Genomic DNA, 57,671 nt, shown 5'->3' on the forward strand with positions numbered 1-57,671 from the left:
CGAACAACCTTGACATCACCACGGGCTGAGGCTTGATAAATTCGTTTTTGGATTTTGTAAACGCGACGTTCTAACTGTTTCCAGTTAATCGTGTTCCATTCTACCGTAGTCTTTACACTCGTTTTAGACATAATTCCTACTTGAGACTTTATCATCCATATCACCGTGAGTCTGTCAGCATATCTTAGGCATTACCCTAAGCGTTCGCTTCTGACTCAATCTTCCCCACTTGCAGCATCCGGTTAGCACCTACTTCTAGACTCGACCTTCTAAAAGAGCTAACAAGGGGTTACTTCGTTCCGTGTGTTCATACTGTGTACCTTTAGAGTGATGCTATACGCCGGGTTTATCGGAAGTGCATAACGGTCTAAAAAGAATTAGCCGTTTCCTTATCCTTTACCTTTTGGTTCCAGCCTGTCAGCCTGATTTGGCTGGTTAGATGTAACGACGCTTCAAGCACATCTTCGTTGACTACTCATGGGTACTTTTGCTCGGCGTGTACCAGGTTAGGCTACCAGTAGGAGCGCCTTTTCTTCGGTGCTTTACGGATTGATGGCTAGTCGCTACCGTAAGGAAGATGCTGTCACCCTTGCACCTAGGGGGTGGGATTCTCACCCACATGAACACACAGTTATAAGAGTCTGGTTTTACCCAGTCTTACCTTCCGTCCCTGAGCATAAATGCTCATTTAGGAAGAACGAATCGCACCCTTTTCTCATCATTAAAGCACACAGCGATCGCCCCAGCATTAAAAGACAACCACATCATCAGCGAGTAAATTTTCTGCTGCTTCCAACATAGATGCAGCAATATCCTTTAAATCTTCACGATTATTTAAGTAAGTTTGCAAGGCTGACCTGGGGTCAATACTGCTACTAGCGGTTAATTCTGGAATTCTCGGACGCGCCAATTGGCTAACTAATTCTGCTTTAATTGTATAATTGTGGGCTAAACTCAAAGCTCCATGGATAGCCGCAGTATCAATGACATCCATCTGTTCCGAGCGGATTTGATAAATTAACCGCACCACAGCATCTTCAATATTATATTTAGCGATCGCCTTCATTAAAGCAGCTTGAGGATAATCTGCTTGTGATATATCCACCTCAATAGTGCGGAAAGTCCGCACCGGTAAAGGATAAAATTCCCAATTAGCCCGTCCCCGCTCCAACTCTATAATTACATAGCCCTTATCTTCTTTTTCCTCACTAAAATCCACCCGTTCAATACTTCCCGGATAAATCACCGGTGGGTTATTTGATTTATTCAAATTCTGGTGACAGTGAACATGTCCTAGAGCCACATAATCAAAACAAGGTCGCGTCAGTAAAGATAGGGGTAAAGTAAAACCCTTCCCCACCGCTAAAAGACGTTCAGCGCCCAAAGTAGCATTATCAGCCATCAAATGAGCCAAAAGCACAGTAGGAACATCAGGGTCAAGACGGCGAATTTCTCCCTCCAAAACCACTTGTAGACGTTGTGTTAACATTTCGTTTACCTCAGCCAAAGAAGCATTTTGAGTTTCCTGACGGGTCATCAACGTAGAACGAGTCAGCCAAGGTAAAGTAATCACCTGCACCTTACCACTACGGGTATTAATACAGTGAGTAGTTAAAGTATCACCCACCACAAACCCCCGCACCCCTAAAGTGCGATAAATATTTAAACTTGCGCCTCCCGTTCCTTGAGAATGTTGGTCATGGTTCCCCACCAACAGCACTGTAGGAATATCTGCATCAACCAGGCGGCGAAACTGACTTGCAAAGGCTTCTTGTACATATGGCGCTGGGGTAGCATCCGGGAAAGCATCACCACCAAATAAGACTATATCTACCGGATCTTGTAGCGCCCGGTCAATACATCGGGATAAAGTCTTGACAAAATCCTCTAACCGTGTATTTAGTCCTGTGTCTGGATTCATGCGCCCATGGGAGAAACCGCTCCCCATGTGGATATCCGCAAGATGCAAGATTTTAATCATCTTTGTCAAGTGTCATAGTCATCACACCGTTCGTTAATTTTAATATTAAGATGCCATTCATTAACCAGTGCCTGCAACTGATTTGCTTTGATTATTCATATGGGATTCTGATATGGCTGCAAGAATTATACATTCTTTTGCAGGGCTAGCGATCGCTATAAACTTTTATAACTTGCATAACAATTGCTAATGCGATCGCCACCAATAAATCAATTTTTGTATAGAGTAATATAAATATCCTTACAAGTCCAGTCAAGAGCAACAATTCACCTCACTCTAGTTGCCATCACTCACGTCATCCTGTGTTTATCGCAACTTCTGATGTACACAAGCCAGATACCACATATAATCATCAATCTTGTTACCAACCGCTTGATTAATATATTCCTGTGCTAACTCGAGTTGCTTTTCCGCCTCAAAATATAATCCCACATAGAGATAACTGTAAAATTTAGTACGCTTATCTGCGTTTTTACCCAATTGAATTAAAACATCCGGAGAACAGCGCCCCGCATACAAATCATATACCCGCTGCATCACCAATCGCGGGTCATTTTTTACTTCTAATAAACACTCACGCGCCGCGGTGACACCATCAGCTTCAGCAATACAAAGATAGCGCCAAACCGTTTCTTCCACATCTTGAAAATTCACAGTTAAATCTGTCTCAAACTGTTTAGCGCCTTCTACAAATCTACCAGCATAATAATATGCTAGTCCCCTTTGCCACAAATATGGTTTTAACCGTGGCTCAAGTTTTTCTGCTATGTCAAAATCAGCAATAGAAGCATTAATATTTCCTAGCTGAAAATGAACCATACCCCTCTGTACATAGGCTTGAGGCTCATGGGGATGGTTAGCAATCACATCATGCCAGCGCCTCAGTTTTTGTTCTAGCATATTATTGGAATTCATTCTTCTAACATTTAATTATCCAATAAACTCATTAATGCTGCAATTTCCGGGTTCTCTGAATCGGATAATTCTTGCTGTAACTCTAATATTTGATTTTGTAATACTTCAGATGTATACAGCAGATTAGATGTTTTAGCAACTCTTAATTGACTTTCTTTAATTCTAATTTTCCTCAATAGTTCATTTACCGCATCAACTGCGTTATAATCTTCATGCATCATCCTTTTATACCCGTTCAACTATCAATTTATTAACTGCCGACAGAAGAAATATATATAGCACCCTCTAACTTATTCAAGCATACATCTGAATATGATACAGCAAATTGTAAGTAAAAAGGTAATATATAAATGTATAAATGGTAAAATTCTTGTGACGCGAGTATCCGGTCCCCTATTGGCATACCCCACAAGAGGATGAAATATACTGTCAATGTGGCCGCGTAGACACTCCCCCCCCCACTACAATAACCGTAACTTTTGGCTCATCCTTACCCAGACATCACCCCGAAGGACTTGTTTAATTCTTACTAGAACTCATATTGTGTAATATAAGACAGCCGATGGGAGATAAACATCATGGGCGCAAATCTCATGGAACACCTGCGATAGATATTCGTTCATAGAAGTCAGTAATTTCATAGTTGTGAATAAAGCCTTTTTCAGGCTAATGAAGTACACATCAATTGCCTATTCCCTGTTCCCTGTTCCCTGAAACTAAACAACTTTGTACCTCACGAGCATGGAAAATGCTATATTCCCTCAATAATATTTATTCTGTTGATATTTTTTTGATTTTTAACTTTTTAAATAAGCATCCGGTTAAGAATTGTTTAACTCAGTAGAATTAATCCATGCACAGTATTAAATAATCTGGTAGTCAGGAAAAATATGATGATAACAAGTTTTATCAATATCTGCCATTTAGATTGTTTTATGTTATAAAGCTCACAGAAATTGATGCGACATGGAAAGAATTTCTATGGAAATGGAACAATTAAATTGTTTTAAAGCATACGGACAATTTATCTTGGAAAAACTAGACTCAGTACCCCAATACCCTTCTAAACAAGAAGATTGGATACCCACTAGGCTAGATGATTGTCTTGTGCGCCTCCGAGAAGCTGCACAAAAAACTGTAGAACTTGCCACATCTCCAGTTAGAATTGGAGTCATGGGAGAATTCAGCAGCGGTAAAACTTTGCTTTTAGGTAGCTTGATTGGATATGCTGACGCTTTGCCAATTAGTGAGAACCCAACTACAGGTAATGTCACAGCCATCCATATTGTACCGCAATCAGGCTTTGTCACTACTCAGGCTAATAATTATACGGTAGAGTATCTTTCTCATCAAGGGGTGAATGAGTGTCTGCAATTCATGTTGCACGAAGCAAGTCGCAGGAGTGCAGCTGCAGCACTACCACCTATACCCCTGTCAACATTAAAGACTGGCAAAGATATTATTAACTGGTGCGAAGAAGTATGGAACAGTAGTAAAAATTTAGAATTACGTTATTTATTACGAGAGTTGGTATTATTCCTTCGCACTTATCAAGCATATGGCCAAGCAATGTGTGGTATCCACTATCAAATTGATGCTAACATCGCCCGTGAAGGACTACAGCTACCTGAACAGCCATTAGCTATCCAAACTCTTCGGTTTGAGGACTTACCTTCATCTCATATTCGATTACCCAGCCCACCCCAGAACCTTACGACTAAATTATTACATAACAGCTTCTCACTCATCCACCGTGTCAACATTGAAGTGAAAATATCACGGGAAATCTGGGATTTTAGCGGTGCTTCCCAATTTATTCTCTTAGACTTCCCTGGGTTAGGTGCTGCTAATTCCGGAGCTAGGGATACCTTTTTATCACTGCGGGAACTAGCAGAAGTACAGACAATTTTAATCCTTTTAAATGGGAAAACCCCTGGTAGCGATCGCGCCAATAAAATCTTTACTATGATGCAGCAGCAACGCCCAGGACAAGACCTTAAAGATTTAATTTTGGTGGGGGTGGGTCGTTTTGATCAGTTACCTTTAGATAGTCAAGGTCATGAAAGAGAACTTGACCAATTCATCGCAAATACTGAACCTGTAAAAGAAGACGATGTTTTAAGTAAATTGAAAGTTCTGCAAACAACCATTGATGCTGCTAGTGCATTCATCATTGAACAAGAACGGATGGTTTTATTATCCCCACTACTAGGATTGGCTGAGTTGGCAAAACGTTCTAGTCAAGTTAAAGCAGGTTCACCGGAATTTTTAGCTAACTTAGATTATCCTGATTATCTGGAACGGTCTAGGCGATCGCAGCAAAAATGGCAACTATTAAGCACACGTCTGCTAGAATCTGATCCCCGGAGCCATTTAGGTAGACAACTGAGTTACTTCGCCCAAGATGGTGGTATTGCCAAACTGCGCGAATTAATTCAAAATCATGTAGCCAATCACGGAGTAAAACAACTGTATGAAGATACGCATAGGGCTGCTGATAATTTAATGCTACAACAAGAATACCTCAATAATATTATTACCGAAATCCACGAGCAAGGTATTCCCACATCCGATACTCACAACCTCATTGAGTTGCGATCTGCTATTGAAAGTTTAGATAAAACCTATCGCAACTTTCAGAAAGATTTAGGTAAAGAACCACTCAAAGACCGGTGGGGAAATATCGTCAGTGATGTAGTCAAAGACGAACTCACATTTAAAATAGTCAACTGGAACGAGTGGACATTACTATTCAACAAAGCCAACAATGGTAATATCACCATTGCGGAATTTAAAGGGGCAGCGGGTAAACTATTTAACCGAGGTAATAGAGTTAATAGCAGCCTACCTACAAAGAGTGAAGATTTTTATGCAGCTTTTGTGAAAACTGTCAAGGAATTAGAAGAATTTGCCCGAGAGCGCATTCATCAAGCATTAGCCGACTTATTAAATAAATTATCCCAGCAGATAGCCCCACAACGAGATTATCTACAGACTAATCTAAATCCAGAAATCGAACAAGATATTGAAACCGAGTTTGGTATAGAAGAAGCTGATATTTTTTACAAGTTGCTGTTAGGATGCGATCCTAATCAATGGCTAGAAGCAATTATCGCCGAAATTAATAGCAAAGAACAATCAATTTCACCCGAAGTTATGTTCCCCTTAGCCCGTAGAGATGAAAAACACAATATTGGTCAAATCTTTGACTGGTCTCCTGAAAAAAGTCCAGACTTACCCAGAACAGGTAATCACCAACTTTTGGTATTGCGACTACGAGATGAAATCATTGCTACTGCTAGCCTCCATTTGGTGCAATATGTTAGCCAAATCAATCAAAAGATAAATGCTGAACTAGAAGGTATTTTAGATCAAATTATTCCCAGTCTGCAAAATATTTCTAAAAAAGAGGCTTTACTCAGATATATTGCGGCGGGTAGTTCTCCAGCTAAAGTTAATATTCCCCATTGGTTGCAGATTCTCGCACAGGTGGCCACAATCTCTTATCAAGAGGATAATTTTCTAGTTACAAAAAATCCTTGATTCTCTAGGGATCAAGTGTTTAGTATTTTCCAGATTTCTAGGCATTACGGCACATTTTCGGTAAGTTTAACCACAGATACTAGATTTTAATTGGCAATTTATTATTAATTTCAGGAGAAATAAATGCCTGTAGAGATTCGGCTCGCACCTAATTTTCAAGTGCATATTAAAGAAAAAGAATATTTGGAACTACCCACCATCCAACTGCTAGCAGCAGGGGATAATGTCCCTCACATTGCTAGAATTAATTGCATTGTCACCGGTACGCCGGAGGAATTAGCATTCCAAATTAAAAAAGCATATAAACCATTTGATTCTGTAACTCCCAAAATTTCCCAAATCGGGCAATTAGAGCAATATCCTTGTAAGTTAAATCGCCCTTTACGAGAACCAATTAACTGTACTTTGGCGGTAACTGTTGAGTATTTCGATTCTGATGCTTTAGGAGATCCCGTACTTTCTGAACCCCGGGAAACTGAAGCTTCATGTTATCTTTGGTCACCATTAATGCATGATGAAGAAATCATTGAGGCCGAAGCCGTCACCATCCCCACGGAAACCAGTCCCTATATTGAAAACCAACCACAAAAAAGATTTCCCGGATGGTTAGCATTGGATTTTGGTACATCCAACTCTACAGTCACACTCTTTGATCCCATTGAGGTTCCCATCGCCGAAATTTTACCCAGGGAACAAGAAATCAGGTTACGCCATCGCATGGCCGAGTGGTTGAGCTCCCCCCCATCGGTAGCTTTACCCGATGTCAACCCCCATGACTGGGAGAAATTTATTGCTGATGTGAGCAAAAACCTAGAAATGGAACCCTATAATCTAGCATCAGTTTTTGAAACTGACCAAAAAGAGCGATTCTTAGAAGCAATTCGCCAAATAGAGTTATGTCTAGGTAACAGCGAGAAATTCCGGCGGGCCGCTAGCAAAAAACTTTACCAAATATACCATGAAGTTTTTCGTGTACCTACTTTAGAATCCCAAAACTTAATCCCCGTCGTCTTAGATATTAATCGCCGTGATACAGAAATACCCAGCGAATTGGAAATCTTTACCTTGACAGATTTACAACTACGCATGGGTAGAGAAGCCAGGGATAACAGAAAAAAAGCCATCGCCCAAGGTAGCAGCGTCTCTTTAAAAGAAATTATCAGCAGATTTCACCACTCACCCAAGCGCTACTTTGGACAAGATCGCACTTTTCCAGTGATTTTAAACACTCAGCAAGAAATAATTCATGTTAACCAACTTATCCAAGCAGCTTGGGCCCATTTAATCGATTTAACCGAAGATTACCGCCAACGCGCTAGGCGCAAGTTTTCTGATGGAGATTTCGTTACAGCTGTTGTAACTTACCCTACTGTCGCCCCCCCATTAGTGCGTAAGGAAGTTAAAGAATTAGTGGAACAGTTGGGTATTGATGATGTCCAAACCGCCTATGATGAGGCTGTTTCAGTCGCAATCTTCTTTTTATGGCGAGAATTTGGTGGTAATCTCAATATTGGCATTGAATCATTTAAAACCCGTTGTCGTCAAGTCGAAAACAAATGGTCGCAAAATGTCCTCGTTTTGGATATCGGCGGGGGAACCACAGACTTAGCTTTGATTGAATTGACTTTAGAAGATAATACCCCAACCTTTGCAGACCATGAAGATAGAGGATTAGGAGGACGTTACTATAAACTTACTCCCAAACTGTTAGGCTCATCAGGTCATTTACAGTTAGGCGGTGAATTAATTACCCTGCGAATGTTTAGATTATTAAAAGTAGCGATCGCTGACTTTTTGTTAACAGCAATAACTACAGGGGACATCGAAAGCGAAAAGCTAGAAGATTTAATTAACACAGAATTAAATGAACGTTTTATTGAAGAAGGAAAATTTCAAAGTAGCAGTTTATTAAAATGCATAGATAAAGAAAACCCTGATGGTGATGCTGCTTATAAAGATGCCCTAGATACTGCCGAGAAAGTATTACCCACCAGATGGCAACAAGTACCCCAACGCCTACAAACCTTTTATACTCTCTGGGAGCATGCTGAATCAGCTAAACTCAAACTGGGGCAAAAATCAGAGCATCATCTTTTAACTTTCACTATTTCCGAAACTCACATTTGTGAACTTCTCACTCAAAGTGGAATTAAATTTCAAGTCAGAACCCCTGATAATATTGGCGTTATCATCGACAGCGAACAATTTGAACGCGCAGCCGCTTCCACTATTAAGGAGGGAATTGGTATCGCTAAAGGACTCATGGAAAGTCGCCTGGGTTTCCATGGGCAAAATATAGATGCTTGGAATACTCATAAAGTTGACTGGTTGATTTTATCTGGTAAAACTTGCAACCTGGAATTAGTACAGCGCTACATCTACGAAGAATTTAGTAAATCCCCTTACTTCGTCTGGAACCCAGAAAGAATTACCTTTGTCTTGGAATTTACAAAACTCGCTACCTCCGCCGGTGCTTGCTACGCTGAGAAACTCCGCCGACTGAGATTTGACCCCGAAGAGTCTAAGGAATTGTTACGCAAGGGAGCAAATCAGTTAGAAATAGACGTGAAAAATCTCTTTTATTATCTACCTTGTAACTTCAAACGCAAAACCCAAAGCAACGAACTTTTAACCATATTCAAAGCTGGACAGGAACTTTATCAAATCAGTCCCACAGAAACAGCCGCCAAAGTACGCACAGAATGGCAAGGGACACAATTAATTAATATTATTTACCGCCAAGACTACGAGGTGGGAGACTTACGACTGTGGGGGAGCTTTGACGGTAAAAACCTGATGCAAAAACTAGGAATGTCAGAAACTGAGTTTCTCAAAAAAATCAAAGTTCAATTTGAAATTGACCAAACTCTAGAATTTAGGGTTTTACTTTGTCAAGGGAACCCCCATTATTTAATTGACCTTCCTGGTATTGATGTAGGTGCTGCACTATTAGCAGCTTCCGAAACAGCAGCCCTATTTGCTGATGGTAAGTTAAAGTGGAATATTGCCTTAGAAAGTCCCAAGCACAACTTAAATGATGGTGATATTGCAGTCAATGTGATTGAGTCAGCAACTGTTGACCAGCCCAACGCCTATCATTTAGTTTTTGAAGCAGGAAAAGATAATAGTCAATTTTTGCGAGAATTTCACTATGTCCATCATGGGGAACAGCAGTCACAACCCGGTTTAGTCAGTCACCCTTTACCTCCCTTTCCCCAAAGCCGTCAGCACACATTTTATATTTATCAAACAGATAGCACCTCTAACACCAAAAAATGGATCCGCATCGGTGCATTAAGTAAACCGGATGTCGCCACCAATTACCCTTGTAAATATTACGTTACTCTAGATAACAAAGGTTTTCTGAGAATACACGCCGGGGAGGTTCCCTATTGGACCTCCACTAGTCAAGAATGTCTTAAACAGCCAGGATGTGTTTATCAGGCCGAATTAGAACTACAACCTAACGAAGTGGATAAGGAACGCGACCCTTTTTGTGGTGTACATTAAACTTCATCGGTTGAGTAGGTACTTTGACGGGAGCATCTGAGTTTGATAATATTTCACCTCTTGCTCCCTCTGCTTGATAACCAGAGGGTTGGGGTGGGGTTTGAAACGCTATCATCAGTTTTAGTATTAATACTCATGCAGCAATTACGCCAGTTATTAGCAATACAAGGGTCAGAGTTGGCTAAATTACTTAAATGTAGTTTACGTGGACTAGAGGCGACTTTAACTCAAGCTATCTCAGAATTTCCCCTCGACCCCGGTACTCAAATATGTGAGGAGTTATTACGGGAAATCTCCGCCTTATTGCAACCACCGCCAGATTCTACCCCAGAAGATGCGATCGCCATGATATTGCTCCCAACTGAGTTAAAATTGACTCATCTGCGGTCGGTTTTTAATGCTGATGCCGAACTAAAGTTATATTTAGGTACTGCTGAACTACAAAGCCAAACCGATGCTGACCTATGGAACGAAATTCACCGCCAACTGCTGCGAGTTCCGGAAAATATCGCCACAGCTTGGCGATCGCGCGCCTTAGATTTAGCTGAACAAGTAGGCGCACTACCAGATAATTTACACGTTGCTGAACTTCCTTTTAGCCGTGATCAAATAATTTATCCCGGACTGAAGGGGAGTGTAACAGCGCCGGGGTTATCTTTGTCTGAGAAAGCCTTATTAAATACGGGAGTTAACCCAACTGACCAATATGGTAATTTATACTGTATCGCTGGCTTTGTGCAGCTGTTCCTGAGATTTACTGAAATAGACCCAGACTTACATCATGCTTTAAAGACTGTGTTTACCTTTGATATTATGCCCTTGCACTCCCAGCCAGAACAACGCACTCAATATATAAATACTTTAAGCGATCGCTGGCAGCGTTTGCAACAAGCCGAGTCAAATTCTGATGAGTTGTTAAGTCTGCGTGCCTGGATAGATATAGATGAGGCCATACACTCCTTAGTATTTGTCCCACCCGTCGAGCGTTATTCCTGGTGGGGTAATTTACAGCAAGAATCACGACGGATTTTAAAAAAAATGGCTCAAACGGCGGTGAATATGGGTTATGATGTGCGGATTCGGCAGTTATCTGGACTTTATGCCGATGTCTGTTCTTTCTCTAAAGATGACCTCCAACTCAACTGTGGCGGTGTTCCAGGGGAAGTGTTAACTTGTCTGCGGGTATATGCGAGCATTAATCAAGAAGAAACCCCAGGAAGGGTTATATTTCGCTCTTTGCGTTAGTCTTCTATTTTTTCCCCTTACAGTTCCCCCCAGAAAGCTTTTCCTACTAAGGCGTTGAATAGGGTATTACTTCTTTCGTGCTCAAAAGCAAAAAACCTCACTAATACTAGACCCTGTGTTAGGCGTAGGGAGTTTCAAAACCCCACAAAAATCTTACCCTTGCGCCTAGTGCATGAAAACAATTCATCCAGATAAAATACACACATAAGCAGTATAACTGTCACCATTTTCCCCCCTAAGATTATACCTCAAACATATAAAATAAGCTGTATATTCAAGGGTTTTGAGCTTGCGTTCTTGATCAAGCAGATCATCTTACTTTTATTAAGCATTTATTTTGTATACCCAGCAGTTTGATAACTGGATGGTGTGGATCCTTGGTAACTTCAAATTATGAAATTAGGTAACCCCCGCTACAGAAATTATCAGTAATTCAAAAAATATAAATCTGAATACAGATGACAAGGGTTATATAAATTTACTTTGAACAAAAAATAAAGATTAATCTAACATTTTTCATCTATATAAATTACAAATTTATCTGTGTTAGTCTGTCTAAATCTATGAACCTGTAGCTTATCTACTAAACGCGCCGCTAACGCTCAGGGCTGGTTCATCATTTCTTTGTGATCACAAACAAAGCAATATGCTGTAAATATCTCACCAATATTGTGATGTATAAGATACAAAAAACCAGCAATAGTAATGACATCTGTAAATTTATTAGACTTGACTATGTTTTTTCTAACTTAGGGACAGTCTTACTAAGTTGTCTTCTGATTTTGACCGCTATTACCATAAAGTCTGTATCTGCTGCGGATAATGCACAGAAGAATATGATTTTACCAAATCAAATAAATCAGGTTGATTCTGGTGAAAATAGCGATAAATCATCAATATACCCAGCTAACAATAAGTCATATATCACCCTCAGCGAAAGATTATTAACATCAATAAAAACTAATAATTCTGTTAAATTACACACAAGTAGTAATGAGAATTTAGCTGTGAACATTGAACTTGAAACAATCAGGAATTATTCTGTTGCTAATCTGGGTTTTTCATCTCAGAATGTACTAAACACCAAAATCAACACAAGTCAAATTTTATTGACATCCAACCACAATAATATTGATGGAGAATCACCAGAAGAAATCCCACAGCCAACTAATTTAGTTAATTTACTGTCGCAAAAACAACCGGAATTGAGCACAGATGTAGAACTTTCATCACATGAGGAGGATATCCCTAGCAATAGTGATACATTACGCCAAGAACTATTAATTGATCCCATCATCAACACCCAAGAAAGCATCATCAAAACTGAACCGCGAAGGGCTTTCCCTGGTTCAACAGCTGGTACTCCTTCTGGTTATGGTGCAAGTGGTAGTCAAGTCTATGTTGGTGTTGGTTTACTTTTCCCTTTAGAGGAAGATTCCGATGGCTTTCGAGATGGCTCTTACTCCGCTGGTTTTGGGTTAGGAGATCCATTGAAATCTGTAGGGTTGGAAGTTAATGTTAACTTTGCCAGTTCTGGAGGTACTTACTTTAAAGGTGGAGAGTTTGATGTGGGGACTAGCGGCTATATGGGGTTAAAACTCCACAAATACTTACGTGACCGTACATCTGTAGCCGTGGGTTGGTCAAATGCTCTCAAATGGGGAGAATCTTCCGATAATAAAGACACTATTTATGGAGTCGTTACTAGGGCGTTTCTACTGCAACCAGACAACCCACATCATCAATTACCTTTGACTATTTCTGTGGGTTTTGGTAACGGCGGTTTTCGTTCTCTAGGCGCAAGAGCCGCAGGGGGAAATAATGCTAATATTTTCGGGAGTCTAGGTTTAAGAGTCATACCTGAAGCATCCCTAGTCAGTAGCTGGACGGGAAATCGTCTGAATATAGGTACGTCTATTGCTCCTTTCAGAAATAGACCTATAGTTATCAATGCTCTTCTGACAGACATTAGTCGTAATTTTGATACTGGCTTAGGTTTTGCGCTGAGTGCAGGGTACAGTTTCAAGTTTTAAGCAATTTCATCAACCATAAAAATCATGAAGAAACAAACATTCTTGCTAAATTTGGCGGTAGCATTGGCTTGTTTTACTTATCTGGCGGCTGCGCCTCATAGAGCCTATGCTGGTAAGGAGATTGTACCGGGTAGTTCTCCAGACTCTGCCTCTTTAATTGGAGATAAGGAGATTGTACCGGGAACTGGTATAGATTCTGCTTCCTCAATGGGTGACATTGTACCGGCATCCGGGGTTAATGTTCAAGTTGTTAATGATGGTAATTTTTCGGCGGGAGTTTTGAGGGTCTCCCCGGAAGTTCAGAATGATTTAAATGCAGTTCTCGATCATCTACTCAGTACAAGTCTGGCTAAAAATACGCCCTCTGATTCCATTGAATATATCTTGCAGGGTGGAGATAATGTAGATCAGGTCAAATCTTCTATAGTGAGTTTAGAAGTGTCACCATCACCAGTAACATCACTGGTAAATGCTTTAAGTGAACTGACAGGACCAGACAAAAATGTGGATATTAATAAGTTTAATGATGCTCTGACTGCATATAATCAAATTGTACAGGAAAGTAGCCCCGTAGTTCTGCAAGCATTGGCGAAAAACCCAAGTTTCACTGCAGTTCATCATCTACTGAGTCAGTTAAGAGTTGCTCTCAATCAAAAGTAAAATTGTCAAATTTTAGACATAGTTATTTTCCTTCCTCTGGCTTTAGTCAGAGGATTCTTTGGCGAATCTGCTCAATAGTAAATATTTTTTCGATAATATTTATTATCCACCAGAGAAAAACAGTGGCAACACAAATGCCGCTATAATTCCAAGCAACACAACACCCTCAATAATTCTCAGGGAAAAATTACTCTGGATTAACTGGTTAATTTGGTTACTTAAATTATTAATGTAAAAATTACTCAACCAAATACGCAAACGACTATACCAGTTTTTTGGACTATCTACTGGGCGGAATTTCCATGACCACATTGATAGTAACAATGGCGCACCACCTACTTTAGCAGACATCAAAATATGAATCGCTAAACAACAAACCATAATTACCCAAGCTATCAGATGGCAATAATACCATAAGTGATCAAGTTCTCTTGTAGGTAGCCATTCCTCTTTCATCATTCTGCCAGATATTACCGCCAAAACCGAGAACAGCAACATCAGAGTATTGATAATGCGTTGTAAACTTAGCCACCAAATGGGTTTACCAACCTGTGTCAATTTTTGTATGGAGTCTGGTTGTAATAGGCGTCTTTCTCCCGCATGAAAGCTATAAAGTACAAAAGCTGGTAATAACAGTAAAAAGAATAAAGCTACAGTTCCATGAATATCTTGAATTGGATCAATTCTGGGAATCAGGACTTTGCCAAATCTGCCATCGAATGTGTTGTAAACTAAGAAGCCAGTAATGATGGAAGTAATGACTAAAATTCCATTAATACCATGGAGAACTCGCAACAACAAAGGCTGATAAGGGGCTGAACGACTCATAGAGAATACTAAGTTCCTGTTTATGGTAAGATTATAAGGTTATTATTCGGTAGTTCTGAGTCAAAACACTACATTAGCCTCAATAAATTACATCGGGACTTAAAATGGTTACAATAAATAAATGATATAATACCCTATTACTCTCACTCACCCTGGTTTTATGGGACTGCCAATTGTTGCTATTATCGGTCGCCCGAATGTGGGCAAGTCTACCCTGGTTAATCGTCTCGCCGGGGAGCAAACGGCGATTGTCCACGATGAACCGGGTGTAACACGAGATCGCACTTATATGCCATCTTACTGGCGCGATCGGGATTTTATCGTTGTAGATACAGGGGGCTTAGTATTTAACGATGATACGGAATTTCTGCCCCTAATTCGCCAACAGGCACTCACCGCTCTCTCACAAGCCAGTGCAGCAATTTTTGTTGTAGACGGTCAAACTGGCCTGACAGGTTCAGATCAAGAAATTGCTACATGGTTACGTCAGCAACCAGTACCGGCGTTACTGGCTGTGAACAAATGTGAATCCCCAGAACAAGGCGCAATTCAAGCATCTGAATTTTGGTCTTTAGGCTTGGGGGAACCTTTTCCTATCTCGGCAATTCATGGTAGTGGTACTGGGGAACTACTCGATGAGTTAATTACTCACATCCCCATGGTCACGGAAGTAGAAGAAACTAACGAGATTAAGGTGGCGATAATCGGCCGACCCAATGTGGGTAAATCCAGTTTATTAAATGCTTTTGTGGGAGAAGAAAGATCAATTGTTAGCCCTATTTCCGGGACAACCCGCGATGCTATTGATACCGTGGTTGAACGAAATGGGCAAATTTATCGCTTGATTGACACCGCAGGCATTCGCAGAAAAAAACAAATAGAATACGGTACAGAGTTCTTTAGTATTAACCGTGCTTTTAAGGCCATTCGCCGCGCCGATGTGGTTTTATTAGTGGTTGATGCTTTAGATGGAGTCACAGACCAAGACCAAAAATTAGCCGGGCGGATTATCGACGAGGGTCGAGCTTGTATAATTGTCGTGAACAAATGGGATGCCATCGAAAAAGATTCATACACCATTTACGACTACGAAAAGAGTCTGGAAGCCCGGTTACATTTTACAGAATGGGCAGAAACCATTTTTGTTAGTGCTTCCACAGGACAACGGGTAAATAAGATTTTAGACTTGGTGAATGAAGCTGCTGAGTCACACAAACGCCGTGTAACTACCTCTGTAATTAACGAAGTCCTCACAGATGCTGTAAGTTGGCATTCACCCCCAGCTACACGTGGCGGTCGTCAAGGTAAAATCTATTATGGTACTCAAGTGGCGGTGCAACCACCAACTATCGCCCTATTCGTCAACGAAGCTAAACGCTTTAATGACAATTACCGCCGCTACATTGAACGGCAATTCCGCCAACAATTAGGATTTAAAGGTACACCTATCCGGTTAATTTGGCGCAGTAAAAAAGTCCGAGAGATGGAACTAGGTAGCGTCAACAGAGCAACTCGTGTCAAATAAGTTCAACATCTTCTCAGGGTTATATTTCGCCTATGTCAGGCCAAAATAGTCAATATCAAGCCTGACTCTCTACTACTTAACACTGATAAATGGACTTATTGCGATCGCTACCCCTTGGACTGTACCTAGAACAGCCGCAAACTTGGCTACACAAACTCGATGCACGGGTGAAAATTGCTTGGTTGATGAGTTTTCTCACTAGCTACACCTTTGCTAATAACGAGTGGCGAATACTACTAGTTGCACTGTTAATTATTTTGACTGTAATGGCCAGAATACCCCAGCGAGTCTGGAAACAGCAAATGGTATGGCTGTTAACATTGTCTGTGTTTGTATTTGCGATTATTAGTATTAGTCCCGATGGCCTGGGTGTAAGCCATCAGCCGCGTTTACCCGCTAGCGAACAGATATTAATTCGGCCGGCAAATACCAGTAATAACGCCGAGATTGTTTCAGTACCAACACAGGAAAACAAAAAGTACAGCTACATTCTATTTCATCAATGGCCGGTTAAGGTAACTCGTCGCTCAATTGATTTGGCTATTAGAGTCAGTACGATTATATTTACTGTGATTTATAGCAGTAACCTGTATCTGCTGACAACCGCACCCGAAGAAATCACCACTGCTATAGAAAGTTTGATGCAGCCCTTGGGAAGGTTGAAAGTGCCGGTAACTGAAATTACTCTCACCTTAACTTTGTCCTTGCGATTTATTCCCCTAGTTCTCGAAGAGGTGCAAAATTTAATTCGCTCTGTCATGACTAGGGCAATTAATTGGAAAAAACTGGGCTGGAAAAGGGCAGCTCAGGTCTGGATGATAGTAGCACAGAGACTGTTAAAAAATCTCCTGCTACGAGCCGAACAAATGGCTAACGCTATGATGGTGCGGGGGTTCACCAGTCCTAGTGAGCATCAAGTCAAATGGCATGAATTACGTCTGAGGGCTAGAGATTGGCTGGCGATCGCCATGCTTACCCTATTTTGGGTTGCTAGGCTAGTTATAGGAAATATGGCTTAGTTGCTGATCCTCTGAGCTATTTTGTGCCACAGGCGAATAATTATGGCAATATGGAAAGAGACTAAAGTAATTACCTTAGTGGTTTGTTGTGCATTTCTACTTTCCTGTTACCAACCTCATCTGCCAATTACACACAGGACGCAGGTTTTGATAACTGCCATTCAAAGGCCAGAATCACTAATTTTCTTATAAGCTCACTAAAGATGCTGGCAAAAGGGGTGTATTATCTTGTGAACATTTGTACTGAACTACGAAGAGATATATACTCCCAACTTGACTGTTAAATGAATCCAGAAAACTTAGAAACCTACATCAATCATCCAACTTGGGGTTTGCTTTATCGGATCTGTATGGTCGATGACAACCAGGATCTATTCACTACACTTTATGCCCAACGTTTATTTTTTGTGGTGTCCAACGATATTAAAGGTCTCAAATTTCAGTCCATAGGACGTACTGAAGCCCGAATGTTGTTGGAAAATCGCTTGCGTACTCTGCGTCGCAGTGGTCCATCCCAGGAGTACGATCAACTTCAGAGTGTTTTCCAGCGCACATTCCAATGACCAGTTCCATGAGCGAACGTATTACTAACATTTGTGGTTCACTACCTGCTTCAGTACGATTGGTGGCTGTGAGTAAGACATTTCCCCCTGAAGCAATTCGCGCTGCTTATCATGCCGGAATTCGTAATTTTGCCGAGAACCGCATCCAAGAAGCAGCCAGTAAACAAGCCCAGTTACAAGACTTATCGGATATTACATGGCACTTTATTGGCAGTTTGCAAAGCAATAAAGCTAAAAAAGCCATGGAATTATTTGACTGGATTCACTCAGTGGATAGTTTAAAACTGGCAGAGCGTTTAAATCAATTGGCAGCACAGTTAGGAGTCAGTCCTCAGGTTTGCCTACAAGTGAAAATCCTCCCTGACCCTAATAAGTCAGGTTGGAGCGTTCCCCAACTACTAGCCGACTTACCGGCTCTGAACAAATGTGAGGATTTACCAATTCAGGGTTTAATGACAATTCCCCCTTTAGGATTGAATGAAGCGGAAACAATGAATGTATTTAACAGTACATATAAATTAGCTAAAGAAATCGAGCAGCAAAACTGGTCGCACCTAAAAATGCGGGAAGTTTCCATGGGTATGTCGGGGGACTACCAACTGGCAGTACAGGCTGGGGCAACTATGGTAAGATTAGGTACTATCTTATTTGGTGAGAGAAGTTAGGGTATGAACCATTAATTTTTTGCTTCTGGTATTAATATTACTAGGGATAAAATACACAGATATGTTCATCCCTGGTTATGTATGAGCATACAAAAAATAAATTTCAGTCAAGATGAGTAGCAAAAAAATCCGGGAAAGAAAATTTTTACCCGGAACAATAATTACGCTGTAATCTTGACGCGTTATTTTGTGTAAGTTAATCTACAGGCGTTCCCTCAAATTTCAATTGACCAACCCTATTTGTAATAAAAGCTATAAACGGCAAGAAAATTATTCAATCTTAGCTGTGTACTGAGCTAATATGGCTACATTAATTACTGGCCAAATCAATAAGGGTAACTTTTATCAGGAGCATAAAAATGAATAACATTTTTACTAAACTTCGAGACTTTGTAGGTCTCAATGAGCAGGTGGAATACGAATATTACGAAGAGGAACCGGAAACAGATCCTGGTAGCTACCAGAACCTGTATCAAGAGGAAAATCCCCAAGCACCACCAGCACCGGCTAGTGCTCAAAATCGACGCTGGCAGGAACCCATGACTACAATGGGTAATGATATAGCCTCAGGATCGAAGCCTACCATGGGGAATGTGATTAACATGCCAGGATCAATTAACGGAATTTCAGAAGTGTTAGTACTTGAGCCTCGAACATTTGAAGAAATGCCAGAAGCTATTAAAGCACTCAGAGAGCGTAAGTCAGTTGTTTTAAACTTGACGATCATGGATCCTGATCAAGCACAACGAGCTGTAGATTTCGTAGCTGGGGGAACCTACGCCCTGGACGGACATCAAGAGCGCATTGGAGAAAGTATCTTTTTGTTTACCCCCAGTTGTGTGCAAGTTAGTACCCCGGGGACAGTTCTGCATGAAGTACCACAAGCGCCCCCTCGTCCTTCACGTCCCTCAAATACTTCCAGTCAAAGCTGGGGTACAGACCTTAACAGAATGGTGCAATGAAGTTCCATTAGTTCAACTAAAATTTTTGATGATTGTAGGAGCAGGTTCAACCAAGATGGTATTATGCCATCAATGAAGGGTTTAAATCTGCTCTGATTGACTATATAACTTAATGACTATTAAATTGGGCTTAATTGGTGGCGGAGTAATGGGAGAAGCGCTATTATCCCGCTTGATTGACCGGGGAATCTATCAACCATCGGAAGTGATAGTCAGTGAACCCCAACCGACACGCCAAAATTATTTACGGCAAACATATAATGTAAATGTAACTACAGATAATGCTCTTGTTTTAACGGAAGCTAGCGAAGTAGTATTATTAGCGGTAAAGCCCCAGGTGTTCAGTGCGATCGCTCAAGAATTAGCAGATGTCCTGACTACAAAAATCTCGGCCCTGGTAATTTCGATTTTGGCAGGAGTGTCTTTAAGCCAACTAGAATCAGCATTCCCTGAACTACCAGTAATTAGAGCCATGCCCAACACCCCCGCCACAGTGGGGGAGGGAATTACAGCTTTGTGTTTAGGAGCATATACCAATGGCAAGCATCACAAACAAGCACAGCAAGTTTTTTCGGCAGTGGGGCAAGTGGTAGATGTATCAGAAATGCTCATGGATGCAGTCACAGGACTGTCTGGTAGCGGTCCGGCTTACGTAGCTTTAATGGTGGAATCATTGGCTGATGGAGGAGTAGCCGCAGGTTTACCCAGGGGTCTGGCTAATCAGCTGGCTGTGCAGACTGTATTGGGCACAGCAAAACTCCTCCAAGAACACAAAATCCACCCCGGAGAACTCAAAGACCGGGTAACCAGTCCCGGTGGAACCACTATTGCTGGTATTGCCCAACTGGAAAGGGCAGGATTTCGCTCGGCTTTAATTGAAGCAGTCAAAGCGTCGGCACTGCGATCGCAAGAGTTGGGGAAGTGAGGAAAAATCGCCTCATGACCAAGGGCAAATACCCGTTAATATAGTAAAAAAGTCCGGTTGCAAATTTGATTGAGTGAATTATCCCGCACCATCTCCAGAACTAGACTTAGGGTTAATATTTCCCTTTGCACTGGATCAGTTCCAAAAAGATGCGATCGCGTCCCTAAATTCTGGACGCTCCGTAGTCGTATGTGCCCCTACAGGTTCGGGCAAAACCTTAGTTGGGGAATATGCCATCTATAGAGCCTTATCCCGGGGTAAGCGTGTATTTTACACAACGCCCCTCAAAGCTCTGTCCAATCAAAAATTACGTGATTTTCGCGAGGAATTTGGCTATGAGTTGGTGGGCTTGTTAACTGGAGATAATTCCATTAACAGGGATGCACCAATTCTGGTCATGACCACAGAAATCTTCCGCAATATGCTCTATGGCACACCCATAGGGCAAGTGGGCATTTCCCTAGTAGACGTTGAGGCCGTAGTGCTAGATGAGTGTCACTACATGAATGACCGCCAACGGGGGACAGTTTGGGAAGAATCCATCATCTACTGTCCTCGCGAAATTCAGCTAGTAGCCCTCTCCGCAACTGTTGCCAACAGCGATCAACTCACTGACTGGTTAAATCGCGTTCACGGTCCGACAGACCTAATTTATTCCGATTTTCGTCCCGTTCCCCTAGAATTTTACTATTGCAATCCCAAGGGGCTGTTTCCTCTACTCAATGAAAGCAAAACTAAAATTAACCCCCGTCTGGCCAATAGAGGCAAAAGAAAACAACAAGACAGGGGCAGAACTGGCAGACCAGAAGCCCCAGGGATAGCTTACACCCTCAGTCAGCTACAGCAGAGGGATATGCTCCCGGCGATTTACTTTATATTCAGTCGTCGCGGATGTGATCAGGCTGTGGCAGAAGTTGGTGATTTATGGCTAGTCAATAATGATGAGTCGCAAATATTACGACGACAAATTGATGATTTTTTAACCCGAAATCCTGATGCTGGGCGTTCTGGACAAATTGCCCCTTTGTATAGAGGTATTGCTGCTCACCATGCCGGAATTTTACCTGCGTGGAAAGGACTAGTAGAGGAACTATTTCAGCAGGGGCTAATTAAAGTAGTATTTGCTACGGAAACCTTGGCTGCTGGGATCAATATGCCAGCCCGGACAACAGTAATTTCTACCCTTTCCAAACGTACCGATTCTGGACATCGCCTACTAAACGCTTCTGAATTCCTCCAGATGGCAGGACGGGCAGGTCGCCGAGGCATGGATTTACAAGGTCATGTAGTTACAGTACAAACCCCCTTTGAAGGCTCAAAAGAAGCTGCGTATTTAGCTACATCTAAACCAGACCCCCTGGTGAGTCAGTTTACACCTAGCTATGGCATGGTACTAAACTTGCTGCAAATCCACACACTCGAACAAGCCAGGGAACTGATAGAACGCAGCTTTGGGCAGTACATGGCAACGGTGCATTTAAGACCAGAGTATGAGGAAATTGCCTCGCTACAAACCCAATTAGCCGAACTCAAAGCACAAATCGCCACGGTTAATGAACATGAACTAGCAGTCTATCAGAAATTGCGACAACGTTTGAAAGTCGAACGCCAGTTATTGACAACCCTGCAAGAACAAGCTCTAGAAAGTCGCCAAGAAGAATTTGTCATGATGTTGAGCTTTGCAGTGTCGGGAACTCTGTTGAGTCTCAAGGGGAAAGACGTAGATGTGTCTATACCTATAACAGCGGTCTTAGTGGGAAAAACATCTAGTGCTGCTTCAGAAGCTCCTTACTTGGTGTGTTTAGCGCAAGATAATCGCTGGTATGTAGTCACAACTGCCGATGTAATCGATTTGTATGCTGAATTGCCACGAGTGGATGTACCAGAGCAGATCGTACCACCCCCAGACTTACAGTTAAAACCGGGGAAATCACTTCGCGGTAATCACGAAACATTTGCCATCGCTCAACGTATTCCTCAAGTACAAGCCTCATTGTATATGTCCCCAGAAGTAGCCGCACAACTGGGTCGCGTTACCGCAGTCCAAGAGGAATTAGAAGCTAATCCCATCCATAAATCTGGCAATGTCAGCAAGATTTTTAAACGCCGCGCTCGTTATGTGGAATTAGAAGCCGAACTCGAAGAATTACAATTACAAGTCGCGCAACACTCACAACACCATTGGGAAGAATTTGTTAATTTAATTTCTATCTTGGAATACTTTGAGTGTTTAGATAACTTAGTCCCCACACAGTTAGGACAAATTGCCGCAGCCATTCGCGGAGAAAATGAATTATGGCTGGGTTTGGTGTTCGCTAGTGGTCAATTGGACAATTTAGATCCCCACCATCTAGCCGCAGCCGTTGCAGCTTTAGTCATCGAAACCCCCCGCCCAGATAGTAGAGTTCACTTTGAACTTAGTAACGAGGTCGTAGAAGCTTTGGCAACACTGCGGGGAATTCGCCGCAAAATATTTCAACTGCAAAGGCGGTACAATGTCGCTTTGCCCATCTGGTTGGAATTTGAATTAATTGCCATAGTAGAACAGTGGGCCATGGGGAAACAGTGGACAGAACTCTCTGAGAATACTACTTTGGATGAAGGCGATGTCGTGAGAATTTTACGCCGGACTTTAGATTTATTATCCCAGATCCCCCATGTTCCCCATTTATCTAAAGATTTCCAGCGTAATGCTTATCGGGCGATGCAATTAATTGATAGGTTCCCAGTTAATGAGGCGGCTGATTAATTACAGCGCATTTCATCGATGTCAGGTATACCAGAGCGGGCACCATGCTCACCCCACAAGAGTTTTAAGATTCATATACTACCTAATCTCCCGCCAAAATCCTATATGTTTATGGCAAACTTCAGGTGTAATTAATTTTCAACACTAGCAATTTTTCAAAAGGAAAATAACGATGCGACTATCAAAAATGTTATTCGTTACACTTAGGGATGATCCGGCTGATGCTGAGATTCCTAGCCATAAACTATTACTCCGTGCGGGTTATATTCGTCGTATCGGTAGCGGTATTTATACGTATTTACCGTTAATGTGGCGGGTATTACAAAAGGTTTCCCAAATTGTCCGGGAAGAAATGAACGCCACTGGAGCACAAGAATGTCTCTTACCCCAGTTACAACCGGCTGAGTTGTGGCAGGAGTCGGGACGCTGGGATACTTACACTAAGGCTGAGGGGATTATGTTTTCCCTGGTTGACCGCCGTGAACAACAGTTGGGATTAGGGCCTACTCATGAGGAAGTGATCACGACTATTGCTCGTGATATGATTCGCTCCTATCGTCAATTACCTTTACATTTATACCAAATTCAAACTAAATTCCGCGATGAGATTCGCCCCCGGTTTGGGTTGATGCGGGGTCGGGAATTTATTATGAAGGATGGCTATTCTTTCCATGTGGATGAGGTCAGTCTCAAGGAAACCTACCAAGATATGTATCAGGCCTATAGCAATATGCTCCGCCGTTCTGGTTTAGCCTTCCGGGCTGTAGAAGCTGACTCTGGGGCTATTGGCGGTTCTGGTTCTACAGAATTTATGGTGTTGGCGGAAGCTGGAGAGGATGAAGTTCTTTACACTCCAGATGGTAAATATGCCGCTAATGTGGAAAAGGCGGTTTCTTTAGCTGTGGATGCGGCAATCTCTCCGTTTACAAGCTATGAGAAACGGGAAACACCAGGAACACAGACTATTGAGGAAGTATGTCAACTGCTCAAATGTTCTCCTACTCAAGTTGTGAAAAATGTCCTTTACCAAACTGTTTATGACAATGGTGTGACTGTATTATTTTTGGTGAGTATCCGGGGTGACCAAGAAGTTAATGAGGTGAAGTTGCAGAATGAATTGAGTAACCTGGCTTCTAACTATGGTGCTAAGGCTATTATTAGCTTGGATGTACCCAATGCCCAAATGCAGCAAACATGGGCGGCTAAATCTTTACCTTTAGGTTATATTGCCCCTGATGTTGCAGATGACTATATTGCTGCTCGGAAAGATTTACATTCTCAGTTTGTCCGGTTAGTTGATAAAACAGCCGTTGATTTGAAAAACTTTGTTACAGGTGCTAATGAATCAGGTTATCACGTTGTTGGTGCTAATTGGGGAGAACAATTTGAATTGCCTAGGTTAGTGGTAGATATACGCAAGTCTAGACCAGGCGATCGCGCTGTTCATGACCCTAGTCAAATTCTCCAAACCGCTAGAGGGATTGAAGTAGGGCATATTTTCCAATTGGGTACTAAATACTCCAAAGCTATGGGATCAATGTATACAAACGAACAAGGGGAAGAGAACCCGCTATTTATGGGCTGCTATGGTGTGGGTGTATCACGACTAGCACAATCGGCTGTAGAACAATCCTATGATAAAGATGGGATTATTTGGCCAGTGGCGATCGCACCTTATCATGCGATTGTCACAATCCCTAACGTTAAAGACGCTCAACAGGTGGAAATCGCCCAAAAACTGTACACTGAACTTAACAAAGCAGGTGTAGAAACATTACTTGATGATCGCGATGAACGCGCTGGAGTAAAATTTAAAGATGCCGATTTAATTGGTATACCCTACAGAATAGTTACAGGTCGGGCTATTAACAATGGCAAAGTAGAAGTAGTGAAACGCGCCACCCATGAAACTCAAGAAATAGCCATCGAGGAAGTAGTTAATACTTTGGAACAGTGGGTTAATGAGGCATTAGCAGTATAATATACATTCTTGCTGGGGCAAGTATCTCGCCTGCGATTGTATCTATGACCAATCATCAAACGTTAAGACCGCCCCCAGCTTTAGAATGGAGGTTAGCCGTGGACAGGTTAGCTAAAATTAAAGCTGAAATAAAGTTACTATAGGTGCAGGATGACTTGCTGAAATACCCTCACCCAGGGGATTTTTAATTTCCGTTCCGAAATTGTCTTCAAATTAGCAAAATATCAAGTCAATAGAATTCAGACAAATCAAGCCTTCTTGAGATTTCAAGAAACTCCCACTCATCGATATCGTCTTTTATCAGGCTGCTCTTGTGAACCACACTATCTCAGTCTCCTGTCAGGAACCTTTTAAATATGAACAACCAACAAGGATCTAAACGTATTTCTTCTGGTGTAATTGCAGCAGTCTCAGCAGCAGTTGTATTGGTGGGTGGTGGTGTAGCTTGGCTTGCTTCTAATCAGCCTCCTACACCAATCAATCCATCTCAAACTATTACGCCAAGAGATCCTGTGCAAGGGCAAACACCTCATGTTTACTGGCTTAAACCAAGGGATACAGGGTTGGATTTGGTTCCACAACCGGTGGAAATAGGTGCTACGCAACCCAACCAAGTTTTAGAAAGAGCCTTCCAAGCTTTATTGGCCGGACCAACAGAAGGGACAGATTCTACAACTATCCCCCCAGAAACCAAGTTGCTGGGGCTGAAAATAGAGAATGGTGAGGTTCACGTTAATTTATCTGAAGATTTTACTAAAGGTGGCGGTTCAACATCGATGGTCGGTCGCATTGGACAAGTTATTTATACAGCCACAACACTAGATCCAAATGCGAAAGTATACATTGAGGTCGAGGGAGAACAGTTGGAGTTTTTAGGTGGGGAGGGTGTGGAAGTGTTGCAGCCATTGACTCGTCAAAGCTTTGAGCAAAACTATCCGCTTTAATCCCCTCCTTCAAAGGTCTAATGTGTACACACAAGTCTAAAACTTTTGATTTGGGTACGGTGTGTTATGGACTTTAGTCCTAATGCACCGAAAATTGAGGATGGTGCGTTGCGCTACGCGACAACACACCCTCCAAAAAAGCTACTCAGTTTAAATCAGTACATACGGCACTTTTCAAGTAAATAAAGTACACAGATGAATATCATCAATCTTGTGGGGTGGGCATCGGTGCCCGCCCTTTTGTACCTAATTCAGATGAAAGGCGCTGTAAAAGACTTTATTAGTGGGGTTTGACCTCACCCCCAGCCCCTCTCCTTGCCAAGCAGAGGGGTAGAACCTTTGAGTTCTCGCTTTTTGGGCTGGTGTGTACGCGGCAGAAAAGGTAGGGGATCTCACTCTTGCGTGATTGATATCTTGATAAATTAATACCTAATCGGGGTTAATTCGCATCAAAACTTGGCCATATTCCACCGGTTCGCCATTTTGCAGCAGAATCTCCATGATTTGTCCGGATACTTCTGCCTCAATTTCATTCATCAGTTTCATCGCCTCAATGATACAGACTGTTTGACCGCTACGGACGCGATCGCCCACTTTCACAAAAGGTGCTTCACCTGGTGCGGGAGCGCTATAAAAGGTTCCTACCATGGGGGAAGGAACTTCTACTAGTCTTTTATCAATCAGTGATGGGGGATTTGCCGGTAACTGCACAGTAGAAGCAGTGGCAGTATTATCTAAAACACGACTTGTTCCCACCTCGACGATCTGATTTGGCGATTCGGTAAGTTTCTCTCGCTCTGATTTGCGTACTGTTAGTTCAAAGTCATCGCTTTTAAGTGTTACTTCTGCAATGTCTGTTTGGGCGATAGTTGCCAGTAGTTGGCGGATTTCATTAAATTCCAATGGCACAGTTTTTATTACCTCGACCTAACCGTAAGTCAAAATTATCAATGTGGCAGGGATTTAATCCCTAAATAAATATAGGGACTGAAATCAAAATTGCTTGGTGGTCACAAAGTCAACTTATTCCCTGCCTAAGTATTTATCTTCACGGGTATCAATTTTGATACGCTCACCTTGAGCAACAAACAATGGCACCATGATGATTGCTCCTGTTTCCAGAGTAGCTGGCTTAGTTCCACCTGTAGCCGTATCACCCTTGATACCTGGATCAGTTTGGACAATTTCCAACACCACAGAGTTGGGTAATTCCACCTCTAGAACTTGCTCCCCCCAACGAACAACGTTAACTTCCATACCTTCTTTCAGGTACTTGACGCGATCGCCTATTTGCGCTGCGCTCAATCTGCTTTCCTCGTAGGTTTCCATATCCATAAAGACGAACTCATCGCCCTCTTTATAGGTATGCTGCATCGTGCTTTTTTCCAAATTGGCTTGTGGTACAGTTTCCCCGGCGCGGAATGTTCTTTCTAGCACCTTGCCAGTTTGGACACTCTTGAGAGTTGTACGTACAAAGGCAGAACCTTTGCCTGGTTTAACGTGGAGAAATTCTACTACTCGCCATACAGACCCATCCAAGACAATTGATACACCGGGTCGAAAGTCGTTACTAGAGATCATGAAGCTTTAAGTTTTGGAAGACAATCGGCATTTATTGTACCCTTCAAGAGTCGTAATTAGTAGTTAATCATCAAGTAATTAGTCAATTCATTCAGGTATGGTGAGTCAGCGCGGTCTTTTTGGTTGGCAGCAACAAGCAACTCACAAACCCTACAGGAAAGACTAGACCGTGATAGATAATTTTCGCCCCGATCCTAAATTCCCTCATTACTCAGCACTCGTACTGTGGGAAGATGATTGATGGGTTAAGCCCAGCCAACAATGTGATGTTGCATTTGAGTTATTCCATCATGTTTAACATATTAAAATCCTGGCTGAAAAACAGCCTAATGGGAATATTGTTAATAACAATATTTTTAGGCATAAATACAGCTACCTGGACTCCTCCTAGTCACGCAGCCCTGCCATCTGGAAATGCTATTACTGAAGGCAAGGCTTTATTAAGGTATGCACTCCCGATAGAGAATAAACCAGTCCGGCGACTGCAAGCCAGTTTAGAGGATATCTCTACCCAACTGCGGGCAAATCGGCGATGGGGTGCTATCTCTAGCGACCTGAAAACAGCGTCACGGATTCTCGATAGACCTAACCAAATCCTAGCAAGCGTTCCCGAAGAACGCCAACCTCAAGCCGAAGCTTGGATTAACCAGTTAAAATCTGGAGTCGATTCACTCCAAGCAGCGGTACAACTTAAAGATAAACAACAAGTTCTAGAAGGTAGAAATAAACTCCTCGATGTAGTCACCCAGTTAGAAGAATCAATGGTGACTGCATTCCCCTTTGAAGTACCTGCTGAGTATAGTAACCTGCCTCAACTCAAAGGTCGGGCTACAGTGGCTGTTAAAACTAACAAAGGTGACTTGACTGTGGTGGTAGACGGTTATAGCGCCCCGGTCACAGCTGGTAACTTTGTGGATTTAGTGCAACGAGGTTTTTATGACGGTTTAGAATTTACCCGTTCAGAAGAGTCTTACGTGCTGCAAACCGGAGATCCACCAGGAAAAGAATTAGGTTTCATTGATCCGAAAACTGGCAAATACCGCCCTATTCCTTTAGAAATATTAGTGGAAGGCGAGAAAGAACCCACTTATGGCATTACTCTTGAAGAAGCCGGGCGTTATCTCGATATGCCAGTTCTGCCTTTTTCTTCCTTTGGCGCATTGGCAATGGCTCGCCCAGAAGGTGAAGTAAATGGAGGTTCTTCTCAATTTTTCTTCTTTTTGTTTGAGCCAGAACTCACTCCTGCCGGACGAAACCTCTTAGACGGTCGCTATGCGGTTTTTGGCTATCTTATTGATGGTAAGGAAATTTTGGATAAGCTCAAAGAAGGTGACAAAATTGAATCGGCAACTGTGATTCAAGGAATAGAAAACTTGGTTCAGCCGTCAGAGGATGTTTGGAAAGTATTAAACAACTCAATTAAGCGAGTCTTCTGAGTATTAACCGAATCATGGCGATTTGCACAAAGGTTTCATGGGTCTGGGGTAAAATTTGGTAGTCCTTACTCAATCGACGACACCAATTAAACCAACCAAAACTACCCTCGACAACCCAACGCTTTGGTAACAGAACAAAGCCTTTAGTATTAACCGGACGACGTATAACCTCCAAAACCCAGTGATACGTATCCATCACCCATCTCATAAAGCCTTCACCTTGATACCCAGCATCAACCCTCAGCACCAACCGATTCAAGCGATCGCTAATTCTGTTCTTAGCTTGGGCGAATAATTTTTTTGCTCCTGCTTGATCGGATTCATAAGCCGAGGTGACTACAACCATCAAAACCAATCCCAGAGTGTCAACTAAAAAATGCCGGTTACGTCCCTTAACCAGTTTCCCAGAATCAAAACCGACAGCTTGGGATACCATTGTTCCACTCTCTACAGACTGAGAATCCACAATTGCTGCACTTGGGTTTGGTTCATGGTCTTCCAGAACACGTACCCACTGTTGAAGTTTGTGGTTAATGCGTTCCCATGTACCATCCAGGCGCGATTTTCGGAAGTAATAGTATACCGTTTGCCATTTTGGGAAGTCATTTGGTAACATCCGCCATGGACAACCCGCACAAAGAACATAAAATATTGCACTAATCACAGCGCGTAGGTCAACCCGACGGGGGCGACACCCCAAATTTATTGGGGGTATCAGCACTGATAGCAATTCCCACTGTTCATCGGTCAAGTCTGTTGGGTATGATTTAGACATGGCTCAAGTAACTCTGTCGCGTTTTTATCTACTGACAGAATATCGTTACTTGAGCTTTTCTTGACTTGACAAACATCCTCTCAGCCGCCTAGAAAGGTAGAGATTCCTAAATAAATACGAAAGTTTGGGGAGTTTTTAATTATACTCCTCTTTTATTTGACTAATCACTAATGACTCAAATTAAAGATATTGGCGAACAAGGTATTTTAGAGAAATTGCAGCGTTTCTGCCCCCCAGGAATGATTGGGGATGATGCCGCTGTCCTTTTAACCTCACCAGAAAAATCTTTAGTAGTCACAACAGATGTGCTGGTGGATGGTGTGCATTTTAGTGATGTCACCACATCCCCAGAAGATGCTGGTTGGCGGGCTGTGGCTGCTAATTTATCCGATTTGGCAGCAATGGGGGCCACTCCCATGGGCATTACCATCGGTTTGGCGCTACCAGGGGAGGTGATGGTGAGTTGGGTTGAGCGCTTATATCAAGGAATGACAGAATGCCTCCAGAAATACAATACCGTCATTGTTGGCGGTGACATCGTGCGATCGCCCGTCACCACCATAGCCATTACTGCCTTTGGTCAAGTTCATCCCCAAAGGATTATCCGACGTTCTGCGGCGCAAGTGGGTGATGCCATCATAGTCACTGGTGTTCATGGAGCATCCCACGCTGGCTTACAATTGCTCTTACATCCTGAATTGAGGCAAAACCTCACCAATGCAGAACAAAGGACACTAATCACAGTACACCAGCGCCCACAACCCAGATTAGATGTTTTACCCATACTCTGGCAAATTCTCGAATCCTATTCCCCATCCCACCACCCCCCTATAGCCGGTATGGACAGCAGCGACGGCTTGGCGGATGCCATTTTGCAAATTTGCCGCGCCAGTGGTGTTGGCGCTATCCTACAAAGCAGCCTAATCACCTTACCAGGTAGTTTTCAGCATTGGCTGACACCAGAAAAAGCTCTAGAATATGCCCTTTACGGCGGTGAAGACTTTGAATTAGTGCTGTGCCTACCAGAAGTTATTGCCAATCACTTGGTGACAACACTCGGTGAAAGCGCCGCCATAGTGGGAACTATTACCACAGGTTCCCAAGTAGTCCTACAAGATAAAGAGCAAAAAAAACGCGAAAAATTACAAATTTTCCGCGGATTTCAACATTTTACCCATTGACACTCTCACCGTTGTGCCTTTGGCTGTAACAGGAGATTCTTGCTTTACAGCTTTGTCCGGATTCGAGTTATCTTTGTCTTGAAAACCCCCCAGACTCACCTCCACAAGCATCTATTTAACGTCCACTGGCTGTCCAACAGCAGACAACAAAAAACTAGTTATTTATCGTTTCTTTCCTATTGCAAGATCTGTTGCTCTTGCTTCAGTTCCAGATGATTTCAAAGTCATCACTAATGACGAATGACTAAACCCACTTTTCGGCCACCAGTTCTGCTAAATCTAGAACTCTTTGGCTGTAACCCCACTCATTGTCATACCAGGCCATCACTTTCACCATATCATTACCCATGACTAAAGTCAAGTTGGCATCGACAATCGAAGAAGCATCAGTACCTTGATAATCCGAAGAGACCAATTGTAGTTCGCTGTAGTCCAAAATGCCCTTGAGTGGACCTTCAGAAGCCTCCTTGAGAGCTTGATTCACTTCTTCAGTAATAGTACGCTTCTCAACTTGAACTACGAAATCTACCATTGAGACGTTAGGAGTTGGTACCCGCAAAGCCACACCATTAAGTTTACCTTTGAGGTCTGGGATTACTAGTGCCACTGCTTTTGCTGCACCAGTGGAGGTGGGAACAATGTTAATAGCTGCAGCCCGTGCCCGTCGTAAATCCCGGTGAGAAGCGTCTAGCAAACGCTGGTCGCCGGTGTAGCTGTGGGTGGTGGTCATCGTACCTTTGATGATCCCGAATTTGTCGTTTAATACCTTGGCTATCGGAGCCAAGCAGTTGGTCGTACAGCTGGCGTTACTAATGATGTTGTGCTGGTTGTGGTCATATTCGTGATGATTCACTCCCATGACAAAAGTACCATCCTCGTTTTTACCAGGTGCGGTGATCAGAACTTTTTTCGCTCCAGCATTCATGTGCTTTTGCGCTCCCTCTCGGCTGGTAAATACGCCTGTTGCTTCGATAATCAGATCAATTCCCCACTCTTTCCAGGGTAAGTTTTCTGGGTTGCGATCCGATACGCATTTAATAGTCTTACCATTAACGATGATGGAGTTATCATCGGCTGTAATATCAGCATTCTTTAACTTCCCAAGCATTGAGTCATACTTGAGGAGATGAGCATTAGTTCTAGGGTCTGATGTGTCATTGACAGCAACAAGCTCAATGTTGCTATTTTCTCTGCCTACCCAGCAGCGTGCAAAGTTACGTCCGATGCGCCCAAAACCATTGATTGCGACTCTAATCACAGTGTCTTACCCTCTGTATTTATGCCTATAAATTGATATCTTTGACCCCAATCATATCGCAAAGGGGGGAGTATTAATAACCATAAATTTTCAGATCGATCAAAAAAACACATATTTTATTCAGATTTATCTGAGTAGAGGTTGTGAGTATTAATGTAGGATCTGACGGATTCCGGGACTAAATAACCAATTGACCGGCTTTCCCGGCAAAGTCTCCGAATCAGATTTGAGGAAATTCCTATTAAAGGTATGTCCAATAGTTGCCAGCGAATAGTTAGCGACTGCTGTGTGAGTTGTTGCTCCACTTGCTTGCATATCTGATCGCTTTGATCTGTTGTCTCACCACCTAGCAGTCGGGGAGCGATTAACCAATCACACATTTGTACTAGTTCCCGTCCACGATACCAACGGGGTAAAGTTTGAAATGTATCCAAACCCGTAATCCAGTACCAGTGAGTATCTGCATAACAACTAGATAAGTCCATGAAGGTATTGATGGCATAGGAGGTCCCAGAGCGTTTTGCCTCGATGGAGGAGAGGGTAAATGCTGAGTTTCCTCTTGTGGCTAATTTCAACATTTCCCAGCGATTTTTAAACAAAGCCACTTTTTTATGGGGTGGGTTTAGTGATGGTACCCAAATCACCTTCGACAGAGGTACTTGATATAAAGTTGTTTGGGCTACGAGTAAATGTCCCCAATGAACTGGGTCAAATGTGCCACCAAAGATTCCGATGTGCTGCATTCAGTCATACCTAAACTTGATTCCATATCGCCAGATGATAATACAAATATACTATCTTGCTCAAGCTGACTGGAGAAGTTTCATGGAAAATTTCTCAATTTAAAACTATTTCCACTATTAATAATGTATGACTGTAGCCAACATCACTCAAGAACTGAGTAAAAGGTATTGCGAAATACAATATTTTCTGTCCCGATGCGGCATCAACTCTCAGAATAATCTTAATAACAGTTCCGAAATAGCCAAAACGTTCAAGAAAGGTAAAATCATTCTCAATCAGCAAAAAAACAGAGGAAAATAATCTGAATATCAGGTATAAACAAAATGCAAGTGCAGTTAGTCTAAAAATCAAATTCCTGGTATGATACGCGTGTCATTTGTGATTATGGTGTGGTGTCAGAGGACTCATCAATGAATAATTATGTAGATTTTAGCGGCCGACCATTTCATTTCATTGGAATTGGTGGCATCGGTATGTCTGCCCTAGCATACATTCTGGCCAAGCGTCAAATGCCAGTATCAGGTTCTGACCTTCGTCCGAGTCATATTACGTGCAAGTTGGAGTCGATCGGAACACATATTTTTGGCAGACAGGAGGCTAGTAATCTCGAGTTCTTTCGATCTCGTGAATCAGCTCATAAAGTAATATTAAACTCACCAGAAATATTAGCCGCAGGTAGTAACTCAACACTGCCTCAAGTTGTTTGTTCAACGGCAATTAATGCCAACAATTTGGAATACAAAGCAGCACTGGAATTAGGATGTCCAATTTTGCATCGTTCAGATGTACTAGCAGCCTTGATTTCAGACTACTATAGCATCGCAGTTGCAGGAACCCACGGTAAAACTACTACCAGTAGCATGATTGGCTATATGCTCTTACAAGCTGGTTTAGACCCCACAATTCTGGTGGGTGGTGAGGTTGACGCTTGGGAAGGAAATGCACGATTAGGGGAAAGCAAGTATTTGGTAGCTGAGGCAGATGAATCTGATGGTTCCCTGGTGAAACACAGTCCCGAAATTGGCATTATTACTAATATTGAACTTGATCATCCTGACCACTATGAGACCTTAGAAGAAGTAGTTAGCATCTTCCAAAAATTTGCCTCTAGTTGTAAAACCCTTATAGGTTGTATTGATTGTGATACGGTACGCCATCGTTTCCAACCGACAATTAGCTACAGCCTCAATCCAGAAACAGATGCTGATTATACTGCTACTAATATTGATTATCGCGCTGATGGTACCACAGCCCTGGTTTGGGAGAAAGGCAAACCCTTGGGAGTATTGAATTTGCGTTTGCTCAGTCGGCATAATCTCAGCAATGCCCTGTCGGCAGTAGCTGTTGGTCGAGCCTTGGGTTTAGAGTTTGGCACAATTGCCAAGAGCATTGCCACTTTTGTAGGTGCTAGAAGACGCTTCGAGTTGCGCGGAGAAGTTGGCGGTATTACCTTTATCGATGACTATGCCCACCACCCCAGTGAAATTCGCGCTACTCTTGCTGCAGCACGTCTCCAGTCCAGACCAGGGCAAAGAGTAGTTGCTATTTTTCAACCCCATCGCTACAGTCGCACACTCACCTTCTTAGAAGAATTTGCTGAGTCTTTCGCCCATGCTGATTTAGTTATACTTACAGATATTTACAGTGCTGGCGAACCTAATTTAGGGCAAATTAGCGGTGAACAACTTGCAGTAGCAATAGCCAAACAGCATCCACAGGTGCTTTATGAACCTCATTTACCCTTAATGAGTGAATTCTTGGTACAAACCCTGCGTCCCGGAGATTTAGCACTATTTCTAGGTGCTGGGAATTTAAATCAGGTCATCCCTGAAGTAATTACTACACTTTGTGAACCTGTTACAGCCACATCCTAGATGAGGAAGAACAATTACGGTGAACACTGAGTTACCCCAAGGTTTTTTCCTCTGGCAATGATTCTATTGCCGTATTTTTACGGCACTTAAATGTAAAAATTTCACAAATTTATCTCAAGATGAAAATCTCCCAGGCACTTGGAAATGTCTGCACAGTTTTTGACTCAATTACAGAGAAGCAGGAAAGACAAGATTTAGGTGATAGTAAAATAATTTACTTAAAAGATACGGATTGCGCTATTAAGTCACAAGTTTCTTTATCTGCATTTACTTCTTATAGAGTAGGGGGAGCGGCAGAATGGTACGTTGCTCCTCGTAATTTAGAAGCACTACAGGCTAGTGTTGAGTATGCTAAAATACAAGATTTAGGCGTAATAGTACTGGGTGCAGGTTCCAACCTATTGGTGAGCGATCGCGGTTTACCGGGTTTAGTAATTTCTACTCGTCATCTGCGCCATACCCACTTTGATCCCCAAACAGGTCAATTAACTGTGGCGGCGGGAGAATCAATTCCCAACCTGGCATGGGAAGCAGCAAAATTAGGTTGGCAAGGATTAGAGTGGGCTGTTGGTATCCCTGGCACAGTTGGGGGTGCTGTGGTCATGAATGCTGGGGCCCATCATAGCTGTATTGCAGATATGTTAGTGAGTGCTCAGGTACTTTTACCGGATGGTACCTTAGAAACTCTGACCGCCGACCAGATAGGTTACAGCTATCGAACTTCATCACTGCAAAATCGTGAATCTTCTAGAGGGAACCCTTGTCAACCCATTGTTACCCAAGCCACCTTTCAACTCCAACCGGGTATCGATCCAGCACGAGTTTTGCAAGTAACAAAGGAACACAAAAAACATCGACTAAATACCCAACCCTACAATTTCCCTAGCTGTGGCAGTGTCTTCCGTAATCCTACACCTTATGCTGCTGGTTGGTTAATTGAACAAACAGGTTTAAAAGGACACCAAATTGGCGGAGCGCAAGTAGCACTATTACACGCTAATTTCATCGTCAATCGTGGTGGGGCTAAGGCCAGCGATATTTTCTGTCTGATTCGTCATATTCAACAGCAAGTACAAGAACACTGGTCAATTTGCTTAGAGCCAGAGGTAAAAATGATCGGTGAGTTTCAGGTGGCTGCTTAGGGGAATAAAGATTAGTAATAAAACAGGCAAGCTACCGACCCCATCTATAATGAAATTTGGTTTAATATTAAACGCACGCTGGGAAAATCAGTTATGACAGGAAAAGGACAGGGATTCGGTTTTGGTGGTCTAGGAAAAATGAAAGAACTCGCCGACGCTTTCAAAAAGGCGCAGCAAGTTCAAGAAGGCGCCAGGCAGCTTCAAGAACAATTGGAGCAAATGGAGATTGAGGGAGAGTCCGGCGGTGGACTCGTGAAGGTAATTGTCAGTGGTAACCAAGAACCCAGACGGGTGGAAATTGCCCCCGAGGCCCTAGCACAAGGTGCAGAATTACTTTCTGACCTCGTAACAGTCGCCATGAAAGATGCCTATAGCAAGTCCACCGCAACAATGCGGGAACAAATGGAAGTCTTGACCAGCGGTCTGGAACTCCCTAATTTTTAATCGTTAGCTGTAGAGACGCTATGGGTTGCGTCTCTACACTCAAAAACCATTAAACTAGTGTCTGTAGATTTTTGACCCTGGAGGGTTGCTAAGTAGAATTTTTATGCCTTATAAGCTGCTGTTTGTTTGCCTGGGGAATATCTGTCGCTCCCCATCGGCAGAAAATATTATGAATCATCTTATTGACCAATCTGGATTGAGCGATCGCATCCTCTGCGACTCTGCTGGTACATCCAGTTATCACATTGGTAGTCCGCCAGATAGACGGATGAGTGCGGCTGCTAGTGCAAAGTTAGGAATTAAACTGCGTGGTCACGCGCGGCAATTTCAAAAATTAGACTTTCAGGAATTTGATATGATATTGGCAATGGATCAAGGGAACTACGAGAATATCCTGGCTCTTGACCCCACTGGGCAGTATGACCATAAAGTTTACTTAATGTGTAAGTTCTGCTCTCGCTATACCCTCAAGGAAGTTCCAGACCCTTACTATGGTGGACTGGAAGGCTTCCATCAAGTGATTGATTTACTTGTGGATGCTTGTGAAGGTCTACTCACATACATTACCAGTCAGCAAGTAGAAAGCTAAATCTATTCAACCAAGCCATGGGTAATAGCAAAGCGCACTAGCTCCGCTCGGTTGCTGGTGTCAGTTTTTCTTAATAAACTGCTAACATACTTTTCTACAGTTCTCGGACTCAAGTGTAGTTCACCTCCTATATCAGCATTAGATAAACCATGAGTCAACAGTTCCAAAACTTCTTGTTCTCTGGGGGTCAAGGATAGGAACTGATGGGATTCCCTAATACCCGCCCATAGAGAATTTGGCATTGTCACCTCTTTGGAAGGTATAAAATTGCCTAAATTCTCTTGATAAGACAAGCGGTATTCAGATCGAATAATTTGCGATCGCTCTAAAAGATTACGAATTGCTGCTGCTAACTCCTCGAGTTCAAATGGCTTAGGTAAGTACAAATCACACCCAGACTGGTAGCCAAGAATTCTTTCCTGGGTTTTAGTGCGTGCTGTTAATAAAATTACAGGTAATAACCTGAATGTCGGCTGCTGCCGTACCCGACGCACCAGTTCATAGCCGTTTATTCGTGGCATAATAATATCAGTAACAATCAAATCAGGATGGTAATTCTCTACCATTCTCAAAGCTTCTTGACCGTCATTCGCCGTCACTACGGAGTAGCCAGACAGTTCAAGATAATCACTAATGGATAGACGAGTGCCCGGGTCGTCATCCACAACAAGAATAGTCAAGGGCATGGACAATACACCCCTAGCATTTTTTAACTCAGATTAACGGATTTATCCGAGGTACATCAGTGAACGTAAGGAGAAATAGTATTCTTATGTTTCATAGTATGACACGATTACGAGCTCATGAGTCTCTTATTTTTGATTTATGAGGAAAACCTTAAATACTGAGTCAGGATTGCCAAATTACAACCAAGTTCGATTTGGAATGCTAAAAGGCTATAGGTAGCTTTTTAACTCTTAACAATCAACCAACCATCTACAGATAATACTCGCTATAGTGTAAATTAATATTTTCTCCCATCTAACTTTTAATTGACAATTGAAAAAAGTTAAATTAAAAGGATATGGACTAACGCTGATATGGATATCACACTTACAGCCAATCCAAACATTTTTCCAGCACATTTAAGTACAAAAAAGTTTTTCAATGAGCGAAAAGAGCGAAAGCTACAAAGTTATTAGTGACAACCGTCAAGCCCGTTATTTGTATGAAATCCTAGAAACCTTTGAAGCGGGAGTTGAGTTGACAGGAACAGAAGTTAAATCAATTCGCGCCGGTAGAGTTAATCTCCAAGATGGTTATGCGTTGATTCGTGATGGCGAAGCATGGCTAATCAACGTCCATATTTCTCCTTACAACGCTAGTGGTCAATATTTTAATCATGAACCGCGTCGTACCCGCAAGCTGTTACTACATCGGCAAGAAATTCGTAAGTTAATTGGGAAGGTGGAACAGCAAGGTTTAACACTAGTGCCATTAAAAATGTACCTGAAACGAGGCTGGGTAAAAGTCAGTATAGCCCTTGGTAAAGGTAAAAAAATCCATGACAAACGTGAATCCCTGAAAAAACGGCAAGATCAACGTGATATGCAACGGGCGATGAAAAATTATTAAGCTTCATTGACCTTTCTATATATCCTCAGTGTGAGTTTAGAGAAGGCCGAGTTTATGGCTACGGATTGATTGGGTGAGTTATGGGAATCGATAAACTAGTGGGTAAAGTTGGAAGGGATGAGAGATTTTCACCATGACACCTATTTTGACCAAAGCAGTTGGTGCTGGCTTTCTCACTTTGAGTATGGCAATATTGCCTTTAACTCTACCTGTAAATGCCCAAGTTACTGAACCGAGAGTTGAGACTACACCCAGAACAACAGTTTACGAACGCCAGGATTTTGATTGGGGTTGGTTAGGATTAATTGGTCTATTTGGTTTGGCTGGTTTAGCTGGTAGAAAAAGTGGCGGGGAACCTACTGCTTATCGTGAACCCACTGCTCCTAGTACTACAACATATAGGGACTAAGAATAGAACCAAAAAAATTAAGGCTTCTAGGAGATGGAAAAAAGCCCAATCAAAGGTTAGTAAACTAATTCGTCAAGTTGCTAACCAGCGCCAAAATTGGGTACATCAAGTTGCAACAGACATTGTACGCGGTAATAGCTTCGTTGCAACTTAGAAACTAGAAGTCAAGAACATGACCAGTAAAGCTAAAAAAGGCAAGCGTAAGAAACAAAAAGCAGGCTTGAATAAGTCGATACTGGATGTTGGTTTTGGAATGCTTCGCAGTATCATCAAGTACAAAGTTGAGCAGATCGGTGGTGTATTTGTAGAAGTTCCCAGCAAGAAAGTAAAACCTAGTCAAACCTGTCCTAAATGCGGTCATCAACACAAGAAAACACTTGATATGAGAGTGCATAATTGTGCTGTTTGTGGTTATACACAAGACCGCGACATCGCTGCTGCACAAGTAATGCTTTACTGGGCAAAAGGAATTCTACCGGAGTCAGGAACTGGCTTCGTAGTCGCACAGTCGCCTAGCTCTACCGCATCTACCAGCAAGCGTAAGCAAGCTGGAGCGATGCAGCAACTAGGGGCAAAGAAGCGACAAAAATCTACAGAAAGTTTTGCTAAGAACGAACTGAGGGAGGTAGAAACCCACAGTTGGCTTCGCCTGAACTGTGGGTAGTTCATTTGTGGCTCCTGAATTCTGCTGTTCATTGGACTTTAGCTTGGTCTGGGTTTTCCGTGACTTGAAGTCACATTTTGACTGTGGTCTTCAGGTATGGGTGTCCAGTAACTAGCAATTATAGCCACCATTAACCACCAAAGCGTATTGACTTCAGGACGAAACCAAATAGTATCTACAGTCCCATGAGCTAGCATCCCTGTTACAGTAGCCAATGCTCCCATCAACCAAAATCCGTCTACACTCCTAGATTGCCGCAATCGTTGCACTTGTACAAATGCGTTATTAAACGTCACAATCATCAGCCATAAGAAACAGCCTAAACCGGCCAAACCAGTTTCTACAGCCACCTCTAAAAAAACAGAATAAGCACTTAAAGCCGTATAACGAGGACGTTGGTAGAGTGGATAAACTTGATTAAAAGAGTTATGACCAGGGCCAATCCCAATCATGGGGCGATCTCGAATCATCTCAAACACAGCATCCCAAACATTTCTACGAAAATTATTACTGCTATCTTGACGACCCGAAAAAATACTCAAAACTCTCAGGCGCACTGGCTCGACAAATATCACTGCTAGCAACAGTAACCCAATCATACCTCCCAGAATTATCGGGAGTGACCAAGTACGCCAAAAAGGAGGCATTTCCACACTCCACCAGTAAACTAGTAAGGCTATGGCAGTCAGTACAGCCACTACTAGACCAATCCAGCCACCACGACTAAAAGTCAGAACTAAACAAGCAGCATTAGCTGTAAACATAGTTAATGCTAAACCTTTCTTGATCCTGCTATCCCAAGCAAAAATTGCTACTAGGCTTAAAGCTACCGCCGGTACAAGATATCCAGCCAATAAATTGGGGTTACCTAAATAACTATAAACCCTGGTTGTCTGAGCTAGAGGAGATTCTGGGTCTACCCAAGTTGCTAGTGCTCGAGCTTTGAAAAACCACTGCCGCAACCCGTATATACTTACTACTAAAGATATATGTAAATACAGGATAATTATCCAAGACCGCACACGAGTCGATCGCAACACCCTAGCACAAAGGGCAAACAGCAGTAGATAAAGTGTCAATACTACCAAATCTTTAAACGCTGCTGGTTTGACTGGTGATAAAGCTGTAGAGACCACAGCAATTGCCCAGTAGAGTAAGACCAGCAGATGAATGGGGGTAAATAACGGCGTACTTGCCGGTGCTGATTCATCAGATAAAGTCAACAACAGCCAAAATCCGACACAAGCTAATAACAACACTCCGACTAAGCTACTGGATACAAAAGGGGCAAGAGCATACAGCATACTAAGTAACAATACTGCAATACTGTCTCCACAATGCATCAAAATGCTACTTTGCCGCCAAGAGTGTAATAACCCCACCAAACAGCGGCGTAAGTAGCTTGTTTCCAGATATTCTTTGATTGGTAAATAAGATAAAGTAAATCGTTGCCAGACTAAATTCATTATGGGTTAACAACAAAATATTAATTGTAATTGTATTCAAATAAATCCCAACCCCAGTCCGCCACAGTTATGCTTTGTTTGTTTCCCCTGAGAGTAAACAGGGAGGGATTGGGGGATGGGTGTCAACTAGCGCCGGTGCCGTCATGTCGAAATAACCCGAATAACGGAGCCAGAATAATCCCAAAAGCAAAGCCGCCAATGTGCGCCCAGTAAGCAACTCCGCCTGTTTCCACACTCATATTAGCAGCGGCTTGCAGACTCGCTAGACCGGATATCACATTCTGGATGACAAAAATCCCGATGAGAATAATTGCCGGTATCCTGATGGTGGTGACAAAAAAACCGAGAAAAGCTAAGGTTAAAATTCTTGATTGCGGAAACCGGATCACGTATGCACCCAGAACCCCAGCGATCGCACCACTAGCGCCTAAAGAAGGAATGGTAGAATTCATGCTGATAAACCACTGACACAAGGCTGCTAAAGCACCGCACGACAAATAAAAAATTAGATACTTGAAGTGTCCCATACGGTCTTCAACATTGTTACCAAAGACCCAGAGAAACACCATATTTGACAGCAAATGCCACCAACCACCGTGTAAAAATTGTGATGTAAATAGAGTTGTCCACTCTTGGGAAAAATTAGTGGTTAACTGTTGTGGTATGACGGCGTACATCCCGAAAAATTGCTCTAGCTCTTGACCTGATAGACTGAGTTCATGAAGAAAGACGACAATATTCAAACCAATCAACCCGTAAGTTAAATACGGAGTGGTTCGCGCGGGGTTTTCATCATAGAGAGGAAACACAGGTGTTTTTCCTAATTATTATCGGTTAATTGCAATATAGCCTGTGTTGCCATAGCAAATTGCTCAATAGTATGAATTGGGCGATGATGTCTCGCCCCCATAATAATAAATAGGTTGTCCTGGAAAGCACAGATTTCTACCACCAGGTATTGCTACGCCACGCCAGCTATATAAAGATATGCTCAATTACCAACTATCATCCTATTTGAGACTCCCAGTGTCAAACGGACTGTTCCTCAGATTTATCCATCAGAGGATGTTTGTCAAGTCATGATTAGTGTATCAACTATTGTTTGACCCCTCCCTCACCTTTCCATTACGAAGGGAATGGGACTTAATTTTGTTGCTTCCCACTGTTCCCTAATCCCTAACCCCTGTTCCATAAGATGAAAATTACCTGTTGAAAAGTAGTTATAAAACAACCTCTTACCCGTTCTCCCTATCAACTAAAGCACTTTTCAAGTAAATAAAGTACACAGCTTAATATCATAAATCTTGTGGGGTGGGCAATGGCTGAGGCTAGCGGTAGCTATCGGTCGATGAAAAGCCCTGTCAATCTCCCATCATAGATAATATAGGGGACTAAAGTTCTCACTACAAACTTTGATTATTACTTGATGAGTAGATAGACAATGCAGATTATCCAGTCTCTCCATACAGCAATTCTCGTGACTGACTTAGAAAAAGCGGAAAATTTTTATGGCACAATATTGGGATTGTCCAAAATCGAGCGATCCTTAAAGTATCCCGGTGCATGGTATCAGGTGGGGAACTATCAACTTCATCTAATAGTTGCAAATGCTGTCCCTACCGATAAACCTAATCAAAAATGGGGACGCAATCCTCATATAGCCTTTTGTGTAGCTGATTTGGATAATGCTCAACAAGAATTACTCCATCACAACTATCCCATTCAAGTTAGTGCTTCGGGTCGCGCTGCTTTGTTCACTCAAGACCCGGATGGGAATATCATCGAACTGAGTCAGGAATGAAAATTATTGCTTATGCTTACAGTAACCCCCTGTTAGAATCTTCTCCTCATCCCCATGATTGGGGGTGGGAGGTTGATTCTACATATGAAGATTTGGGTCAGAGATCGCAGTTACAAAAATTAATCACAGACTGTAAAACTCAACCAGCAGATTATCTCCTCATCCGTAGTTTAGGGGAATTGGGGGATACTTTGGAGGAAGTGAGTGATCGCTTGCATGAACTCGAAGCAATGGGGATAATGATTATTGCTACGGAACAACCCTACACTTCCCAAAGTTCCCGTGTAGACTCGGATTTGTGGAAATTGCTTCAGGAAATCGCAAATCAGCAGCATAGCCGCCGTATCCGCCAAGGACACGCATCTAATCGTCTGCAAGCCTCACCTCCTCCGGGTAAAGCTCCCTATGGCTATCGTCGTAGTAAAGAAAAATATACTATTGACCGCAGTACGGCAACTGTAGTTAAAGATTTTTTTGAACACTTTTTACTTTACGGTTCCCTACGGGGTGCAGTTGGTTATTTAGCCAAGAAATATGGTAAGAAAATTTCTGTTACTACCGGGAGACGCTGGCTAACTAATCCCGTTTATCGCGGTGATACAGCTTATCACCATCATCAAATTATTTCTGATACCCATATCCCCATTATTTCTAGGGAAGAAGGGGCTCAAGTTGACCGCATCTTACGCCGCAACAGTCGTTTACCTTCTCGAACCGCCAGCGCACCCCGTTCTTTAGCTGGTTTGGTTATTTGTGGTGAGTGTCAGTCACATACAACAGTTACCCGCGTCACCCGGCGCCACCAAGATAAAGAGTATCTTTATTTACGTCCTATTAGCTGTACGCGACGGAGTAAATGTCGGGCGATCGCCTACCATGACGTATTACACCATACTATTAAAATTATTTGCCGTGACTTAGCTCTGGCTGTGGACGGAATGGACTTTCCCCAATTGGATAATATTAAGAATAGTCTGGTACAAGCGATCGCAAATCAGCAACAAATACTCCAGCAGTTACCAGCTTTAGTGGAAACGGGGATTTTGGATGACGAAACAGCCAAGTTAAGGGCTTACAAACTGCGCACAGAAATTTCTCAACTCCAAGCCAAACTAGCAACACTTCCCCCAGTCAACTTGCGTTCCGTTGCTCAAGCTGTTTCCATTCCCCAATTTTGGTTAGACCTATCAGAAGCAGAAAGAAGGTTTTACTTTCGAGAATTTATCAAACAAATTGAAATTATTCGCCACGATAAAGACTGGGAGTTACGCTTAATTTTCATTTTTTAGCAGCAGATGTATTTGCTTTACCTGTATTGCGAACATTTACAAATTTACCCAGCAAATCAAACCAAAATGGTGCACCCATGGCAATTGCAATTCCACTTACAAACCAACCGAAAATCATAGTTAAAAATTTCTGGACTGAAAAATGACCCTGTTTACTAGGCTCCCAGTCAAGTTGTTGTTTTAAATTAATCGCATTCCAACCAATAGGTAAGAGGATTGTTGCTAATACATCTTCAGTTTGTTTTTTGACTTCTGCTAAATTTCCAGACGCATTAAGATTATTATTCTTCACTATTTGGCCAGCGTTATTGACAATAGCAATCCTGACAGCAGAATCTTTTGATAGTCTATTTACAATATGAAATGCATCAGCATTTGCAATCACTGCCATGCTAAAGCCAATTAAAATTGCTACTCCTTTAGCATTTCGTTTGTATACTCCAGCAGATCGCTCCATTGATTGATTAAATGTCTCTTGTAGTTCTTGCTGTAATATATAAATTGCTTCTTGTGTATTTTGAGCTTTTGTTTCGGCACGCTTTGCTAAACTAGCCATATTCTTAATTACAGATTGCGGCAGTTTTACCCTCAATTTTCCAAATGTTTGATCGGCTTCAATATTTTGGTTTTGAAATTCCTTGAGTAATCCTTGGTGAACCTCACTACCTATATTGATTAACTGCACAACTTCATTAATATGAGGTCTTAAACCTTTCAGGGAAATAGTTTTTTCAATATCGTTAAACATATCCCCTCGGAGGAATCTCAGTTTTTGTAAGGCTTTTCCGGCGAAAAACTCATCTGGTATATCTTCCTGAAAAATATATATGTATTTATCTAAACTTTGTGCCATGCGATTCATGCTAATCAGCAAGTCAGCTTTTTGTTTACAGAAATCATCAATAATTTCGGTAAAGCTTTTCTCAACTACTTCTGTAAATTCTTGGTAGATATTAACTGAAAATTGCGTTATGTGGTCATCTATACTATTTACTTGTGTGTGAAACTTCAATAAAATATTTTGGATCTCTTGTAACTGTTCATCTTTAAAATTTATCAGTCTTGATTCAGTTAACTTATGAACTAGTTCTGGTATACCTAATGTTTCTATGAGGGTCGTAGCAAAAGTATCCGCTGACATATAAGAAGGAGCGCTGTGCTTTATACTATGTGATTGGCTATTGTTATCTTTGATATTCCCTTTTTGGTATTGTACATATCCAAAAAAACTTTTCTTTTTTTTTCCTCCAGATAGGGGAACTTGTCCCAGAAGAGATGATAATAACCAAGTAAACCGCCGAGGTAAATTTGAAATACCTTTTGATTCTTGGTTGATAGCTTTAATCAAGGGATGGTTATATAATTCATTAACAAAGTTAATGATCCTATCATCATCTGACTCTTCTGCATCACCTGCTACAAGAATTTCAATGGATTTCTTTAGATGCACTGCACGCCATTGTAAAACCGTAGAGATCATTTCCTGAATTTCGGAAGCTAACAAACTGAAAATTAAGTAGATAAAAATTAAACCAATTGTTATATCTAAAATAAAAGCTAAACTCATTGACAATTTCCTCAACAGATAGTTAGCATATTCATCTTGCTAATATTTGTATCATTTCTACCAGCTAATTATTGTTAAATAAATTAAAGAACACTCAACTTAATTTCTCGAAAAATTATTTATGCACGGGGAAAATTGAGGTAACCTGAGAATTTAGGAATTATTCAAAATAGATATTCTGACTGATGAGTAACATTACAGATGTATTCAGGTCTTGTGTGTAATCAAAACAGTAAGTAAAATGATGATCAGAGAATATGCAAGAAAGAAGTTTTGTTTCGGACTATCTAGAAAAACAGCATCGCACGGTTAATCAATGGATTGATTGGGCATGGCTAATGGTATTACTGTTCGCAGCAGTCTTACTGTTTAGTATTAATCTGGGAGGATTGTCCTTACGAGATGGGGATGAGGCTACTGTGGCACAGGTTGCCAAGGAAATCTGGAGTGCTCCCCCAGGTTCCATGAGATGGCTCTACCCTACCTTACTAGGTGAACCCTATTATAACAAACCACCTTTGATACATTTGTTGATTGCTTGGGCTTATTCTTTGGGAGGCGTGAATGAATGGACTACACGCTTACCCGGCTCAATTTTGACAGCATTTTCTGTGCCATGGCTCTATTCTCTGAGTCGGGAGATATCTCGTCAACGTTGGGTAGCTATTTATAGCTCCTTGATTTATCTGACAATGCTCCCCGTAGTCCGTTATGGCAGATTGGCTATTTTAGATGGAGCGGTGGTAACCTTTTTTATCATCATGATTTGGTGCCTATTGCGATCGCGGCGGGATTTGCGTTACTGTCTTGGTATTGGAATTGCACTGGCATTAATTTGCTTCACTCAGGGGCTATTAGGCATATTACTGGGTGCGATCGCCATTGTCTTTCTATTTTGGGATACACCCAGATTGCTCACCAGTTCCTACTTCTGGATAGGAATCACCATTGGCATATTACCTGTGGCTGCTTGGTATAGTATGCAACTGTTGCACTATGGTTACAGTTTTGCTTCTGTTGTCCTGGTCAATCAATCATTAACCCCCATCAACACAGGCATTAACAGACATAATGCTCCACCCTGGTACTATGTCATGGAAATTCTCAAATGGACATGGCCCTGGTTAATTTTTTTGCCCCAAACTGCGCGCTTAATTTGGACAAATCTTAACCTTAGCTGGGCGAAACTCTTACTGGTATGGAGTATCGTCTATTTATTGCTCATATCCTTGATGAGTATAAAACCACCTGGGTACTTATTAACCATTTACCCCAGTCTAGCCTTAGCTTTTGGGGCTGAGTTAGCAGAAATAGAAAATCTTCCTGTAGCATCATCCTATCCGCGTCTTTGGATAACCAGTTTGTCAATACTAGCTGTAGTGGCTTCTGCTGCTAGTATTTACTTCAGTGCCGGCACAGTAGAGAAAACAGATTTACAGCTGATTTTTGCAGCTGTGGCTCTGACCATGACTTTAGCTGCTATTTTAGCAGAACGAGGTAATGGGGAATTCCTGAAAATTTTACTTTGGGGAAGTTATATTTCTCTACTGCTATTAATGAAATCAAACTACTGGGCTTGGTAATCAGAAAATTGATTAATCTTGTTCTGGAATTTTCTCAGTGGTAGGAAGTTGTCCTTCATAGCTGGTATTTTGCTGCGTCATAGTGATCATAGTCAAGAAAATAGCCAGACCAACAGCCAAGCCTAAGACAGGACGCTTGTTGAGAATAAAATCTCGTGTAATTCTAGCTAAAGGGCTACTTTGACGACGTAGAGACGAACAAAGTATTATTTGTTTAAGTATAAACGGATCACGGACATAATGGCCACTGCGACAGACTACTAGCCTTTGCTGACAATAAGGACAGCTAAACAAGCCCACATGAGACTGGGCTATTCTGTGCTTAGGATTTCTTTGACAAATTGGGCAACTAATATAATCCTTATCAAAGGTGTGTATATTCATCTACCTCCTCCGCTTAGTCCATTTACTAGCTCTATCTTAATGGAGCAAGAGGACTCCGGTTATAGTTCCATACTTAACCGGAGGTGAATTGCAACCACCTTATAACTAACGCGACAGCCTTTCATCTCTGCTCAGAGTAAATCATTCGTATTTGTCTAATGGTCAGTAGTCAGTAGAAAAAATCAACACCTGACAACTGACAATTGATTAGGCTGTAATCTCTATGGCTTCCATGTCTTCGGCAGCATCTGTATCTAGCTGTTTCAGACGAATATGTTTTTTCCCCAGTGTGATGAGAAACTCATCTCCCGGTTTGAGATTCATCTGTTTTGTATAAGCTGAACCTATAAGTAAATTACCATTTGATTGCACGCTAATTCTATAGCTAGCACTGCGCCCGCCACGTCCATTCGCACTGGGTGAACTGTCTAACTGAATGCCTTCAGCATCAATGAGAGCATTCAAAAATTTCATCATATTCACACGCTCTATACCATTTTTGGTAATGGTATAGTAGCCGCACTGCTTGGCTTTTTCTTCTTTGCTCAGGGTTTCTAGCTCTCTAACTTTTTTGAGCAGTTCTTCACCCATTAGGGGTTCTATTTTTTTCAGTTTAGGCATCAACTTAGATGAAAAATGAATGGTTGGAGTAGTTGAATCGGATTTATTTTAGCTGACATCGAGCTAGTAGGAACAAAATCCTTGAGTTTTTATGTCAGCTTTTCTGAGTATATTACACTCATAGATGAAATTGTTGCACAATTACCAACATTGTCAAGGGAATCTATTCTTTGGAATGCTCCTAACTATATCTAGTTTGTGAACACTAGTAGATTATATTTGTTTAAGTTTCCTAAAGCCACTCTCAAGGCTTATTTACTTAAATCCCTTGCTCATGAGAACAAAAGATGATAAAGAAAACTGCTAGTTTAATCCTGATCATTAGTAATTACTCAACGGTCAGCGGTGAAGACAAAATAACTGATAACTTATAAATAAACAAAACTCGTCACCATGAAACTAACTACCAAAGGACACTACAGTGTTAAGGCATTACTAGATTTAAGTTTACAGCCAGGTTATGGACCAGCACCAGTGAGAGCCATCGCACTTCGCCAAGATATCCCCGCGCCTTACCTTGAGAAGTTACTAATAGAAATGCGCCGGGCTGGATTAGTGAAATCAATTCGGGGTAGCATTGGTGGATACCAGCTAGCATTAAAGCCAGCACAAATTTCTATAGGTCAAATTTTAGAGTCAGTTGGTGAAAATATGACTCGTTTACCACGTCACACCCCAACCACAGCCCAAACTGAAGATTGGGTAACATTCACTCTTTGGCAAAGACTCAACCAAAAGCTCAAAGAGGCTTTATACAGTATTACTCTGGCGGATCTTTATTATGATGCCCGTAGTTGGCAAGCTTCTCTTGGGGAAGAAGCTAGTTTTGTCGTTTAGTAATTGCTGATTCGCCTTCATATATAATGACATCATCTGTTATTTTGTTCCTTGCTGCACTATTAGATTACTTAATTGGCGATCCTTGGGGTTGGCCTCATCCAGTCCAAGTTATGGGGTGGGTAATTTCTCCCTTGACTAAATTTTTTCTCAAGGTCTGTCACAATTCTCTCGCTCAAAGGATAGCTGGAATTATCTTAGCCATAACCTTAATAATTGGTAGCGGCTGTTTGGGTTGGTTAATAATTCAAACTGCCAAATCGCTCCATCCATTATGGGGAAGTTTCTTAGAAACCATTATTTTAGCTAGTTGTTTTGCTTTGAAAAGTCTTCGGACAGCGGCACAGGAGGTTTTAAAACCATTAACAGCAGGAGATTTAGACTCAGCCCGTTATATTTTAAGTAATTATGTCGGTAGAGATTCACAACATCTCTCAGAACCAGAAATTTTGCGCGCTGTGTTAGAAACTGTCACAGAAAATGCTACAGATGGAGTGATGGCTCCACTTTTTTATGCCATTGTGGGCGCTTGTGTGCCGGGTGTGGGTTTAATTCCTCTGGCTTTGGCATACAAAGCTAGCAGTACCCTTGATTCCATGGTAGGTTATCGCCAAGCACCCTATACTTATATAGGGTGGTTTAGTGCCAGGCTAGAGGATTACTTAACTTGGCTACCTTGTCGCTTAACGGTGATTACTTTGGCTCTACTATCAGGTAAACCCCTATATGTTTGGCGAATATGTTGCCGTGATGCGGTAAAAGATACCAGTCCTAACTCAGGCTGGAGCGAGTGTGCTTATGCTGCTATTTTGGGTGTGCAAATGGGCGGTACCAATTGGTATGGCGGAGTACCTAAACAAAAACCCCTCTTAGGAGATGCCATTCATCCCATTGCCCCAACCGTAATTCACAATGCCTTATTGCTGACTCGATATTCTTTTTTGTTATGGTTATGCGTAGCGATCGCTATACCCCTAATTGCTAATACACTTAACTAATATGGATGAAATAGGGCATGGGGAGATTTTTTTCCCATAGCCTTGTACATGAGCGATTAATGGCCTCTCTACCCATTCCCTAAACTATGTCTGCCAAAGTAGTTGAAATTCTTTCATCAGAAGACCTGCGTCGTACATTAACTCGCCTAGCCTCTCAGATTGTGGAAAAGTCCCGTGATTTATCCCAACTGGTACTCCTTGGTATTTATACCAGAGGGGCGCTCTTAGCAGAATTATTGGCACGTCAGATTGAGACACTCGAAGGTGTCAGCGTGGCAGTGGGAGCATTAGATATTACATTCTACCGAGATGATCTTGATAAAATTGGGTTAAGGACTCCAGCAAAAAGCAACATCCCTTTTGACCTCACAGGGAAGACAGTTGTGTTAGTAGATGATGTGATTTTTAAAGGTCGGACAGTTCGCGCCGCTTTGAATGCCGTGACTGAGTATGGTAGACCCGAAGTCATCCGCTTGGCTGTTTTAGTAGACAGGGGTCACAGAGAAGTACCAATTCACCCAGATTTTATTGGTAAGCAACTACCTACCGCCAAAGAAGAAATCGTAAAAGTTTACTTACAAGATTGGGATGGCAAAGATGCAGTTGAGTTGATGGCAGCAAATAACTAGAAATATTGCCAGTACCAATTGGTATCCAGTTATCAATGGTGTTCACCCCCTAAGTTGTTGGCAAAACTTGCCTTAATGCCGCTAAAAGTCGGTCAACGCTTTCTGGACGACTATTAAAACCCATCAGTCCCACCCGCCAAACTTGACCGGCTAGTTCACCTAGACCACCGCCAATCTCAATGTTATGTTCATTGAGTAACTGCCGAGCGATCGCTTTACCATCTACTCCCGTAGGAATACGCACAGTAGTTAAAGTTGGTAACCGATACTCCTTCTCAACGTGCATAGTTAATCCTAAATCTTCTAAGCCTTCCCAGAGATACTCGGCATTTTCTTGATGACGCTGCCAACAATTAGCTAATCCCTCTTCTGCCACTAAACGCAGTGCTTCCCGCAAGGCATAATACAGACTAATCGGTGCTGTGTGGTGATAGGTGCGTTCATGCCCCCAATATTTACCCAATAATGACATATCTAAATACCAGTTTGTCACCTTTGTAGAGCGCTGCTGCAATTTGTCTACAGCACGAGAGCTCATAGTAAAAGGTGAAGCACCCGGAGAACAACCCAATCCTTTTTGACTACAACTATAAGCTAAGTCAACTCCCCAGGCATCCAAAAATATAGGCACACCGCCCAGACTGGTCACCGTATCTACCAACAGCAAAGTCCCAAATTCACGACATACCTCAGCCACTCCTTCTAAAGGTTGACGTGCCCCGGTAGATGTTTCAGCGTGAACCAAAGCCAGAATTGCCGGACGATGTTGTTCTACAGCCATGCGGATTTCATCAAGGCTGAAAACTTGCCCCCAAGGCTTAGTAATAGTGCGCACATCCGCACCATATCGCCCAGCCATATCCACAAGGCGATTACCGAAGTAACCAGCTACACCAATCAAAACGACATCACCTGGTGCTGTAGCATTGGCGATGGTTGCTTCCATTGCCGCTGAACCAGTACCACTAACTGCTATGGTGTGGTGGTTTTCTGTCTGCCATACATAGCGCAGCAGAGATTGAATCTCATCCATAAGTTCCAGAAAAGCCGGGTCAAGATGTCCCACCAGTGAGTGATTCATAGCTTGAAAAACAGCGGGATGGGCATTGGATGGACCTGGACCCAATAGCAGACGCAATGGAATTTGTAGAGGTTTAAGTTGTAAGTGCTGACTGTTGTTAATTGAAATCATGGGTATCATAATTTATTTTCGCTGATACTTTGTTACTAAATATTTGCCAATAAATAAATAGATAAAGCCTTTTTCAGGCTAATGAAGTACACATCAATTGCCTATTCCCTATTCCCTATTCCCTGTTCCCTATTCCCTGAAACTAAACAACTTTGTACCTCACGAGCATGGGAAATGCTATAAGTTAACCAAGGCTCGACGATACTGAGCCAAAATCATTGAAAAACCACAAACTTCACCGCAGTACTAACTTTTGTCTTGATCTTTTATCCGGATGCGACGCTCAAACAGCTCCTTAATGAGCAGCGTTGCACCGGCAAGTCCCGCTAAAACCACCGAAGCTGCAAAAGCACTTTGGGAATCGTAATTGCGGTAAGCTCCTTCCACATACAGAGTCAGAGTTTGGGTACGGCCAATTAAATTACTAGAGACGACAGCAATAGCACCATATTCTCCCATAGCGCGAGCCGTGGTAAGAATAATACCATAGAACAATCCCCAGCGAATAGAAGGTAATGTCACCCGCCAGAAAGTCTGCCATTCACCAGCCCCCAAGGTTTTGGCAGCTTCTTCTTCTTGAGTTCCCACCTCTTCCAAGATAGGAATGACTTCACGAGCCACAAAAGGCATACCCCCCATCATAGTTGCCAGAGCAATCCCGGGGAAGGAAAAGATAATCTTGATGTCCAGAGACTGTAGCACAGATCCAAGTAGCCCATTGCGTCCGTAGAGGGAAACCAACATTAAACCTGTCACAATGGGGGAAATTGAAAATGGCAAGTCAATAATACTGAGTAACAAAGTGCGCCCTCGAAACCGCCGGCGGGCGATTACCCAAGCTGCACACAAACCAAAAATTACATTTAGTGGTACAGCTACTGCCACAGCCATGGCTGTTAAGCGCAAAGCCTGAGTAAAATCTGGGTCGATAAGAGTGGCGAAAAACGGGGCGATACCCCGGCTAAAAGCTCCAATGAATACATAAAGGGTCGGGAGAAGTAACACCAGCGCTAAATAAGTGATTACTGCGGCAATCAAAGCAAATTTACCCCACTCTCTATCCTTCTGGGAGTTGACCCCTCTTGGTAAAGACTGGCTAGATTTAGGTTCAACCGTCATAACTTTGCCTCCAAGCTTGCAGTAAGTTGACCATCAGCAACAGTCCCAGGGAAATTAGCAGTAATACTGTACCAATCGCGGTAGCCCCGGCTATGTCGTTTTGTTCCAGGCGTTGGAATACTAAAATGGGGGCAATTAAGTCTTGATAGGGAATATTAGCGGCAATCAAAACCACCGAGCCATATTCTCCCACCGCCCTAGCAAAAGCTTGGGTTGTACCCGTGAGGATAGCAGGTATAAGTGGTGGTAGCACCACCCGCCAACAAGTTTCCCAACGGGAAGCGCCCAGAGACCAGGCAGCTTCTTCGATAGTATAATCTAGCTCTTGCAGTACAGGCTGAACGCTACGAACGACAAAAGGCACGGAAATAAATACCATTGCCACCGCTACCCCCAAGCGAGTAAAGGAGACTCTGATGCCCAAGGGGGAGAGAAATGAGCCAATCCAGCCCTGCTCACTGTAAACAGTAGCTAGAGTAATACCTGCAACTGCTGTGGGTAGGGCAAAGGGCAGGTCAATGACGGCATCTAAAACCCGTTTAAAGGGGAAATCATAGCGCACCAGCACCCATGCAGTAGCGGTACCAGCAACGCAGTTAATAGCAGCAGCCAAGAAGGCAGTACCAAACGTGATGGTGTAGGTTGACAGGGCAACGGGAGCGGTAGCTAGCCGCCAAAATTCCCCAGGGGAGAGGGTTGCAGCCCGCAGCATCAAGGCGGCTACAGGTAACAGCAGGACTACAGAGAGATAGGTAATGGTGATGCCCCAGGGCAAAGAAAACCGCTTCAGCTTTTGCAGGGCGAAGGGGAAGGTGGACTGTGAGTTGGAAACTGTCATGGCTTCAAGATAGAACTTAGCCCTAAGGTCGGGCAATATTAGCTTGGATGTCGTCAAAGATTGCACCATCGGCAAAGAATTTCGGGCTGACTTGGCTCCAACCGCCAAAATCCTCGATGGTGAACAGGTTTGAGATTTGGGGATAAGTATCGGCAAATTCCGCGACTACTTCTGGTACTACCGGTCGGAAGCCTACTTTGGCAAATTCCCGCTGGGCAGCGGGGGTAAAGAGGAACTGTACAAAGGCTTCTGCTACTTCCCGGTTACCTCGCTGATCAACATAGCTATCAACTACGGCAATGGGACTATCAATAGAGATATTAATGTCGGGAATTATGTAGGGTAAGTTTTGTCCCTGTTGTTTAGCTAAGATGAGTTCGTTCTCATAGTTTATCAATACATCTCCCTGTTTTTGTCCGAAAAAAGCATCAGTTGCTTCACGAGCATCTCTAGTTAAAACGGGCACGTTAGCATAAACCTTAGTCACAAAGTCTTGGGCTTGTTCTTCAGTGCCGCCTGTTTGGGTCACCCTTCCCCACAAAGCCATGTAATTCCAACGAGCGCCACCAGAGGTTTTGGGGTTGGCAGTAATAACACTGACATCATCCCTGGCTAAATCTTCCCAGTCTTGAATATTTTTGGGGTTGCCTTCCCGGGTAACTATCACCCCTACGGAACGGTAGGCAATACCGTCGCCGTTGGGTGTCTTTTTCTCCCAGCCTGGTTTAATTAGCCCGGCTTCCTGGAGTTGCTGAGTGTCTGCTGATAGTGCTAGGGCGACAATATCCGCTTCTAAACCGTCAATGACGGCGCGGGTTTGGGAGCCTGACCCGCCGTAGCTCTGGCCAAAGGTGACTATCTCTCCGGTTTTTTCTCGCCAGTATTCAACAAACAGGGGAATAATCTTTTTGTACGCAGCACGGGTGACAGCGTAGCTCACTAGAGTTAGTTCTTTTCTGCCGGTGTTAGCACTATTACTAGGAGAGCAGGCGGCGATCGCACTACTTAAACACAGTACTATTAAAAATAGCGAAATATATCTTTTAAAAGGCTGCCTTTGCCATCGATTCCAATTATGCACCCACATACCGGTCTGATACTCCTAAATTTCTCTGCGTCAGGGGGTAAGGTAGCATTTCCTCCTACTCTCCCGCTCTCCTACTTAATCTATCAAGTTACAGTATTTTGATATCAGTTATAAATCTGACACATATTACCATGGAATAGCAAGACAATCTCCAAAATCCCAATCAAGAATATGGTGATTAGCCATGTTTTTCCTCTGTGTTCCCTGTGCCTGTGGGGTTCGTGATTAAAAACTATTAAAAACTTAACTGATCGGGCATTTACAGGAATGGACATGGATCTGGGGACATGACAAAATTCCCAAACCATTTCGGAGTAAGTGTTTTCACTTTTTACTTTTGCTATAACCCCCTTAACCTAAACCTTCCCAAACCTTCGATCTCGTTGCTGGTAAGCAAACAAAGCGCGGTGAAACTCAGTCCGGTCAAAATCTGGCCACAGAGCATCAGTAATATAAATTTCCCCGTAAGCCATTTGCCAAAGCAGAAAATTAGAAAGTCGCATTTCACCACTGGTGCGGATTAATAAATCCGGGTCAGTAATTCCTGCTGTGTACAGGTGAGCCTCAAACAATTGTTCATCAATTTCATCAGGTTTAAGGACACCTTGCTGTACCTTTTGGGCGATCGCCCGGCAGGCTTGTAAAATTTCCTGGCGTCCCCCATAATTAGTAGCTACAGTAAACCGAATGCCCTGATTATTGCGGGTTTCTGCCATTGAGCGGGAGATTTCAGCTTGCAGCGATGGAGGTAGAGCATCCAAATTCCCGACAAACTGGATTTGAACATTTTCCTCGAGCATTTCCTGCAGTTCTTGGCGGAGAACCCTTTGAAACAAAGTCATCAAAAAATTTACCTCTTCCTGAGGTCTTTTCCAGTTTTCGGTAGAAAAAGCATAAGCCGTTAGTGCCTGAATCCCCCAGTCTTTGCAACAGCGCAACAAATCCTTGAGCGCATCCACTCCGCGCTTATGTCCCATAATTCTGGGTAGACCTTGAAGTTTAGCCCATCGACCATTGCCATCCATAATCACTGCAACGTGTTTTGGCAGTAGTTCTCGTTTTAAGTCAGAAGGTAAAAATTGCAGTTGAGTTTGTTGTGCTGTCATTTTTTATTTCGAGAAGCGGTCGATGGTAATCCAAGTAAACCTGAAATTATTACTATTGCTTTACTACCGATCTGACGACCCCAACCTAATAGACTGGGAGCAACAGCTTCCCGATCTACAGTGGTCGCTAATCGAGCCTCTAAGGACTCCTTGAGTGTCCTAATCGTCAGTGGTCTATTGAGAGTTCCTCGTTCCGCTAAGGAAATAGAACCCGTTTCTTCTGATACAACCACACAGATACAATTTTCTACCCGCTCAGTGATACCCATGGCTGCCCGGTGGCGTGTTCCCAACTGGCGGGAGGCCGTGCGTCCCGAAAGTGGTAGAATTATACCAGATGATACAATACGCGAGCCACGGATTAAGGTTGCCCCATCGTGCAGTAAAGTTTTCGGCTGAAAAATCGTCTGTATAAGTTCCTTAGAAACATCAGCATTTAGCTTAACTCCAGGCACAGAAAAATCCCGCTCGTGAATTGGACCGGTGGTTTCCAAAATCAGCAAAGCCCCTATGCGGTTTTTTGAAAGTTCTTTGACCGCATCTACAATTTCATCAATTACACTATCAGAGTTGGGGATGGTTAAACTGGATGGTTTAAATAACTGCTGAAATTCACCGCGTCCCACCTGCTCCAAAAATCGGCGAAATTCAGACTGGAGAGCCACAGCCATTGCTACAGCGCAGCCAATCACTAACTTTTCCAGAACAAAATTGAGCAGAGGGAAACCCATTCTGCCACTGAGTGCTGAAGCTAGCATTAAGATAATAAAACCCCGCACCATCCACAGTGTTCGGCGCTCACTAATAATAACTAGTATCATGTAGGTCAGCGCTAACACCAACAAGATATCCAGAGTCCCAAGCAGCAAGGACTGCGACCATCCCAGGTTTGTCAGCCATTGCTTCCACCAATCTCTCATGACATCTGGATTACTCTTTGTTATCCCTCAATATTCTGTCATTTTGCTGTTATTTTCATGCCCCAAAGGTTAACCCTTGAGGAAACAGCAAGTGTTGAGTCATTAGCTATTAGTGATATTGTCCTAGCTAGTGACTATACAAACCGGTTATTAGTTCTGCACGTTGAGCCTGTCTGGTAGACAATCTTGTCGAATCAAGTCCTGATAACTTTCGCGCCGCAAAATTAAATTTGCTTCCCCATTGGCTACTACAACGGCAGCCGGGCGGGGTAAGCGATTATAGTTTGATGACATACTGTAATTGTACGCACCAGTCCCCATGATTACGAGTATATCCCCTGGTTGAGTTTCCGGCAGTTGGGCATTTTTAATCAGAATATCCCCTGATTCACAATGCTTACCAGCTATTGTCACTGTTTGGGTGAGGGGAGCAGACATCTTGTTAGCGACTACTGCTCGATAAACTGACTGGTAAGTAATGGGTCGGGGATTATCAGACATCCCACCGTCAACT

The 57,671-nt window shown here is 42.5% G+C and carries 50 protein-coding genes and 2 pseudogenes (1 of these 52 running past the window's edge); 29 read left to right on the forward strand and 23 right to left on the reverse strand.

What is annotated here, in order from left to right:
* The 4 genes from PN447_RS08230 to PN447_RS08245 all read right to left on the reverse strand — a co-directional run.
* Window positions 1-155: reverse transcriptase N-terminal domain-containing protein (locus PN447_RS08230; protein WP_334311091.1), on the reverse strand; the 155-nt coding region annotated here is incomplete at its 3' end.
* 593 nt (window positions 156-748) lie between these two features.
* Complete coding sequence (locus PN447_RS08235; RefSeq protein ID WP_271762261.1) at window positions 749-1,981, reverse strand: exonuclease SbcCD subunit D; 1,233 nt, start codon at window positions 1,979-1,981, stop codon at window positions 749-751.
* Between the two features lie 306 nt (window positions 1,982-2,287).
* The gene (locus PN447_RS08240) at window positions 2,288-2,896 is read right to left on the reverse strand and encodes a tetratricopeptide repeat protein (protein WP_271762262.1); all 609 of its coding nucleotides are present in this window, start codon (window positions 2,894-2,896) and stop codon (window positions 2,288-2,290) included.
* An 11-nt stretch (window positions 2,897-2,907) separates the two neighbouring features.
* Window positions 2,908-3,117 carry a hypothetical protein gene (locus PN447_RS08245; RefSeq protein ID WP_271762264.1) on the reverse strand — a complete coding sequence of 70 codons (210 nt, stop codon included), beginning with the start codon at window positions 3,115-3,117 and terminating at the stop codon, window positions 2,908-2,910.
* A 760-nt stretch (window positions 3,118-3,877) separates the two neighbouring features.
* Here PN447_RS08245 and PN447_RS08250 point away from each other — a divergent pair.
* The 5 genes from PN447_RS08250 (at window position 3,878) to PN447_RS08270 (ending at window position 13,887) form a co-directional block, all read left to right on the forward strand.
* The gene (locus tag PN447_RS08250; RefSeq protein WP_271762383.1) at window positions 3,878-6,439 is read left to right on the forward strand and encodes a proteasome protein; all 2,562 of its coding nucleotides are present in this window, start codon (window positions 3,878-3,880) and stop codon (window positions 6,437-6,439) included.
* 123 nt (window positions 6,440-6,562) lie between these two features.
* Complete coding sequence (locus PN447_RS08255; protein ID WP_271762265.1) at window positions 6,563-9,949, forward strand: molecular chaperone; 3,387 nt, start codon at window positions 6,563-6,565, stop codon at window positions 9,947-9,949.
* Between the two features lie 135 nt (window positions 9,950-10,084).
* Window positions 10,085-11,194 (forward strand): hypothetical protein, encoded by a 1,110-nt coding sequence (locus tag PN447_RS08260; protein WP_271762384.1) that lies wholly within the window; start codon window positions 10,085-10,087, stop codon window positions 11,192-11,194.
* A gap of 1,007 nt (window positions 11,195-12,201) precedes the next feature.
* Window positions 12,202-13,227 (forward strand): hypothetical protein, encoded by a 1,026-nt coding sequence (locus PN447_RS08265; protein ID WP_271762266.1) that lies wholly within the window; start codon window positions 12,202-12,204, stop codon window positions 13,225-13,227.
* A gap of 24 nt (window positions 13,228-13,251) precedes the next feature.
* Complete coding sequence (locus tag PN447_RS08270) at window positions 13,252-13,887, forward strand: hypothetical protein (RefSeq protein ID WP_271762267.1); 636 nt, start codon at window positions 13,252-13,254, stop codon at window positions 13,885-13,887.
* Between the two features lie 102 nt (window positions 13,888-13,989).
* On the opposite strand, the gene PN447_RS08275 is transcribed toward PN447_RS08270, so the two are convergent.
* Window positions 13,990-14,715 (reverse strand): cytochrome b/b6 domain-containing protein, encoded by a 726-nt coding sequence (locus PN447_RS08275; protein ID WP_271762268.1) that lies wholly within the window; start codon window positions 14,713-14,715, stop codon window positions 13,990-13,992.
* 160 nt (window positions 14,716-14,875) lie between these two features.
* On the opposite strand from PN447_RS08275, the gene der reads away from it, so the two are divergent.
* From der to PN447_RS08320, 9 genes are all read left to right on the forward strand, one after another.
* Window positions 14,876-16,240 carry a ribosome biogenesis GTPase Der gene (gene der / locus PN447_RS08280; RefSeq protein ID WP_271731136.1) on the forward strand — a complete coding sequence of 455 codons (1,365 nt, stop codon included), beginning with the start codon at window positions 14,876-14,878 and terminating at the stop codon, window positions 16,238-16,240.
* Window positions 16,241-16,329: 89 nt separating this feature from the next.
* A complete protein-coding gene (locus PN447_RS08285) occupies window positions 16,330-17,259 on the forward strand; it encodes an energy-coupling factor transporter transmembrane component T family protein (RefSeq protein WP_271762270.1) in 930 nt (309 codons plus the stop codon).
* A gap of 284 nt (window positions 17,260-17,543) precedes the next feature.
* Window positions 17,544-17,822 carry a transcriptional coactivator PipX gene (pipX, locus tag PN447_RS08290; protein ID WP_271731134.1) on the forward strand — a complete coding sequence of 93 codons (279 nt, stop codon included), beginning with the start codon at window positions 17,544-17,546 and terminating at the stop codon, window positions 17,820-17,822.
* Window positions 17,819-18,487, forward strand: a complete 669-nt coding sequence (locus PN447_RS08295; protein ID WP_271762271.1) for a YggS family pyridoxal phosphate-dependent enzyme — start codon at window positions 17,819-17,821, stop codon at window positions 18,485-18,487. The genes pipX and PN447_RS08295 overlap by 4 nt, the downstream gene beginning before the upstream one ends.
* Before the next feature lie 359 nt (window positions 18,488-18,846).
* A complete protein-coding gene (locus tag PN447_RS08300; protein WP_271762272.1) occupies window positions 18,847-19,449 on the forward strand; it encodes a cell division protein SepF in 603 nt (200 codons plus the stop codon).
* 112 nt (window positions 19,450-19,561) lie between these two features.
* Window positions 19,562-20,374 carry a pyrroline-5-carboxylate reductase gene (gene proC, locus PN447_RS08305; RefSeq protein WP_271762274.1) on the forward strand — a complete coding sequence of 271 codons (813 nt, stop codon included), beginning with the start codon at window positions 19,562-19,564 and terminating at the stop codon, window positions 20,372-20,374.
* Between the two features lie 73 nt (window positions 20,375-20,447).
* Complete coding sequence (locus tag PN447_RS08310; RefSeq protein WP_271762276.1) at window positions 20,448-23,123, forward strand: DEAD/DEAH box helicase; 2,676 nt, start codon at window positions 20,448-20,450, stop codon at window positions 23,121-23,123.
* 172 nt (window positions 23,124-23,295) lie between these two features.
* Window positions 23,296-25,104, forward strand: coding sequence for a proline--tRNA ligase (locus PN447_RS08315; RefSeq protein ID WP_271762278.1), 1,809 nt, complete (start codon window positions 23,296-23,298; stop codon window positions 25,102-25,104).
* A gap of 356 nt (window positions 25,105-25,460) precedes the next feature.
* The gene (locus PN447_RS08320) at window positions 25,461-26,048 is read left to right on the forward strand and encodes a GerMN domain-containing protein (RefSeq protein WP_271762280.1); all 588 of its coding nucleotides are present in this window, start codon (window positions 25,461-25,463) and stop codon (window positions 26,046-26,048) included.
* A gap of 429 nt (window positions 26,049-26,477) precedes the next feature.
* Here the strand turns inward: PN447_RS08320 and accB are convergent, their stop codons facing one another.
* Together accB and efp are read right to left on the reverse strand one after the other, a co-directional pair.
* Window positions 26,478-26,957 carry an acetyl-CoA carboxylase biotin carboxyl carrier protein gene (accB, locus tag PN447_RS08325; RefSeq protein ID WP_271731126.1) on the reverse strand — a complete coding sequence of 160 codons (480 nt, stop codon included), beginning with the start codon at window positions 26,955-26,957 and terminating at the stop codon, window positions 26,478-26,480.
* A 114-nt stretch (window positions 26,958-27,071) separates the two neighbouring features.
* Entirely contained in the window at window positions 27,072-27,629 is a 558-nt protein-coding gene (gene efp / locus PN447_RS08330; protein ID WP_271731125.1) for an elongation factor P, read from the reverse strand.
* Window positions 27,630-27,919: 290 nt separating this feature from the next.
* Here efp and PN447_RS08335 point away from each other — a divergent pair, with 290 nt between their 5' ends.
* Entirely contained in the window at window positions 27,920-29,065 is a 1,146-nt protein-coding gene (locus tag PN447_RS08335) for a peptidylprolyl isomerase (RefSeq protein ID WP_271762282.1), read from the forward strand.
* Here the strand turns inward: PN447_RS08335 and PN447_RS08340 are convergent.
* On the reverse strand, window positions 29,049-29,840 hold the full coding sequence (locus PN447_RS08340; RefSeq protein ID WP_271762284.1) for an IS5 family transposase: 792 nt from the start codon (window positions 29,838-29,840) through the stop codon (window positions 29,049-29,051). The genes PN447_RS08335 and PN447_RS08340 overlap by 17 nt on opposite strands.
* A gap of 170 nt (window positions 29,841-30,010) precedes the next feature.
* Here PN447_RS08340 and thiL point away from each other — a divergent pair, with 170 nt between their 5' ends.
* Window positions 30,011-31,021: a thiamine-phosphate kinase gene (gene thiL / locus PN447_RS08345; protein ID WP_271762286.1), complete on the forward strand. Its 1,011-nt coding sequence runs from the start codon at window positions 30,011-30,013 to the stop codon at window positions 31,019-31,021.
* A 244-nt stretch (window positions 31,022-31,265) separates the two neighbouring features.
* Here the strand turns inward: thiL and PN447_RS08350 are convergent, their stop codons facing one another.
* On the reverse strand, window positions 31,266-32,279 hold the full coding sequence (locus PN447_RS08350) for a type I glyceraldehyde-3-phosphate dehydrogenase (RefSeq protein ID WP_271762288.1): 1,014 nt from the start codon (window positions 32,277-32,279) through the stop codon (window positions 31,266-31,268).
* A 116-nt stretch (window positions 32,280-32,395) separates the two neighbouring features.
* Window positions 32,396-33,022, reverse strand: coding sequence for a nicotinate (nicotinamide) nucleotide adenylyltransferase (nadD, locus tag PN447_RS08355; protein WP_271762290.1), 627 nt, complete (start codon window positions 33,020-33,022; stop codon window positions 32,396-32,398).
* Window positions 33,023-33,433: 411 nt separating this feature from the next.
* Between nadD and murC the strand changes: the two genes are divergently transcribed.
* The 4 genes from murC (at window position 33,434) to PN447_RS08375 (ending at window position 37,072) form a co-directional block, all read left to right on the forward strand.
* Window positions 33,434-34,897 carry a UDP-N-acetylmuramate--L-alanine ligase gene (murC, locus tag PN447_RS08360; RefSeq protein WP_271762292.1) on the forward strand — a complete coding sequence of 488 codons (1,464 nt, stop codon included), beginning with the start codon at window positions 33,434-33,436 and terminating at the stop codon, window positions 34,895-34,897.
* A 119-nt stretch (window positions 34,898-35,016) separates the two neighbouring features.
* Window positions 35,017-36,039, forward strand: a complete 1,023-nt coding sequence (gene murB / locus PN447_RS08365; RefSeq protein WP_271762293.1) for a UDP-N-acetylmuramate dehydrogenase — start codon at window positions 35,017-35,019, stop codon at window positions 36,037-36,039.
* A gap of 93 nt (window positions 36,040-36,132) precedes the next feature.
* Entirely contained in the window at window positions 36,133-36,483 is a 351-nt protein-coding gene (locus tag PN447_RS08370) for a YbaB/EbfC family nucleoid-associated protein (protein ID WP_271731116.1), read from the forward strand.
* Between the two features lie 103 nt (window positions 36,484-36,586).
* The gene (locus PN447_RS08375) at window positions 36,587-37,072 is read left to right on the forward strand and encodes a low molecular weight protein-tyrosine-phosphatase (protein WP_271762295.1); all 486 of its coding nucleotides are present in this window, start codon (window positions 36,587-36,589) and stop codon (window positions 37,070-37,072) included.
* Between the two features lie 2 nt (window positions 37,073-37,074).
* On the opposite strand, the gene PN447_RS08380 is transcribed toward PN447_RS08375, so the two are convergent.
* The gene (locus PN447_RS08380) at window positions 37,075-37,758 is read right to left on the reverse strand and encodes a response regulator transcription factor (RefSeq protein ID WP_271762297.1); all 684 of its coding nucleotides are present in this window, start codon (window positions 37,756-37,758) and stop codon (window positions 37,075-37,077) included.
* Between the two features lie 421 nt (window positions 37,759-38,179).
* Between PN447_RS08380 and smpB the strand changes: the two genes are divergently transcribed.
* The 3 genes and pseudogenes from smpB to PN447_RS08395 all read left to right on the forward strand — a co-directional run.
* On the forward strand, window positions 38,180-38,647 hold the full coding sequence (gene smpB / locus PN447_RS08385; protein WP_271731112.1) for an SsrA-binding protein SmpB: 468 nt from the start codon (window positions 38,180-38,182) through the stop codon (window positions 38,645-38,647).
* A 133-nt stretch (window positions 38,648-38,780) separates the two neighbouring features.
* On the forward strand, window positions 38,781-39,056 hold the full coding sequence (locus tag PN447_RS08390) for a WGxxGxxG family protein (RefSeq protein WP_271731110.1): 276 nt from the start codon (window positions 38,781-38,783) through the stop codon (window positions 39,054-39,056).
* A 1-nt stretch (window position 39,057) separates the two neighbouring features.
* Window positions 39,058-39,720, forward strand: a pseudogene (locus PN447_RS08395) (RNA-guided endonuclease InsQ/TnpB family protein); the annotation flags it as partial.
* A gap of 38 nt (window positions 39,721-39,758) precedes the next feature.
* On the opposite strand, the gene PN447_RS08400 reads toward PN447_RS08395, so the two are convergent.
* Window positions 39,759-41,186: an IctB family putative bicarbonate transporter gene (locus tag PN447_RS08400; RefSeq protein ID WP_271762299.1), complete on the reverse strand. Its 1,428-nt coding sequence runs from the start codon at window positions 41,184-41,186 to the stop codon at window positions 39,759-39,761.
* 122 nt (window positions 41,187-41,308) lie between these two features.
* Window positions 41,309-41,995: a rhomboid family intramembrane serine protease gene (locus PN447_RS08405; RefSeq protein WP_271762301.1), complete on the reverse strand. Its 687-nt coding sequence runs from the start codon at window positions 41,993-41,995 to the stop codon at window positions 41,309-41,311.
* A 632-nt stretch (window positions 41,996-42,627) separates the two neighbouring features.
* Here PN447_RS08405 and PN447_RS08410 point away from each other — a divergent pair.
* Both PN447_RS08410 and PN447_RS08415 read left to right on the forward strand, forming a co-directional pair.
* Window positions 42,628-42,987: a VOC family protein gene (locus tag PN447_RS08410; RefSeq protein ID WP_271762303.1), complete on the forward strand. Its 360-nt coding sequence runs from the start codon at window positions 42,628-42,630 to the stop codon at window positions 42,985-42,987.
* Window positions 42,984-44,276 (forward strand): recombinase family protein, encoded by a 1,293-nt coding sequence (locus PN447_RS08415; protein WP_271762305.1) that lies wholly within the window; start codon window positions 42,984-42,986, stop codon window positions 44,274-44,276. The genes PN447_RS08410 and PN447_RS08415 overlap by 4 nt, the downstream gene beginning before the upstream one ends.
* On the opposite strand, the gene PN447_RS08420 is transcribed toward PN447_RS08415, so the two are convergent.
* Complete coding sequence (locus PN447_RS08420; RefSeq protein WP_271762306.1) at window positions 44,266-45,843, reverse strand: hypothetical protein; 1,578 nt, start codon at window positions 45,841-45,843, stop codon at window positions 44,266-44,268. The genes PN447_RS08415 and PN447_RS08420 overlap by 11 nt on opposite strands.
* A 257-nt stretch (window positions 45,844-46,100) precedes the next feature.
* Here PN447_RS08420 and PN447_RS08425 point away from each other — a divergent pair.
* A pseudogene (locus PN447_RS08425) lies at window positions 46,101-47,423 on the forward strand (ArnT family glycosyltransferase); the annotation flags it as partial.
* 15 nt (window positions 47,424-47,438) lie between these two features.
* Here the strand turns inward: PN447_RS08425 and PN447_RS08430 are convergent.
* Both PN447_RS08430 and PN447_RS08435 read right to left on the reverse strand, forming a co-directional pair.
* Entirely contained in the window at window positions 47,439-47,810 is a 372-nt protein-coding gene (locus tag PN447_RS08430) for a hypothetical protein (RefSeq protein WP_271762307.1), read from the reverse strand.
* Window positions 47,811-48,017: 207 nt separating this feature from the next.
* Window positions 48,018-48,431 carry an AbrB family transcriptional regulator gene (locus tag PN447_RS08435; protein WP_271762308.1) on the reverse strand — a complete coding sequence of 138 codons (414 nt, stop codon included), beginning with the start codon at window positions 48,429-48,431 and terminating at the stop codon, window positions 48,018-48,020.
* A gap of 393 nt (window positions 48,432-48,824) precedes the next feature.
* On the opposite strand from PN447_RS08435, the gene PN447_RS08440 reads away from it, so the two are divergent.
* The 3 genes from PN447_RS08440 to pyrR all read left to right on the forward strand — a co-directional run bounded on the left by PN447_RS08440 (window position 48,825) and on the right by pyrR (window position 50,895).
* Window positions 48,825-49,268, forward strand: a complete 444-nt coding sequence (locus PN447_RS08440; RefSeq protein WP_271762309.1) for an Rrf2 family transcriptional regulator — start codon at window positions 48,825-48,827, stop codon at window positions 49,266-49,268.
* Between the two features lie 26 nt (window positions 49,269-49,294).
* The gene (cbiB, locus tag PN447_RS08445; protein ID WP_271762311.1) at window positions 49,295-50,266 is read left to right on the forward strand and encodes an adenosylcobinamide-phosphate synthase CbiB; all 972 of its coding nucleotides are present in this window, start codon (window positions 49,295-49,297) and stop codon (window positions 50,264-50,266) included.
* Window positions 50,267-50,352: 86 nt separating this feature from the next.
* The gene (pyrR, locus tag PN447_RS08450) at window positions 50,353-50,895 is read left to right on the forward strand and encodes a bifunctional pyr operon transcriptional regulator/uracil phosphoribosyltransferase PyrR (RefSeq protein ID WP_200987724.1); all 543 of its coding nucleotides are present in this window, start codon (window positions 50,353-50,355) and stop codon (window positions 50,893-50,895) included.
* A gap of 49 nt (window positions 50,896-50,944) precedes the next feature.
* Here pyrR and PN447_RS08455 read toward each other — a convergent pair whose 3' ends face one another.
* From PN447_RS08455 to lysA, 7 genes are all read right to left on the reverse strand, one after another.
* Entirely contained in the window at window positions 50,945-52,096 is a 1,152-nt protein-coding gene (locus PN447_RS08455) for an alanine--glyoxylate aminotransferase family protein (RefSeq protein ID WP_271762313.1), read from the reverse strand.
* A gap of 237 nt (window positions 52,097-52,333) precedes the next feature.
* Window positions 52,334-53,206, reverse strand: a complete 873-nt coding sequence (gene cysW / locus PN447_RS08460; protein ID WP_271762314.1) for a sulfate ABC transporter permease subunit CysW — start codon at window positions 53,204-53,206, stop codon at window positions 52,334-52,336.
* Window positions 53,196-54,044, reverse strand: coding sequence for a sulfate ABC transporter permease subunit CysT (cysT, locus tag PN447_RS08465; RefSeq protein ID WP_271762316.1), 849 nt, complete (start codon window positions 54,042-54,044; stop codon window positions 53,196-53,198). The genes cysW and cysT overlap by 11 nt, the downstream gene beginning before the upstream one ends.
* Window positions 54,045-54,066: 22 nt before the next feature.
* Window positions 54,067-55,131, reverse strand: coding sequence for a sulfate ABC transporter substrate-binding protein (locus PN447_RS08470; RefSeq protein WP_271762318.1), 1,065 nt, complete (start codon window positions 55,129-55,131; stop codon window positions 54,067-54,069).
* A gap of 356 nt (window positions 55,132-55,487) precedes the next feature.
* On the reverse strand, window positions 55,488-56,237 hold the full coding sequence (locus PN447_RS08475) for an isoprenyl transferase (protein ID WP_271762320.1): 750 nt from the start codon (window positions 56,235-56,237) through the stop codon (window positions 55,488-55,490).
* The gene (gene cdaA, locus PN447_RS08480) at window positions 56,234-57,157 is read right to left on the reverse strand and encodes a diadenylate cyclase CdaA (RefSeq protein WP_271762323.1); all 924 of its coding nucleotides are present in this window, start codon (window positions 57,155-57,157) and stop codon (window positions 56,234-56,236) included. Before cdaA ends, PN447_RS08475 begins: the two co-directional genes overlap by 4 nt.
* Window positions 57,158-57,307: 150 nt before the next feature.
* Window positions 57,308-57,671, reverse strand: partial view of a diaminopimelate decarboxylase gene (lysA, locus tag PN447_RS08485; protein ID WP_271762325.1) — the final stretch only. It continues 1,055 nt past the right edge of the window; the window shows 364 of its 1,419 coding nt (coding positions 1,056-1,419); its start codon lies off the right edge, out of view — the gene reads right to left on this strand; the stop codon is at window positions 57,308-57,310.

It is taken from the genome of Anabaena sp. CS-542/02 (genome assembly GCF_028331085.1).
In the GTDB taxonomy this organism is placed as follows: Bacteria; Cyanobacteriota; Cyanobacteriia; order Cyanobacteriales; family Nostocaceae; genus Anabaenopsis; species Anabaenopsis arnoldii.

Coding starts and splice junctions, on each gene's coding strand:
- pyrR (WP_200987724.1), top strand. CDS start 50,353: ATGTCTGCCAAAGTAGTTGAAATTCTTTCATCAGAAGACCTGCGTCGT.
- PN447_RS08320 (WP_271762280.1), top strand. CDS start 25,461: ATGAACAACCAACAAGGATCTAAACGTATTTCTTCTGGTGTAATTGCA.
- cysT (WP_271762316.1), bottom strand. CDS start 54,044: ATGACAGTTTCCAACTCACAGTCCACCTTCCCCTTCGCCCTGCAAAAG.
- PN447_RS08400 (WP_271762299.1), bottom strand. CDS start 41,186: ATGAATTTAGTCTGGCAACGATTTACTTTATCTTATTTACCAATCAAA.
- PN447_RS08390 (WP_271731110.1), top strand. CDS start 38,781: ATGACACCTATTTTGACCAAAGCAGTTGGTGCTGGCTTTCTCACTTTG.
- PN447_RS08475 (WP_271762320.1), bottom strand. CDS start 56,237: ATGACAGCACAACAAACTCAACTGCAATTTTTACCTTCTGACTTAAAA.
- PN447_RS08380 (WP_271762297.1), bottom strand. CDS start 37,758: ATGCCCTTGACTATTCTTGTTGTGGATGACGACCCGGGCACTCGTCTA.
- thiL (WP_271762286.1), top strand. CDS start 30,011: ATGACTCAAATTAAAGATATTGGCGAACAAGGTATTTTAGAGAAATTG.
- PN447_RS08440 (WP_271762309.1), top strand. CDS start 48,825: ATGAAACTAACTACCAAAGGACACTACAGTGTTAAGGCATTACTAGAT.
- smpB (WP_271731112.1), top strand. CDS start 38,180: ATGAGCGAAAAGAGCGAAAGCTACAAAGTTATTAGTGACAACCGTCAA.
- PN447_RS08340 (WP_271762284.1), bottom strand. CDS start 29,840: ATGTCTAAATCATACCCAACAGACTTGACCGATGAACAGTGGGAATTG.
- PN447_RS08430 (WP_271762307.1), bottom strand. CDS start 47,810: ATGAATATACACACCTTTGATAAGGATTATATTAGTTGCCCAATTTGT.
- PN447_RS08455 (WP_271762313.1), bottom strand. CDS start 52,096: ATGATACCCATGATTTCAATTAACAACAGTCAGCACTTACAACTTAAA.
- PN447_RS08245 (WP_271762264.1), bottom strand. CDS start 3,117: ATGATGCATGAAGATTATAACGCAGTTGATGCGGTAAATGAACTATTG.
- cbiB (WP_271762311.1), top strand. CDS start 49,295: ATGACATCATCTGTTATTTTGTTCCTTGCTGCACTATTAGATTACTTA.
- PN447_RS08370 (WP_271731116.1), top strand. CDS start 36,133: ATGACAGGAAAAGGACAGGGATTCGGTTTTGGTGGTCTAGGAAAAATG.
- PN447_RS08250 (WP_271762383.1), top strand. CDS start 3,878: ATGGAAATGGAACAATTAAATTGTTTTAAAGCATACGGACAATTTATC.
- PN447_RS08315 (WP_271762278.1), top strand. CDS start 23,296: ATGCGACTATCAAAAATGTTATTCGTTACACTTAGGGATGATCCGGCT.
- PN447_RS08240 (WP_271762262.1), bottom strand. CDS start 2,896: ATGAATTCCAATAATATGCTAGAACAAAAACTGAGGCGCTGGCATGAT.
- PN447_RS08260 (WP_271762384.1), top strand. CDS start 10,085: ATGCAGCAATTACGCCAGTTATTAGCAATACAAGGGTCAGAGTTGGCT.
- PN447_RS08270 (WP_271762267.1), top strand. CDS start 13,252: ATGAAGAAACAAACATTCTTGCTAAATTTGGCGGTAGCATTGGCTTGT.
- cdaA (WP_271762323.1), bottom strand. CDS start 57,157: ATGAGAGATTGGTGGAAGCAATGGCTGACAAACCTGGGATGGTCGCAG.
- PN447_RS08410 (WP_271762303.1), top strand. CDS start 42,628: ATGCAGATTATCCAGTCTCTCCATACAGCAATTCTCGTGACTGACTTA.
- PN447_RS08295 (WP_271762271.1), top strand. CDS start 17,819: ATGACCAGTTCCATGAGCGAACGTATTACTAACATTTGTGGTTCACTA.
- PN447_RS08470 (WP_271762318.1), bottom strand. CDS start 55,131: ATGTGGGTGCATAATTGGAATCGATGGCAAAGGCAGCCTTTTAAAAGA.
- PN447_RS08420 (WP_271762306.1), bottom strand. CDS start 45,843: ATGAGTTTAGCTTTTATTTTAGATATAACAATTGGTTTAATTTTTATC.
- murC (WP_271762292.1), top strand. CDS start 33,434: ATGAATAATTATGTAGATTTTAGCGGCCGACCATTTCATTTCATTGGA.
- PN447_RS08375 (WP_271762295.1), top strand. CDS start 36,587: ATGCCTTATAAGCTGCTGTTTGTTTGCCTGGGGAATATCTGTCGCTCC.
- PN447_RS08285 (WP_271762270.1), top strand. CDS start 16,330: ATGGACTTATTGCGATCGCTACCCCTTGGACTGTACCTAGAACAGCCG.
- PN447_RS08255 (WP_271762265.1), top strand. CDS start 6,563: ATGCCTGTAGAGATTCGGCTCGCACCTAATTTTCAAGTGCATATTAAA.
- PN447_RS08435 (WP_271762308.1), bottom strand. CDS start 48,431: ATGCCTAAACTGAAAAAAATAGAACCCCTAATGGGTGAAGAACTGCTC.
- nadD (WP_271762290.1), bottom strand. CDS start 33,022: ATGCAGCACATCGGAATCTTTGGTGGCACATTTGACCCAGTTCATTGG.
- murB (WP_271762293.1), top strand. CDS start 35,017: ATGAAAATCTCCCAGGCACTTGGAAATGTCTGCACAGTTTTTGACTCA.
- proC (WP_271762274.1), top strand. CDS start 19,562: ATGACTATTAAATTGGGCTTAATTGGTGGCGGAGTAATGGGAGAAGCG.
- PN447_RS08300 (WP_271762272.1), top strand. CDS start 18,847: ATGAATAACATTTTTACTAAACTTCGAGACTTTGTAGGTCTCAATGAG.
- PN447_RS08235 (WP_271762261.1), bottom strand. CDS start 1,981: ATGATTAAAATCTTGCATCTTGCGGATATCCACATGGGGAGCGGTTTC.
- PN447_RS08275 (WP_271762268.1), bottom strand. CDS start 14,715: ATGAGTCGTTCAGCCCCTTATCAGCCTTTGTTGTTGCGAGTTCTCCAT.
- der (WP_271731136.1), top strand. CDS start 14,876: ATGGGACTGCCAATTGTTGCTATTATCGGTCGCCCGAATGTGGGCAAG.
- efp (WP_271731125.1), bottom strand. CDS start 27,629: ATGATCTCTAGTAACGACTTTCGACCCGGTGTATCAATTGTCTTGGAT.
- cysW (WP_271762314.1), bottom strand. CDS start 53,206: ATGACGGTTGAACCTAAATCTAGCCAGTCTTTACCAAGAGGGGTCAAC.
- PN447_RS08415 (WP_271762305.1), top strand. CDS start 42,984: ATGAAAATTATTGCTTATGCTTACAGTAACCCCCTGTTAGAATCTTCT.
- pipX (WP_271731134.1), top strand. CDS start 17,544: ATGAATCCAGAAAACTTAGAAACCTACATCAATCATCCAACTTGGGGT.
- PN447_RS08335 (WP_271762282.1), top strand. CDS start 27,920: ATGTTTAACATATTAAAATCCTGGCTGAAAAACAGCCTAATGGGAATA.